The 57,671-nt window shown below is 71.0% G+C and carries 47 protein-coding genes and 3 rRNA genes (1 of these 50 running past the window's edge); 14 read left to right on the top strand and 36 right to left on the bottom strand.

Translation table 11 applies throughout. The features are described from left to right. The 4 genes from OG505_RS00250 to OG505_RS00235 form a co-directional block, all read right to left on the bottom strand. Window positions 1–66, bottom strand: partial view of a GlsB/YeaQ/YmgE family stress response membrane protein gene (locus OG505_RS00250; protein WP_405430130.1) — the 5' end (the start) only. 219 nt of this gene lie to the left of the window's left edge; the window shows 66 of its 285 coding nt (coding positions 1–66); the start codon lies at window positions 64–66; its stop codon lies beyond the left edge, outside the window. A gap of 636 nt (window positions 67–702) precedes the next feature. After that, the gene (locus tag OG505_RS00245) at window positions 703–987 is read right to left on the bottom strand and encodes a GlsB/YeaQ/YmgE family stress response membrane protein (protein WP_405430130.1); all 285 of its coding nucleotides are present in this window, start codon (window positions 985–987) and stop codon (window positions 703–705) included. A gap of 371 nt (window positions 988–1,358) precedes the next feature. Then, window positions 1,359–3,233, bottom strand: coding sequence for a translation elongation factor 4 (lepA, locus tag OG505_RS00240; RefSeq protein ID WP_405430129.1), 1,875 nt, complete (start codon window positions 3,231–3,233; stop codon window positions 1,359–1,361). Between the two features lie 117 nt (window positions 3,234–3,350). Next, window positions 3,351–3,887 (bottom strand): DUF4240 domain-containing protein, encoded by a 537-nt coding sequence (locus OG505_RS00235; protein WP_405430128.1) that lies wholly within the window; start codon window positions 3,885–3,887, stop codon window positions 3,351–3,353. Between OG505_RS00235 and OG505_RS00230 the strand changes: the two genes are divergently transcribed. Both OG505_RS00230 and rpsT read left to right on the top strand, forming a co-directional pair. Then, entirely contained in the window at window positions 3,886–4,935 is a 1,050-nt protein-coding gene (locus OG505_RS00230; protein ID WP_405430127.1) for a phosphotransferase, read from the top strand. The two genes, OG505_RS00235 and OG505_RS00230, sit on opposite strands and share 2 nt — an antisense overlap. Window positions 4,936–5,120: 185 nt before the next feature. Continuing rightward, the gene (gene rpsT, locus OG505_RS00225) at window positions 5,121–5,387 is read left to right on the top strand and encodes a 30S ribosomal protein S20 (protein WP_007464006.1); all 267 of its coding nucleotides are present in this window, start codon (window positions 5,121–5,123) and stop codon (window positions 5,385–5,387) included. Between the two features lie 127 nt (window positions 5,388–5,514). Here the strand turns inward: rpsT and OG505_RS00220 are convergent, their stop codons facing one another. From OG505_RS00220 to OG505_RS00205, 4 genes are all read right to left on the bottom strand, one after another. Continuing rightward, complete coding sequence (locus tag OG505_RS00220) at window positions 5,515–5,928, bottom strand: hypothetical protein (RefSeq protein ID WP_405430126.1); 414 nt, start codon at window positions 5,926–5,928, stop codon at window positions 5,515–5,517. Further along, window positions 5,925–6,905, bottom strand: coding sequence for a DNA polymerase III subunit delta (gene holA, locus OG505_RS00215; RefSeq protein WP_405434309.1), 981 nt, complete (start codon window positions 6,903–6,905; stop codon window positions 5,925–5,927). The genes OG505_RS00220 and holA overlap by 4 nt, the downstream gene beginning before the upstream one ends. Window positions 6,906–7,083: 178 nt before the next feature. Then, window positions 7,084–9,483, bottom strand: a complete 2,400-nt coding sequence (locus OG505_RS00210) for a ComEC/Rec2 family competence protein (protein WP_405430125.1) — start codon at window positions 9,481–9,483, stop codon at window positions 7,084–7,086. Further along, the gene (locus tag OG505_RS00205) at window positions 9,480–10,316 is read right to left on the bottom strand and encodes a helix-hairpin-helix domain-containing protein (protein ID WP_405430124.1); all 837 of its coding nucleotides are present in this window, start codon (window positions 10,314–10,316) and stop codon (window positions 9,480–9,482) included. Before OG505_RS00205 ends, OG505_RS00210 begins: the two co-directional genes overlap by 4 nt. 387 nt (window positions 10,317–10,703) lie before the next feature. Between OG505_RS00205 and OG505_RS00200 the strand changes: the two genes are divergently transcribed. After that, the gene (locus OG505_RS00200) at window positions 10,704–12,182 is read left to right on the top strand and encodes an arabinofuranosidase catalytic domain-containing protein (RefSeq protein ID WP_405430123.1); all 1,479 of its coding nucleotides are present in this window, start codon (window positions 10,704–10,706) and stop codon (window positions 12,180–12,182) included. A gap of 66 nt (window positions 12,183–12,248) precedes the next feature. Here the strand turns inward: OG505_RS00200 and OG505_RS00195 are convergent, their stop codons facing one another. From OG505_RS00195 to nadD, 5 genes are all read right to left on the bottom strand, one after another. After that, a complete protein-coding gene (locus OG505_RS00195) occupies window positions 12,249–13,022 on the bottom strand; it encodes an SDR family NAD(P)-dependent oxidoreductase (RefSeq protein ID WP_405430121.1) in 774 nt (257 codons plus the stop codon). 4 nt (window positions 13,023–13,026) lie between these two features. Continuing rightward, on the bottom strand, window positions 13,027–13,881 hold the full coding sequence (locus OG505_RS00190) for a DegV family protein (RefSeq protein ID WP_405430120.1): 855 nt from the start codon (window positions 13,879–13,881) through the stop codon (window positions 13,027–13,029). 72 nt (window positions 13,882–13,953) lie between these two features. Continuing rightward, window positions 13,954–14,583, bottom strand: coding sequence for a histidine phosphatase family protein (locus OG505_RS00185; protein ID WP_405430118.1), 630 nt, complete (start codon window positions 14,581–14,583; stop codon window positions 13,954–13,956). Then, window positions 14,580–14,987 (bottom strand): ribosome silencing factor, encoded by a 408-nt coding sequence (gene rsfS, locus OG505_RS00180; protein ID WP_405430116.1) that lies wholly within the window; start codon window positions 14,985–14,987, stop codon window positions 14,580–14,582. The genes OG505_RS00185 and rsfS overlap by 4 nt, the downstream gene beginning before the upstream one ends. Before the next feature lie 110 nt (window positions 14,988–15,097). Continuing rightward, window positions 15,098–15,694 carry a nicotinate-nucleotide adenylyltransferase gene (nadD, locus tag OG505_RS00175; protein WP_203178711.1) on the bottom strand — a complete coding sequence of 199 codons (597 nt, stop codon included), beginning with the start codon at window positions 15,692–15,694 and terminating at the stop codon, window positions 15,098–15,100. Window positions 15,695–15,824: 130 nt separating this feature from the next. Between nadD and OG505_RS00170 the strand changes: the two genes are divergently transcribed. Together OG505_RS00170 and OG505_RS00165 are read left to right on the top strand one after the other, a co-directional pair. After that, window positions 15,825–16,484 (top strand): PadR family transcriptional regulator, encoded by a 660-nt coding sequence (locus tag OG505_RS00170; RefSeq protein ID WP_405430114.1) that lies wholly within the window; start codon window positions 15,825–15,827, stop codon window positions 16,482–16,484. A gap of 159 nt (window positions 16,485–16,643) precedes the next feature. Further along, entirely contained in the window at window positions 16,644–17,858 is a 1,215-nt protein-coding gene (locus OG505_RS00165) for an FAD-dependent oxidoreductase (protein WP_405430113.1), read from the top strand. 93 nt (window positions 17,859–17,951) lie between these two features. Here the strand turns inward: OG505_RS00165 and pepN are convergent, their stop codons facing one another. Beyond that, window positions 17,952–20,468: an aminopeptidase N gene (gene pepN / locus OG505_RS00160; RefSeq protein WP_405430112.1), complete on the bottom strand. Its 2,517-nt coding sequence runs from the start codon at window positions 20,466–20,468 to the stop codon at window positions 17,952–17,954. A 68-nt stretch (window positions 20,469–20,536) separates the two neighbouring features. Here pepN and OG505_RS00155 point away from each other — a divergent pair, with 68 nt between their 5' ends. Beyond that, window positions 20,537–20,755 (top strand): DUF397 domain-containing protein, encoded by a 219-nt coding sequence (locus OG505_RS00155; protein ID WP_007464035.1) that lies wholly within the window; start codon window positions 20,537–20,539, stop codon window positions 20,753–20,755. Between the two features lie 51 nt (window positions 20,756–20,806). Here OG505_RS00155 and OG505_RS00150 read toward each other — a convergent pair whose 3' ends face one another. Beyond that, a complete protein-coding gene (locus OG505_RS00150) occupies window positions 20,807–21,196 on the bottom strand; it encodes a hypothetical protein (protein WP_405430111.1) in 390 nt (129 codons plus the stop codon). A gap of 292 nt (window positions 21,197–21,488) precedes the next feature. Between OG505_RS00150 and OG505_RS00145 the strand changes: the two genes are divergently transcribed. After that, entirely contained in the window at window positions 21,489–22,526 is a 1,038-nt protein-coding gene (locus OG505_RS00145; RefSeq protein ID WP_405430109.1) for a glycosyltransferase, read from the top strand. Between the two features lie 100 nt (window positions 22,527–22,626). On the opposite strand, the gene OG505_RS00140 is transcribed toward OG505_RS00145, so the two are convergent. The 3 genes from OG505_RS00140 to OG505_RS00130 are packed head-to-tail and all read right to left on the bottom strand — an operon-like array spanning window position 22,627 to window position 24,597. After that, window positions 22,627–23,277, bottom strand: a complete 651-nt coding sequence (locus tag OG505_RS00140) for a DUF3618 domain-containing protein (RefSeq protein WP_405430108.1) — start codon at window positions 23,275–23,277, stop codon at window positions 22,627–22,629. Beyond that, complete coding sequence (locus OG505_RS00135; RefSeq protein WP_354857914.1) at window positions 23,274–23,741, bottom strand: phage holin family protein; 468 nt, start codon at window positions 23,739–23,741, stop codon at window positions 23,274–23,276. Before OG505_RS00135 ends, OG505_RS00140 begins: the two co-directional genes overlap by 4 nt. A gap of 31 nt (window positions 23,742–23,772) precedes the next feature. Then, window positions 23,773–24,597 (bottom strand): hypothetical protein, encoded by an 825-nt coding sequence (locus OG505_RS00130; RefSeq protein WP_405430107.1) that lies wholly within the window; start codon window positions 24,595–24,597, stop codon window positions 23,773–23,775. 232 nt (window positions 24,598–24,829) lie between these two features. Here OG505_RS00130 and OG505_RS00125 point away from each other — a divergent pair, with 232 nt between their 5' ends. Further along, a complete protein-coding gene (locus OG505_RS00125; RefSeq protein ID WP_405430106.1) occupies window positions 24,830–25,321 on the top strand; it encodes a DUF4383 domain-containing protein in 492 nt (163 codons plus the stop codon). 73 nt (window positions 25,322–25,394) lie between these two features. Then, the gene (locus tag OG505_RS00120) at window positions 25,395–26,057 is read left to right on the top strand and encodes a DUF6766 family protein (RefSeq protein WP_405430104.1); all 663 of its coding nucleotides are present in this window, start codon (window positions 25,395–25,397) and stop codon (window positions 26,055–26,057) included. 49 nt (window positions 26,058–26,106) lie between these two features. Here the strand turns inward: OG505_RS00120 and OG505_RS00115 are convergent, their stop codons facing one another. The 8 genes from OG505_RS00115 to OG505_RS00080 all read right to left on the bottom strand — a co-directional run bounded on the left by OG505_RS00115 (window position 26,107) and on the right by OG505_RS00080 (window position 35,625). Next, complete coding sequence (locus OG505_RS00115; RefSeq protein WP_405430103.1) at window positions 26,107–26,556, bottom strand: GNAT family N-acetyltransferase; 450 nt, start codon at window positions 26,554–26,556, stop codon at window positions 26,107–26,109. Window positions 26,557–26,626: 70 nt separating this feature from the next. Next, a complete protein-coding gene (obgE, locus tag OG505_RS00110) occupies window positions 26,627–28,102 on the bottom strand; it encodes a GTPase ObgE (protein ID WP_405430102.1) in 1,476 nt (491 codons plus the stop codon). A gap of 93 nt (window positions 28,103–28,195) precedes the next feature. Further along, window positions 28,196–28,450: a 50S ribosomal protein L27 gene (gene rpmA / locus OG505_RS00105; RefSeq protein ID WP_074313740.1), complete on the bottom strand. Its 255-nt coding sequence runs from the start codon at window positions 28,448–28,450 to the stop codon at window positions 28,196–28,198. An 11-nt stretch (window positions 28,451–28,461) separates the two neighbouring features. After that, window positions 28,462–28,776 (bottom strand): 50S ribosomal protein L21, encoded by a 315-nt coding sequence (rplU, locus tag OG505_RS00100; RefSeq protein WP_007464063.1) that lies wholly within the window; start codon window positions 28,774–28,776, stop codon window positions 28,462–28,464. Between the two features lie 166 nt (window positions 28,777–28,942). Continuing rightward, complete coding sequence (locus OG505_RS00095; protein ID WP_405430101.1) at window positions 28,943–29,455, bottom strand: hypothetical protein; 513 nt, start codon at window positions 29,453–29,455, stop codon at window positions 28,943–28,945. Window positions 29,456–29,575: 120 nt separating this feature from the next. Then, on the bottom strand, window positions 29,576–32,617 hold the full coding sequence (locus tag OG505_RS00090) for an Rne/Rng family ribonuclease (protein ID WP_405430100.1): 3,042 nt from the start codon (window positions 32,615–32,617) through the stop codon (window positions 29,576–29,578). A gap of 131 nt (window positions 32,618–32,748) precedes the next feature. Next, entirely contained in the window at window positions 32,749–33,468 is a 720-nt protein-coding gene (locus OG505_RS00085) for a TIGR03936 family radical SAM-associated protein (RefSeq protein WP_405434308.1), read from the bottom strand. Window positions 33,469–33,648: 180 nt separating this feature from the next. Continuing rightward, window positions 33,649–35,625 (bottom strand): TIGR03960 family B12-binding radical SAM protein, encoded by a 1,977-nt coding sequence (locus tag OG505_RS00080; protein WP_405430098.1) that lies wholly within the window; start codon window positions 35,623–35,625, stop codon window positions 33,649–33,651. A gap of 155 nt (window positions 35,626–35,780) precedes the next feature. On the opposite strand from OG505_RS00080, the gene OG505_RS00075 reads away from it, so the two are divergent. Continuing rightward, window positions 35,781–37,154: a hypothetical protein gene (locus OG505_RS00075; protein WP_405430097.1), complete on the top strand. Its 1,374-nt coding sequence runs from the start codon at window positions 35,781–35,783 to the stop codon at window positions 37,152–37,154. Window positions 37,155–37,461: 307 nt separating this feature from the next. Here OG505_RS00075 and OG505_RS00070 read toward each other — a convergent pair whose 3' ends face one another. The 3 genes from OG505_RS00070 to OG505_RS00060 form a co-directional block, all read right to left on the bottom strand. Then, window positions 37,462–38,151 (bottom strand): lysophospholipid acyltransferase family protein, encoded by a 690-nt coding sequence (locus OG505_RS00070; RefSeq protein WP_405430096.1) that lies wholly within the window; start codon window positions 38,149–38,151, stop codon window positions 37,462–37,464. A 97-nt stretch (window positions 38,152–38,248) separates the two neighbouring features. Then, complete coding sequence (ileS, locus tag OG505_RS00065) at window positions 38,249–41,395, bottom strand: isoleucine--tRNA ligase (RefSeq protein ID WP_405430094.1); 3,147 nt, start codon at window positions 41,393–41,395, stop codon at window positions 38,249–38,251. Between the two features lie 384 nt (window positions 41,396–41,779). Beyond that, window positions 41,780–43,330, bottom strand: coding sequence for an alkaline phosphatase D family protein (locus OG505_RS00060; protein WP_405430093.1), 1,551 nt, complete (start codon window positions 43,328–43,330; stop codon window positions 41,780–41,782). A 210-nt stretch (window positions 43,331–43,540) separates the two neighbouring features. On the opposite strand from OG505_RS00060, the gene OG505_RS00055 reads away from it, so the two are divergent. Together OG505_RS00055 and sigJ are read left to right on the top strand one after the other, a co-directional pair. Further along, a complete protein-coding gene (locus OG505_RS00055) occupies window positions 43,541–43,984 on the top strand; it encodes a carboxymuconolactone decarboxylase family protein (protein ID WP_405430092.1) in 444 nt (147 codons plus the stop codon). Further along, entirely contained in the window at window positions 43,981–44,856 is an 876-nt protein-coding gene (gene sigJ, locus OG505_RS00050) for an RNA polymerase sigma factor SigJ (protein ID WP_405430090.1), read from the top strand. The genes OG505_RS00055 and sigJ overlap by 4 nt, the downstream gene beginning before the upstream one ends. Window positions 44,857–44,873: 17 nt before the next feature. Here sigJ and ndk read toward each other — a convergent pair whose 3' ends face one another. Continuing rightward, a complete protein-coding gene (gene ndk, locus OG505_RS00045) occupies window positions 44,874–45,299 on the bottom strand; it encodes a nucleoside-diphosphate kinase (protein WP_234586815.1) in 426 nt (141 codons plus the stop codon). Window positions 45,300–45,441: 142 nt separating this feature from the next. On the opposite strand from ndk, the gene OG505_RS00040 reads away from it, so the two are divergent. Then, window positions 45,442–46,971 (top strand): VOC family protein, encoded by a 1,530-nt coding sequence (locus OG505_RS00040; RefSeq protein ID WP_405430088.1) that lies wholly within the window; start codon window positions 45,442–45,444, stop codon window positions 46,969–46,971. Between the two features lie 42 nt (window positions 46,972–47,013). Here OG505_RS00040 and OG505_RS00035 read toward each other — a convergent pair whose 3' ends face one another. The 3 genes from OG505_RS00035 to OG505_RS00025 are packed head-to-tail and all read right to left on the bottom strand — an operon-like array spanning window position 47,014 to window position 51,448. Continuing rightward, window positions 47,014–47,502: a DUF4233 domain-containing protein gene (locus OG505_RS00035; RefSeq protein ID WP_405430086.1), complete on the bottom strand. Its 489-nt coding sequence runs from the start codon at window positions 47,500–47,502 to the stop codon at window positions 47,014–47,016. Further along, complete coding sequence (locus OG505_RS00030) at window positions 47,499–48,833, bottom strand: bifunctional folylpolyglutamate synthase/dihydrofolate synthase (protein WP_405430084.1); 1,335 nt, start codon at window positions 48,831–48,833, stop codon at window positions 47,499–47,501. The genes OG505_RS00035 and OG505_RS00030 overlap by 4 nt, the downstream gene beginning before the upstream one ends. Further along, the gene (locus tag OG505_RS00025; RefSeq protein ID WP_405430083.1) at window positions 48,830–51,448 is read right to left on the bottom strand and encodes a valine--tRNA ligase; all 2,619 of its coding nucleotides are present in this window, start codon (window positions 51,446–51,448) and stop codon (window positions 48,830–48,832) included. The genes OG505_RS00030 and OG505_RS00025 overlap by 4 nt, the downstream gene beginning before the upstream one ends. A 69-nt stretch (window positions 51,449–51,517) precedes the next feature. Here OG505_RS00025 and OG505_RS00020 point away from each other — a divergent pair, with 69 nt between their 5' ends. Further along, window positions 51,518–52,204 (top strand): hypothetical protein, encoded by a 687-nt coding sequence (locus tag OG505_RS00020; protein ID WP_405430081.1) that lies wholly within the window; start codon window positions 51,518–51,520, stop codon window positions 52,202–52,204. 94 nt (window positions 52,205–52,298) lie between these two features. Here OG505_RS00020 and rrf read toward each other — a convergent pair. The 3 genes from rrf to OG505_RS00005 form a co-directional block, all read right to left on the bottom strand. After that, window positions 52,299–52,415, bottom strand: a 5S ribosomal RNA gene (rrf, locus tag OG505_RS00015). Between the two features lie 86 nt (window positions 52,416–52,501). Next, window positions 52,502–55,609 (bottom strand): 23S ribosomal RNA (locus OG505_RS00010). A gap of 385 nt (window positions 55,610–55,994) precedes the next feature. Continuing rightward, a 16S ribosomal RNA gene (locus OG505_RS00005) occupies window positions 55,995–57,509 on the bottom strand. The 16S, 23S and 5S rRNA genes sit together here, the layout of an rRNA operon. Between the last annotated feature and the right edge of the window lie 162 nt (window positions 57,510–57,671).

The raw sequence follows: 57,671 nt of genomic DNA, 5'->3' as shown, positions 1-57,671 counted from the left end.
GCCGAGCGCCCCGACGATGAGACCAACAAAGATAGCAGTGATGATGCCCCACACGGTGAGCTCCACGGTCGCCCTCCTTCTAAGAATGTCTGACACACAATGTGTGCTTCCTGTCGTGACGACTAAGTTCCCGACCCACCGAAAATCCAAACCGACTTCCTCGCCCAGACGATCACGACTTGGCCAACTACGGCACGTTCCACCGGGCGACGCGCCCGCCTCGCGCATCGGCCGGCCGGGCACCACGCCGCAGCGTGATCGACTCCCTTTCGGCGATATCGCGCCGTCCCGGTCGCCCCGACCTCCCTGCCATCGGCGCTGTGGAGATCGAGCACGCCGGCGGCGTGATCGATTGGGTTCGGCCGGGGTGCCTGGCTGGGCACGAGCATGATCGACTCCACTGCGCCGACGTGGCGGTGTCCGGCGAACCAAATGCCGCCACATCGGCGCAGTGGAGTCGATCACTGCGGAGGCCAACCGGTCCGCGCGGCACGCCGCCAGGCAGGGAGACCTGCCAGCCACGACGATCTGCAGGGCCGGCTGCGCCGGTGAGGTCGTGCTGGTCTCCCTCTGGGCGATCGCGGCAGGCCCGACGAAAGCCGAGAGGCGACCCCACCCGCCGACCCGACGAACGCCGAGGGGCACCCGGCCTGTCGGCCGGGCGCCCCTCGGAAGTGGTTCGGTGTTACCGGTGTGCTGGTGTTATCGGGTGACGCGGCGGCGGCCACCCACGCCTGCCACCAGCGCGACCGCGATCGCGGCCACCACGACCTGCACCAACAGCTCCGTCCAGTCGATACCGGCCGTCTCGGTCGCGATACCCATCGCCCGCGCCAGCACCGTACCCAGCAGAGCCGCACCGATACCGATCAGCAGGTGCAGCCACATCGGCATGTTCTGCCGACCCGGAACAACCAGGCGGCCGAGCGCCCCGACGATGAGACCAACAAAGATAGCAGTGATGATGCCCCACACGGTGAGCTCCACGGTCGCCCTCCTTCTAAGAATGTCTGACACACAATGTGTGCTTCCTGTCGTGACGACTAAGTTCCCGACCCACCGAAAATCCAAACCGACTCAACCACAGAGAAGTTGTCGGCGTCGATGCCGAACGGCTGCGTCGATTGGGGTGGGAACGCGTCCAGACAGGTCAGGCAACATGTTGCCCAGGGCGACGGCCCCGGCCACGCCCCCAAAAAAATCCCCCAGCCACCGCCCACCCAGGCGGGCTTGCACCCCGCCTCCGGCGCTGGTGATCAAGAGATTCGCGTCAGAATCCGGGCCGCGGCTGACGCAAACCTCTTGATCACCGGGGCACGGGAGGCGGGCCAGCCGGGACCGGGGGCGCAGGTGGGGGGTTACTTTTTGGGGGCCTTGCTGTCGCCGGAGTCGGAGGACAGGGCGGCGATGAAGGCTTCCTGCGGCACCTCGACGCGGCCGACCATCTTCATCCGCTTCTTGCCTTCCTTCTGCTTCTCCAGCAGCTTGCGCTTACGGCTGATGTCACCGCCGTAGCACTTGGCGAGGACGTCCTTGCGGATCGCGCGGATGGTCTCCCGGGCGATGACCCGGCTGCCGATGGCCGCCTGGATCGGCACCTCGAACTGCTGGCGCGGGATGAGGTTGCGCAGCTTGGCGGCGATCGTGACGCCGTAGTTGTACGCCTTGTCCTTGTGCACGATGGCGCTGAAGGCGTCCACCGGCTCGCCGTGCAGCAGGATGTCCACCTTCACCAGGTCGGACGCCTGCTCGCCGGACGGCTCGTAGTCGAGTGAGGCGTAGCCCTTGGTCCGGCTCTTCAACTGGTCGAAGAAGTCGTAGATGATCTCGGCGAGGGGCAGCGTGTAGCGCAGCTCCACCCGGTCGGCGGAGAGGTAGTCCATCCCGAGCAAGCTGCCGCGCCGGCCCTGGCAGAGCTCCATCACCGCGCCCACGTAGTCGTTGGGCGTCAGCACGGTGGCCCGCACCACCGGCTCGTACACCTCGGCGATCTTGCCGTTGGGGTACTCGCTGGGGTTGGTGACGACGATCTCGGCGCCCTCGTCGGTGATCGCCCGGTACACCACGTTGGGCGCGGTGGAGATCAGGTCGAGGTTGTACTCGCGCTCCAGTCGCTCCCGGATGATCTCCAGGTGGAGCAGGCCGAGGAAGCCGCAACGGAAGCCGAAGCCGAGCGCACCGGAGGTCTCCGGCTCGTAGTCCAGAGCGGCGTCGTTGAGCTTGAGCTTGTCCAGAGCCTCACGCAGGTTGGGGTAGTCGGACCCGTCGATCGGGTAGAGGCCGGAGTAGACCATCGGCTGCGGGTCCTTGTAGCCACCCAACGCCTCGGCCGCCGGCCGGCTGTTGATGGTGACCGTGTCACCGACCCGGGACTGCCGGACGTCCTTCACACCGGTGATCAGGTAGCCGACCTCGCCGACGCCGAGCGCCTCGGCCTTCACCATCTCGGGCGAGATGACGCCGATCTCCAACAGCTCGTGCACGGCCCCGGTGGACATCATCTTGATCCGGTCCCGGGCGCTGATCCGGCCGTCGATGACCCGGACGTACGTGACGACGCCCCGGTAGACGTCGTACACCGAGTCGAAGATCATCGCCCGGGCGGGCGACTCGGCGTCGCCGACCGGCGGGATGAACTGCCGGACGATCTCGTCGAGCAGGTACGGGACGCCCTCGCCGGTCTTGCCGGAGACCCGGATGCAGTCGGCGGGGTCGCCGCCGATCAGGTGGGCCAGCTCCTCGGCGTACTTCTCCGGCTGGGCGGCCGGCAGGTCGATCTTGTTGAGCACCGGGATGATGCGCAGGTCGTTCTCGAGCGCCAGGTAGAGGTTGGCCAGGGTCTGCGCCTCGATGCCCTGCGCGGCGTCGACCAGCAGCACGGCGCCCTCGCAGGCAGCCAGCGACCGGGACACCTCGTAGGTGAAGTCGACGTGCCCCGGGGTGTCGATCATGTTGAGCACCGCGTGCTCACCGGTCCGCTCACCCTCGCGGATGGTCCACGGCATCCGGACAGCCTGGCTCTTGATGGTGATGCCGCGCTCGCGCTCGATGTCCATCCGGTCCAGGTACTGCGCGCGCATCTGCCGCGGGTCGACCACGCCGGTGAGCTGCAACATCCGGTCGGCCAGGGTCGACTTCCCGTGGTCGATGTGGGCGATGATGCCGAAGTTCCGGATGCGACCGGGGTCGGTGGCACCAGGGGCGTTCGCGCCGGGATCGAGCTTCGGTGGCACAGCGGTCCGTTCTGGTCGGCTGACGTGAACAGGCCGGCACGCCGCCGACCCCCTCCATGTTCCCACGCCGCCTGGGTACGCCCACTGCGCGGGCGACGGATCGGTCCCGAGAACTCCTCATTCCACGGGCGGCTCGACGAACAGCGCGGCCAGCCGGGGCAGCCGGCGGCGGGCCTCCTCCTCGTCGTCGAAGTCCCAGAAGTCGTTGAGATCGGGCGTACGCACCGGCTCGCGGTCCTCCGGCAACTCCGACGCGGTGGCCTTGCGGTACGCGTCCCAGGGCACCGAGAGCATCTGCTCGGCGGAGAACTCCTCCCCGCTGAGCGAGGCGGCCCGCACCTGAGGCAGTTCGGCCAGGGAGTCGGGGTCGCTGACCGCGCGGGCGAAGACCGCCCGCCCCTGGGTCATCAGCCAGCCCCGGAAGTGCTCGAAGCCGTCCGCTGACGCGCCGCCGTTGATCAGGTACGCCGCGCCCCACAGGTCCGCCTTGTGCGAGGCCGCCAGCACCCGCCGCTGGTGGTGGGCGTACCCGACGATGTCCTGCGGATCGCGCTCGGCGAGCAGGGCGACGGCCCGCGCGGCGACCGGCCCGGGCTCTCCCCCGCCTCCGGCGCGGGCCTGGTCGATCAGCTGCCAGAAGTCCTCGGTCCTCATGGCTTGGCAGTCTGGCAGTGTCGCCGCGCGCCGCGCACGTACCCCGAGGCAGCATGGTGGGGTGTCCTCCCCGCCGCTGCCCCCGCTGCCGTACCACGAGGGTGCGTTGCGCCCGTCGTGGCAAGCCCTACCGGCCGCGCTGCGGGCCGCGATCGCCGGGCGCCTCGGCACGCCGGTGGTCGCCGCCCGGATCGCCGCCGCCGGCTTCACCCGGGGGTTCGCCGCCGTGCTCGACACCGCCGACGGTGGTCGGGCCTTCGTCAAGGCGGCACCCGCCGTCGCGCAACCGCGCCTCGCGCAGGGGTACGCGCGGGAAGCCGCGATCCTCGACCGGCTGCCGGCCGGCCTGCCGGCGCCCCGCCTGCGGTGGACGCTGGACGAGGCCGGCTGGTTCGCGCTCTGCACCGACGCGGTCGACGGCCACACCCCGCGCCTGCCCTGGACGCGAGCCGAGCTGGACGCCACTCTCGCCGCGTACGCCGAGGTCGCCGCCGCCCTGGCCGCCCCGCCGGCCGGCCTGACCGCGCTCGGCCTGCCACATCTCGCCGAGCTGGCCCGCTCGGACATCCTCTGGTGGGAGGAGGTCGCCGCCGGCCGGGAGCCGCTCCCGCCGCTGCCCTGCGCCGCCCGGGGTCGACTGCCCGAACTGGTGGCGCTGGAGTCCCGTCTCCCCCGGTACGCGGACGGCGCGACCGGCATGATCCACGGCGACCTGCGGGTGGACAACGTGCTCATCGGCGGTGACGGTCGGGCCTGGTTCTGCGACTGGACCTGGGCCTGTTCCGGGCCGGCCTGGTTCGACCTCGTGGGCCTGCTGCTCACCGCGTACGCCAGCGGCCTGGACACCGACCGCCTCTTCGCCGAACACCCGGCGTCGGCGGGCGCTGAACCGGACGCGCTGGACGCCACCCTGGCCGCGCTGGCCGGCTACTACCTCACGGGAGCGGACGCGACACCGGCGACGGCCTCTGGGCACCGTTCGGCGCACCAGCGGTGGAGCGGCGAACAGACCCTCGACTGGCTCGCCCGCCGACAGGGCTGGCGGTGACGCGGGGCCGGCCTGGCCGGGGCGTAGGCTGGTGGTCGTCGGGCCGGGATGGGCCGCGCGACGACCGAGCCGTTTTGGCTCGTCCCGGGCGACCTGGTAACCTGGCTCTTCGCGCAGCGATGACGCATGTTCGTCATCCCGCGCAATAAGCTGACCAACCCGAGCTATCAAGACGAGGCTGTCGCGTGGCGAACATCAAGTCCCAGATCAAGCGCAACCGGCAGAACGAGAAGGCCCGGCTGCGCAACAAGTCGGTCAAGTCGTCGCTGAAGACCGCCGTCCGGAAGTTCAACGAGGCTGCCGAGGCCGGTGACGTCGAGAAGGCGACCGCCCTCATGCTGGACGCCTCTCGCAAGCTGGACAAGGCCGTCAGCAAGGGCGTGATCCACTCCAACCAGGCCGCGAACCGCAAGTCCGCGATCGCGAAGCGCGTGGTGGCGCTCTCCGCCTGACGACTTCACCGTCAGACTGATTCGGAAAGCCCCGGGCCCCCGGTCCGGGGCTTCCGTGTGTCCACGGACAGGTCGATGTGCTGGCGTCGCGGGCGGCCCGACGGCGTGCCCGTGCCGCGGCCGGCGGTCAGTCCAACGACCCGGTGCGGCGGGTGGGCCGCACCGGGTCGGTCGTGACCACCACCGCGGTCACGCCGTTCGAGACCCGGGCCCGGCCGACGACCGGCTCCATCTGCCGACGGAAACGGTCCCGCTCCTGCTCGGGCACGAGCGCGGCGGAACGGACCACCACGGCGGCCACCATGTCGTTGATCTTGACCATCGCCGCCACCACCACGGGCAGCACCACCACCGCCCACCAGGTCACCAGCTCCGCGAGGGCGAGAAGCACCGCCAGGGCGATGGCGCCTTCGAAGAAGAGGAAGCAGAGCACCCCGCCGGGGTTGACGAACCGCAGGCCGAGGAGCCGGGCATAGAGCGGCCGGTATCGCTCCTCGTCGGCGGGCATGGTGGCCCACGCCGTACGGTTCGGCCCCGTCACCGGCCACTGCCCTGCCGGGCGGCCGCAACCGAGAAGACCGCGCGCTCCAGGGCGTACGCCCGGTCGTCCGAGCCGCCCTTGACGGCCGCGTTGCATTCGGCGGCGACCTGCATGGCCCGGACCAGCCCCTCCGGCGTCCAGCCGCGCCCCTGCCGCTGCGCCCGCTCGATCTTCCAGGCCGGCATGCCGAGACTGCTGGCGAGCTGGTACGGGTTACCCCGCCCGGCCGACGCCACCCGGGCCACCGTGCGCACCCCGTCGGCCAGGGCATCCGCGATGGGCACCGGGTCGACACCGACGTGCAGGGCCCAGCGCAGCGCCTCCAGGGCAGCCGGCACATCGCCGACCATGGTGGCGTCCGCCACCGTGAAGCCGGTCACCTCGACCCGACCCCGGTAGTAGCGGGCCACCGTCTCGGCGCTGATCCGCCCGTCGGTGTCGGCGATGAGCTGGGAGCAGGCGGCGGCCAGTTCGCGCAGGTCGTTGCCGACCGCCGCGATCAGCGCCTCGGCGGCGTCGTCGGTGCACCTGCCGCCGGCCCGGCGGATCTCGTCACGGACGAAGGCCACCCGGTCGCGGTGCCCCTTGAGCTTGGCCGCCGAGATCACCGTCGCGCCGGCCGACCGTAGCCCGTCGGCGAACGCCTTGCCCTTGGCGCCGCCCAGGTGCAGCACCAGCAACTGGACGTCCGGGTCGGGATTCTTCGCGTACGCCAGCAGCGCGGCGGCCAGGTCCTTGCGGGCGTCCTGGCCGGAGCGCAGGATGAGCAGCCGCCGCCCACCGAACAGCGAGGGGCTGAGCATCTCGGCGATTTCACCGACGGTGAGCGCACCTGCCTGGTACTCGCGAACGTCCACCTCGGTCTCGACGCTGCGGACCCGCTCGACAGCTTCGGTCACGGCGCGCGTGGCGAGCAGCTCCTCGTCGCCGAGGACGAGCAGAATGGGGGCGAGGCTGGCGGGGGTCACGTCGCCCATATTCGCACGGCCCATGGCGGGTACGGGCCTGCTCATTCGCCGCCCGGTCGGCGCGGCCCGCACTAAGCGCAAATCCAGACATTTACCTCGGTTCGCCATCTAATCCGCAAGAGGGTCGGCATTTCCTCCATAATGCTGCAATTTCCACGGCAGAGCCGGCCTGTCCCGCGGTCGGCTCTCACGGTGGTCGTCCGGGTAGCACCCCTCGACGGGCCACCGCCAGCCCATCGCCGGTCCGGATCGCCGCCAGGTCACCATCGGTGTCGGTCCGCAGGACCCGGGCGCCGCCGCTGCTGAGCCGGGCCAGAAGCGCCGGACTCGGGTGCCCGTAGGTGTTGCCCGCGCCGACCGGCACCAACGCGATGGCCGGCCGTACGGCGGCCAGGAAGCTGTCGTCCTGATACGCCGAGCCGTGGTGGGCGACCTTCAGCACGTCCGCCCTCAGCTGCCCCGGCGCCGTCCGGGCCAGCACGGCGTGCTGCTCCTCGGTCTCGGCGTCGCCGGGCAGCAGGATCCGCACGCCGGCGACCGTGGCCCGCAGCATCAACGAATTGTTGTTCGGATCGGACCTGGTGCCGGCCAGCGGGTACGGCGGACCGAGCACGAGCAGGTCGACACCGCCGACCCGATGCAGCGCCCCGGCGGTGGTGCCGAGCAGCGTGGCCCGCCCGCTCGTCGCCGCCGCGCGGACCGCGTCCCGGCCGCTCGCCGGATCCGTCGATGCTGGGGTCAGCACGGCGGTCACCCGCCGGCCCCGGAACACGCCGGCCACCCCGCCCACGTGGTCGACGTGGAAGTGGCTGACCACGAGCAGCGGCACCTCCCGGATGCCGAGCCGTCGCAGGCACGCGTCCACCGCGCCCGGCTCCGGGCCGGCGTCGACCACCACCGCCCGGCCGGGGGCGACGGGCAGCACCAGTGCGTCGCCCTGCCCCACCGCACAGGCCACCACCACCCAACCGGGCGGCGGCCAGCCGGTGGCGATCAGCCGGACTCCGAGGGCGCCGAGCAGCGCGGCGACAGCGACGACCGCCACCACTCGGCGCACCAGCGGTCGACGTGCGGCGACCAGCAGCGCCACGGTCAGCCCGGCCAGCAGCAGGGCGCCCCACGCGCCGCCCGGCCAGGGCAGGGTGCCGGCCGGGAGGCGGGCGCCCTGGCGGGCGATGACGACCAGCCACCAGGCCGGCCAGCTTGCCAGCCAGGCGACGAACCCGGCCCCGGCCGGCCAGACCGGCGACAGCACGGCGGCCGTCACGCCCAGCACCGTCGCGGGGGCGATGGCCGGCACCGCCAGCAGGTTGGCCGGCACGGCCACCAGACTGACCGTGCCGGAGATGCCGGCGACGACCGGCCCGCAGGCCACCTGGGCGGCCGCCGGCACCGCCAACGCCTCGGCCAGCCCGGCCGGGACACCCCGGCGGCGCAGCCCGTCCCGCCAGCGCGGCGCGAGCAGCAGCAGACCTCCGGTGGCCAGCACGGACAGCGCGAACCCGGCGTCGCCGGCCAGCTCGGGGTCGACCAGCACCAGCACCGTGACGGCGGCGGCCAGTGCGGGCAGCGCGGCCCGAGGTCGACCGGCGGCCAGCGCGACGAGCCCGATCGCCCCCATCGTGGCGGCCCGGACGACGCTCGGCGACGGGCGGACCAGGATGACGAACCCCACCAGCGCCACCCCGCAGAGCAGGCCGGCGAGCCACGGGCCGGCGCGCGCCCAGCGGGCCAACAACAGCACGGCGCCCAACACGATCGCGACGTTGCTGCCCGAAACAGCATTGAGGTGTGTCATTCCGGTCGCTCGGAAATCCTCCTCGACAGCGGGCGACAGGCGGCTCGTGTCCCCCACCACCAGCCCCGGCAGCAGGCCACCCGGATCGTCGGGGAGGGGCACGCAGGCCCGTTGCAGGCCGGCGCGCAGCGTGCCGGCGGCGCGCTGCGCCCAGGACGGCGCACCGTGACGCTCGGGGGGCCCGGTGGCGCCGAGCACCGCCGCGGTGAGGTCGCCGCCGCGCGGAACGCCGAGACGGCCCTCGGCGGTCACGCGCTGCCCGGGCAGCAGACCTCGCCAGCCCGGGTCGGTGGCCAGGACCAGCAGCCGCGCCGATGCCCGGATCCGCTGGCCCTTCGGACCGGTCAGCCGGACCACCTCACTCGACACCAGCAGCATGCCGGGACGGCCGGCGGATCGGATCGGGCGCGGATCGTCCCGCACGACCAGCTCGGCGATGACCGGAGCGCGCTGCTCGGCCAGGACGCGGATCGGCGGCGCGTCCCGGACAGCCAGGCGACCGGCGGTTGCCGCCGCGCCACAGAGCACGCCGAGGCCGACCGCGACGGCGATCCAGCCGTGCCGACGGGCCGAACCTCGGGGGCGGCCGAGTCGGCCGAGCAGGTGCAGGACGCTCAACGCCGACAGCACGGTCGCTGCCCCGCCCACCAGCAGGAGCGGGCGGACGCCGACGTGCAGGCCGGCGAGCGCGGTGAGCCAGGCGGCCACGGCCAGCCCGGCGAGCCGGAGATCCGGCGGTGGGGTTGGGGGTTGGCGGTGGCTCGACGGGATGGGCTGAGCGCCGCTCACACCGTCACCAGATCCTTGAGCTGTTCGTAGCGCGCGTCACCGATCCCGTCGACCTGGCGCAGGTCACCGACGCCCTTGAACCCGCCGTGCTGATCCCGGTAGGCGAGGATCCGCTGGGCGAGCACCGGTCCCACCCCGGGCAGGGCGTCGAGCTGGGCCAGCGTCGCGGTGTTGAGGTTCAGCGGACCGCCGGCGGCCGGTGCCCCGCCGGCAGCCGGATCGGCCCCACCCCCCGGCACCGGTGGCGGCGTCACCCCGACCACGATCAACTCGCCGTCGGTGACCTTGCGGGCGGGGTTGAGCAGCGCCACGTCGACCCCGGGCAGCGGGCCGCCGGCCGCCTGCACGGCGTCGGCGAGCCGGGCCCCGGCCGGCAGGCGCACCAACCCGGGCCTGCGCACCTTGCCCGCGACCGCCACCACCAGCTCGCCGGCCGGCGACGCGCTCCCCTGCTCCGCCGAGACGGCCGGGGCCGCCTCGCCGGTCGACGGGGCGACCGGTTCCGCGTGCGGCCGGGACCGCCACGCCCAACCAGCGGCGGCCAGCACCACCACGAGGGCGACGACCGCCAACGCCCGCACGCCGCGCCGCCCCGGATCGAACGCGCCCGGACCGGGCAGCCGTGCGGCGCCGCCGCCGTCGGGCTCGGGGGGCAGGTGCGCGGCCAGGTCGGTCGACGACGCACCGACCCGGGGTGGCGGCACGCCGAACGGAAGCGCCCTCGCGAGCGGCACGTCGAACGGGGGCACCCCCGCGAGCGGCACGCCGCCACCCGTCGGCGCCGTCAACCGGCGCAGACGCTGGCGTACCTCGGTCTCCTCGTCCTGCGACACACCGCGACGCTAGGGCCGACGGGCGGCACGCCGGGGAGTTCCGGGCTCGACCTGTGGACAACTGACCCCACTGTGGACAACGCCCTGATCATGTCCCGGTCTGCTACCGGCCACCCGGGGCGACGAGCCGTCGCGGCGCACCGCGGTCGGGCACGAGAGGTAGCGCTTGCGCATGGACAGCCATTAATGTTAGAGGTATGACGTGTGACGTCACCGTGGACCAGTGCCCAGCGGACCGATCCCGCACCGCGCCAGTCCACAGGAACGGGCCACGCGGCACGTCCCGTCCCGCTGAGGTGCGCCCACCCGACGGACACCCGCCCTCCGTCGACGTCCGTGGGATCCCTGACCGCCACCCATCCCCACCACCTGACCGAAGAGGAATCCATGGACGTGAAGAGAAGGCTGAGCCGTTCGCTGGCCGCCGCCGGGACCCTGCTGGTCCTCGTCGCCGGGGCCGGCGTCTACGTGGTCTCCGAGACGCCCGGCGTCGCCCGGGCCGCCGGCACCGGCCCGTGCGACATCTACGCCTCCGGCGGCACACCGTGCGTGGCCGCGCACAGCACCACCCGAGCCCTGTACGGGGCGTACAACGGCCCGCTCTACCAGGTCCGCCGCTCGTCGGACAACACCACCCGCGACGTCGGCGTGCTCACTGCCGGCGGCGTCGCCAACGCCGCCACGCAGGACACGTTCTGCGCCAACACGAACTGCGTCATCACGGTCATCTACGACCAGTCCGGCCGCAACAACCGCCTCACCCAGGCGCCTCCGGGCGGCTTCAGCGGCCCCGCCGCCGGCGGGTACGACAACCTCGCCGACGCGAAGGCGGCACCGGTCACCATCGGCGGGCAGAAGGCGTACGGCGTCTACATCGCCCCCGGCACCGGCTACCGCAACAACAACACCAACGGCGTCGCGACCGGCGACCAGCCCGAGGGCATCTACGCCGTCGTCGACGGCACGCACTACAACCAGTGGTGCTGCTTCGACTACGGCAACGCGCAGACCAACGTCCAGGCCGACGAGCGCGCCATCATGGAGACCGTCTACTTCGGCGCCAACAAGCAGTGGGGCTATGGAGCAGGGGCGGGCCCCTGGATCATGGCCGACCTGGAGTGGGGCCTGTTCTCCGGGGTGAACGCGGGTTACAACAACATCGCGTCCATCAACCACCACTTCGTGACCGCCATGGTCAAGGGCGAGCCGAACCACTGGGCGATCCGGGGTGGCAACGCGCAGTCGGGCGGCCTGACCACCTACTTCGACGGTCGACGCCCCAACGGCTACAACCCCATGAAGAAGGAGGGGGCGATCCTGCTCGGTATCGGTGGCGACAACAGCATCACCGGCCGGGGCACCTTCTTCGAGGGTGTGTTGACGTCTGGCTACCCGTCGGCCGCCACCGACGACGCCGTGCAGGCCAACATCGCCGCTGCCGCCTACACCCCCGCCAGCGGCGGCAACCCGCAGCAGAACGTCCAGGTCGTGGGCGCCCAGTCCGGCCGCTGCGTCGACGTGCCGAACGGCACGACCACCAACGGCACCCAGGTGCAACTGTGGGACTGCATCAGCAACAGCACCGCCCAACGCTGGACCTACACCGCCGGAAAGCAGATCCAGGTGTACGGCAACAAGTGCCTCGACGCCAACGGCCAGGGCACCACCAACGGCACCCAGGTCATCATCTGGGACTGCCACGGCGGCACCAACCAGCAGTGGAACGTCAACGCGAACGGCTCCATCACCGGCGTCCAGTCCGGGCTCTGCCTCGACGCCAACGGCGCCGCCACCGCCAACGGCACGAAGGTCATCCTCTGGGCCTGCAACGGGCAGCAGAACCAGCAGTGGGCCCTGCGTAGCTGATCAGGCCGCCGGTCGCGCCGTCTCCGGGTCGTCACCACGACCCGGGGGCGGCACGCCCGCGCCGGGTCAGCGGGCCTCCGGGTCGAGGCCCAGCACGGCTCGTCCGCCATCGACCGGCAGCGTCACCCCGTTGACGAAGCTCGCCGCCGGCGACAGCAGGTACGCGACCACCTCCGCCACCTCGTCCGCGCGCCCGATCCGGCCCACCGGATGCAGCCGGGTCAGCTCGGCGTCGATCCACTCGGCCTGGGACGGCTCCTGCGCGGCGAGGAACTCGGCGTGCCGCTCGGTGGCGATCGAGCCGAGCGCGACGGCGTTGGCGCGGATACCGTGCCGCCCGTACTCGACGGCCAGCGCCCGGGTCAGCCCCTCCACGGCGGCCTTCGCCGTGGCGTACGGCAGGGCGCCCGACACCGGCCGGCGGGCCTGGTGCGACGAGACGTTCACGATGGCCCCGCCCGTGCCGGCGGCCAGGAACCGGCGGACCGCCACCGCCGCGCCCACCACGGCCGGGCGCAGGTTCAGCCCGATCAGGTCCAGGACGGTGTCGGCCGACGCCGAGTGCAGCGCCGCGTCCCGGAAGACCGCCGCGTTGTTCACCCAGCCGGTGAGACGGCCGGCGCGCTCGGCCACCTCGGCGGCGTGCTCGGCCACCCGCTCGTCGCCGGCATCGCCGACCACCGGCCGCAGGCGGTCGGCGGCCGGGTGCCCGGCCAGCCAGTCCACCGCCTCGGCGTCGCGCTCCACGACGACGACGGTGACGCCGGTCGTCACCAGCCGTTGCACCACGGCCCGGCCGATGCCACGGCCGCCACCGGTCACCACGCACGCGGTGGCCACCGGCTCAGCCGTCCGATCGGCGGTGCACGACCACGCACGCCAGCCCCGGTCCGGCGTGCGCGGCGACCACCGCGCCGGCCTCGGAGACGTACGTGTCGTGCAGCCGTGCACCGAGCCGCTCGGTGAGCGCGGCGAGCAGCGCCTCGGCGCGGTGCGGCGCGGCCAGGTGGTGGATGCCGAGGTCCACGTCGTCGTCGCCGGCCGCCTCGACGGCCAGGTCGACGAGACGGGCCACTCCCCGGCTGGCGGTGCGCACCTTCTCGCGCAGCACGATCGCCCCGTCCGGCATGTGCATGATCGGCTTGACCGACAGGGCGGTGCCGAACAGCGCCTCGGCCGCGTTGATCCGGCCGCCGCGGCGGAGGAACTCCAACGTGTCGACGTAGAACCAGACGGTGGTCCGGGCGACGGAGGCGAGCGCCGCGTCGCGTACACCGGCGAGGTCTGCCCCGGCCTCGGCGGCCGTGGCGGCCGCGACGGCCGGGAAGCCGAGCCCCATGCCGGCGGAGCGGCTGTCGACGACCTCGACCCGACCGTCGAAGTCGACGGCGGCAAGCCGGGCCGCCTCGACGGTGCCGGACAGGCCGGCGGACAGGTGAACCGAGACGACGCCGTCGGCGCCCTCGTCGAGGAGGCGGCGGTACGTCCGGGCGAACTGCTCGGGCGCCGGGCGGGAGGTGCTGGCCGAGACCCGCCGTTCGCGCAGCGCCCTGGTGGCGTCGGCGGGTTGGGTCTCCACCCCCTCCAGACCCTCCGCGCCGTTGAGCACGACGGTCAGCGGAACGACGGTCAGCCGGTGCCGCCGCACCAGCTCGGGCGGAAGGTAGGCGGTGGAGTCGGTGACGACCGCGACGGGCATGCCCGGCACGCTAGCCGATCACGACGGGATACGCCGAGGCGCGAGCGCGCCGGCCCCGGGCGGGATCGGCGCTCAGACCGCGTCGACGACGGCCGGGGCGGTGACCAGGCCGACGTTGTGCCCGCGTAGCTGCCAGCCTCGAACGTCGTCGTGCCGCAGCTCGGACCAGTGGCAGTTGGCCAGCGAGCCGATGGTGCGCAGCACGTCGGGGGGCCAGCCGAGCAGGTGGCCGACGCCCTGGCGGGAGGCACCGCCGTGGGTGGCGATGACCACGGTCCCGCCGAGGACCACGTCGGCCGCCGCCAGGAACGCCGCGGCGACCCGCTCGCCGAGGTCGTGCAGCGGCTCCAGGTCGGCTCCCGGCGCCGGGTCGCCAGCCCGCCAGCGGGCGTGCTCGGCGGGGAAACGCTCGGCGACCTCGGTGAGGTGCAGGCCCTGCCACTGGCCGAAGTGCCGCTCGCGCAACCGGGCGTCGGTGCGGACCGGCAGCCCGGTCAGCGCGGCCAACGCCGCCGCGGTCTCCGCGGCGCGGCTCAGGTCGCTGGACACGATGGCGTCGGGACGCAGCGACGCGAGCAGCGGCGCGGCGGCGCGGGCCTGGTCGCGGCCCAGCTCGTTGAGGGGTACGTCGGTCTGCCCCTGGACGCGGTTGGCGGCGTTCCAGTCGGTGTTGCCGTGCCGCCAGACGATCAGCCGGGTCATTCGGCCGCGGTGGTCCCGCCGGCGTCGGCCTCGACCAGGTCGCGGTCGACGAACGGGATGGTGGGGCAGTCCTTCCAGAGGCGGTCGAGCCCGTAGAACTCGCGCTCCTCGGTGTGCTGGACGTGCACCACGATGTCGACATAGTCGAGCAGCACCCAGCGGCCGCCCCGCTCACCCTCGCGCCGGATCGGCTTGGCCTTCTCCGGAAGCTCCAACAGACGCTCCTCGATGGCGTCGACGATGGCGAGCACCTGACGCTCGTTGGGGGCGGCGGCGAGCAGGAACGCGTCGGTGATGGCGAGCTGGTCGCCGACGTCGATGATCGCGATGTCCTGCGCCTTCTTGTCGGCGGCGGCCTGGGCGGCGGCGATCGCCAGCTCGTGAGCGCGTTCGGAAACTGTCACCGTTCTCCTTCGATCAACCGTGCGATTCTCCAAGCGTCTCACACCCGGCGAGGTCACGACCCGTCAGTTCTGGTCGGTTAGACGTACGGAACGGTGCATACCGGACGTGATCAGGGCTGATAGAGGCGTCGCTTGGCGATGTACTGCACCACACCGTCGGGCACCAGATACCAGACCGGTTCGCCTCGGGCGACGCGGGCGCGGCAGTCGGTCGACGAGATGGACATCGCGGGCACCTGGATCAGGCTGACCGTGTCCGCCGGAAGGTGCTCGTCGGTCAGCGGGAAGCCGGGGCGGGTCACCCCGATGAAGTGCGCCAGCTCGAAGATCTCGTCCAGGTCCTTCCAGGACAGGATGCGTTGCAGCGCGTCCGCGCCGGTGATGAAGAACAACTGCACCTTGGGGCCGTACTCGGCCTGGAGGTCGCGCAGCGTGTCGACCGTGTAGGTCGGCCCGCTGCGGTCGATGTCGACCCGGCTGACCTGGAACCGGGGGTTGGAGGCGGTGGCGATGACCGTCATGAGGTACCGGTCCTCGGCGGGGCTGACCGGTTCGTCAGCCTTCTGCCAGGGCTGCCCGGTCGGGACGAACACCACCTCGTCCAGGCCGAACCGGTCCGCCACCTCACTGGCCGCGACGAGGTGCCCGTGGTGGATCGGGTCGAAGGTGCCGCCCATGATCCCGATCCGCCGGATGTCTTCCTCCACCCCGTGATCGTAGGCCGGGCGTCGGGGCAGGCCGCCAGGGCCTGGTGCCGGTGCGCGAGGGGGTCGCCAGGTGGTCGATTCCGTGCATATACTCGTCTACGAGTAATCGTCAGCGAGTAAGGGGGGCGCCATGCCGAAACGGCGCAAGGTCGGCAACCTGCTGGCACTGGCCGTGCTCTCCGCCCTCGCCCAGCGGCCCATGCACCCCTACGAGATGGCGAGCGCCCTGCGCGCCTGGGGCAAGGACCAGGACATGGAGATCAAGTGGGGCTCCTTCTACACGGTCATCCGCAACCTGGACAAACACCAGTTGATCGCCGCGGTGCAGAGCGTCCGCGAGGGCCGACGCCCGGAACGCACCGTCTACCGGATCACCGACGCGGGGCGGGCCGAGCTGGTCGACTGGGCGCGTGAGCTGGTCGCCACGCCGATGCCGGAGCACCCCCGCTTCCGGGCCGGCCTGTCCGTCCTCGCCGTCCTGCATCCCGACGAGGCCACCGACCTGCTCCGGCAGCGACTCGACCGGCTGGACGACGCGCTGCGCCGGGACCGCGAGACGCTCGACGGCCACCTGCGGGAGATCCCCCGGCTGTTCCTGGTGGAGGCGGAGTACGACCTGGCCATGCGCGCCGCCGAGACGACCTGGCTGCGGGCCCTGCTCGCCGAGTTGACCTCGGGCAGCTACCCGGGGCTGGACACGTGGCGGGCCTTCCACGAGACCGGCGAGATGCCGGCCGAGCTGATTGAGCTGGCCGAGAGGACCAGCAGCGACCCCGACAACGCCGACTGAGAAGACAGCTCCGGCGGGGTGCGCCAACACCCCGCCGGAGCCCTACCTCGAACCGACACCTGTTCAGGCACCCGGCCCGAAGCGGCAACCACGAGGATAACCGGGTTCCCTCCCAGGTCGGTTCGCACGCACGCACCCGACGACACCCAGGGAGAGAGCATGACCACGGCACGAACCGCGATCGTCATCGGCGGCGGCATCGCCGGCCCGGTGACGGCGCTCGCGCTACACCGCGCCGGCATCACCGCCACCGTTCACGAGGCGTACCCGGCCACCGCCGCCGGAGTGGGCGGCATCGGCGGCACCCTCGCGCTCGCGCCCAACGGCGTGGCGGCCCTGCGGGCGGTCGGCGCGGACGAGGCGGTGACAGCGATCGCCACCCCGATCCACCGCACCGTCCTGGCCGTCGGCCGTCGGCGCATCGACCTGCCCACGTTGGCCGGAGTGCCGCCGCTGCGCGTGGTGCACCGGGCCGAGCTGCACCGGGTTCTGCACGACCGGGCGGTCGCCGAGGGCGTCGCTTTCGCGTACGGCCGACGGCTGGTCGCCGCCGAGCAGACCGACAGCGGCGTGACCGCGCGCTTCGAGGACGGCAGCACGGCCACCGCCGACATCCTGGTCGGTGCGGACGGCATCCGGTCCACCGTCCGTGGCCTCATCGACCCGGCCGCGCCCGGCCCCCGGTTCACCGGGCTGCTCGGCTTCGAGGCGGTCGCCCGGCACGAGGTGGACGCCGAGGCGGGCACGATGACGTTCGCGTTCGGCCGACGCGGCTACTACCTGTACTGGCCGGAGCCTGGCGGCGGCACCCGCTGGGGGGCCAACCTGCCGCAGCAGCGGCCGATGAGCCTCGTCGAGGCCCGCGCGGTGCCGGCCGAACAGTGGCTGGACACGCTGCGCACCACCTACGGCGACGACGACCCGGGCGGGGAGCTGACGGCCACCAGCAGCGCCGCCGAACTCCGGGCCGTCGGGTCGTTGCACATCATGCCGCCGGTGCCGCACTGGCACCGTGGGCGGATGGTGCTGGTCGGCGACGCGGCGCACGCGCCGTCGAACAGCTCCGGGCAGGGCGCCTCGCTCGCCATCGAGAGCGGGGTGCAGCTCGCCCGCTGCCTGCGGGACCTGCCCGACGTGGCGTCCGCGTTCGACGCGTACGTGCGGCTGCGCCGCACCCGGGTCGAGAAGGTCGCCGCCCGCGCGGCCCGGATCAACCACACCAAGGCCCCGGGGCCGGTCGCGCGGACGCTGATGCCGCTGCTGATGCCGCTGCTCGTGCGCACGGCGATGGACCCGGAACGGACCATCGCCCACGAGCAGCGCCACGTCATCGACTTCGACGCCCCGGTGACAGCGGAGCCCGCGCTGCGCTGACCGCAGGGGCGCGGGGTGGCCCGGCCGCCCCGCGCCCTGCCGGCACCGGAGCGCCCCGGCGGCCCGGCCTCAGGCTGCCGCCGTGACCCAGCCTCAGGCTGAGGCGGCGGCCACCGCCGTCCGGGCGATGAGCGCGCGCCGCAGGTCGTCGTCCGCGTCGGTGACCACCCGGCGCAGGCCCGGGGTCAGGTCGTCGCGGGCCAGCAGCGCCGCGGCCGCCTCCCGCGTCGGCTGCGCCACGGCGTAGTGGGGAAACGCCAGCTTGGCCACCCAATCGGCCGTCCACCCGGTACGCCGGCGCGCGGCGGCCGGCATCTCGGTGAAGTACCGCTCGACGTACGCGGCGGTCAGGTCGGCCTGCTCGGGCTGCCAGAACCCCTCGGCCGTCGCCTCCAGCAGCCGGTTGGACAGCCCGGTGTCGCCCACGATGATCTCCCATGCCGCCTGTTTCGACGCCGGGTCGCCCACGGCGGCCCGGCAGCGGGCTGCCCGTTCCGCGCCGGTGGAGCTGACGTCGGCGGCCGCCTCGGCGGCGATCTCCGGCTCCCCGGCCGCGCCCAGCACCACGAGCCGGCGCAGCACGGCCCACCGCAGCTCGGCGTCGACCTTCAGCCCCGCCGGCACGTCCCGGCCGGCGAGCCAACCGACGAGCAGGTCCGCGTCGGTGGTCGCGGCGATCCAGCCCCGCGCGGCGGCGAGCTGCAACGACTCCCCCGGCGCCGCGCCGGCCAGCAACCGGCGGCACGCGTCAGCGACGCGGGCCAGCGCCGCCGAACGGGCCAGCGGGTCGAGGTAGCGGTCCACCAGGGACCGGCTGAGGGTCAACACGTCCTCCGCGATGATCACCTCGGTCTCGGTGGGCAGTGCCGCGACCATCAGGTCGACCAGGCCGCCGACCGGCCGCTCCCCGTCGGTCACCGCGTCCAGTGCCTCGCCCCAGAGCACCGCCCGGGTGAGCGGGTCGGTCAGGCGCGGCAGGACCAGCGCGACGGCGTCCACCGACGCCGCGTCGAGGCGCACCTTGGCGAAGGTGAGGTCACCGTCGTTGAGCAACAGCACCTGGGCCGCCGGCTCGCCGGCCAGCTCGCCGAGCACGGTCCGGCCACCGTCGACGGCCGGGTCGAGATCCACCTCGGTACGCCGCACCGTGCCGTCCGCCGCGTACCGGCCCACGCCGATGCGGTGCGGACGCAGCACCGGATGCGACTCGGGGGCGGTCTGCACCACGGCGACCTCGGTGTAGCGGCCGTCGGCGTCGACGGCGACCTCGGCGCGCAACGTGTTGACCTGCGGCTGGCGCAGCCACAGCTCGGCCCAACCGGACAGGTCCCGGCCGCTGGCCGCGCTCAGGCTGGCCAGCAGGTCGGCGAGGGTGGCGTTGCCGAAGCGGTGCGCGGCGAAGTGCGCGTTCAGGCCGGCGAGGAACGCCTCGTCGCCGAGCCACGCCACGAGCTGCCGCAGCACGGCAGCGCCCTTGGCGTACGAGATGCCGTCGAAGTTGAGCAGGCCCTCGTCGGCGTCGGCCACCTCCTGCGGGGCGACGGGGTGGGTGGAGGGTCGCTGGTCGGCCGCGTACCCCCAGGCCTTGCGGCGCATGGCGAACGTGGTCCACGACTGGCCGAAGCGGGTCGCCTCGGCGGTGACCCGGGTGCCCAGATACTCGGCGAACGACTCGTTGAGCCACAGGTCGTCCCACCAGCGCATGGTGACCAGGTCACCGAACCACATGTGGGCCATCTCGTGGGCGATCGTGGTGGCCCGGAGCTCGCGCTGGGTGTCGGTGACCGCCGAGCGGAACACGTAGTCGTCGCGGAAGGTGACGATGCCCGGATTTTCCATCGCGCCCGCGTTGAACTCGGGGACGAACGCCTGGTCGTACTTGCCGAACGGGTAGCGCTCGGCGAAGAGCTGGTGGAACCGGTCCAGGCACTGCCGGGTGACGGTGAAGATCTCCTCGGCGTCGGCGTCGAGGTGCTCGGCGAGCGACCGTCGACAGTAGAGGCCCAGTGGCACACCGTCGTGCTCGGCCCGCCGCACGTGGTACGGGCCCGCGATCAGCGAGAAGAAGTACGTGGACAGCGGCGCGCTCGGGGCGAACTCCCAGCGCCCCGGGGCCGGGTTGGCGGCCACCTCGGCGTTGCTGGAGACGGTCCACTGCGGCGGCGCGGTGACCGTGAGGGTGAACGACGCCTTGAGGTCGGGCTGGTCGAACGCGGCGAAGATGCGCTGCACGTTGTCCAGGAACGTCACCGCGTAGAGGTAGGTCTCGCCGTCGGTCGGGTCGACGAAGCGGTGCATCCCCTCCCCGGTGTTGGAGTAGGCCATCTCCGCCTCGACGACCAGGATGTTCGTGGCGGCGAGGTCACCCAACGGCAGCCGGTTGTCGGTCAACGTGCCGGGGTCGACCTCGCGGTCGTTGAGGCGTACGGCCAGGAGGTTGGCGGGCTTGACCTCGGCGAAGGTGGCGCTGCCGGGGGTCGCCCGGAACTGGATCTCGACGCGGGAGCGGAACAGCTCTCCGTCGCCGGTCAGGTCGAGGTCCACCTGATAGGACTCGACGGTAATCGCCGCGCCACGCGCGGTCGCCTCTACACGGGTCAGGCTCGGCATCCGCTTATCCTGCCCGATGGGGATCGGCACGCGATCCCCAGACGGCCCCCGCACTGGAGGAAAGAACCATGGCGCAGCACCCCAAGGGCGACTTCGACCTCTCCCGGGCCGTCTGGCAACGGGCCGAGGGGGACACCTCGGAGAGCGCCGTCGAGGTCGCGTTCGTCGACGATCTGATCGGGATGCGCAACTCCGCCGAGCCGGAGGGCCCCGTGCTCGTCTTCACCCAGGCCGAGTGGGACGCGTTCGTCGCTGGCGCGCAGGACGGCGAGTTCGACCTGGACTGATCGCCCGGCGGTCGCGGGTGGCGAGGATCGACCGCCACCCGTGACGCCAGGTCAGGCGTCACCGTCGCCCCAGCCGAGACCGCCGGGACCCGGCGCGTGGTGGAAGCCGGGATGCTCGGCGACATCGACGCAGCGCTCCCCGTCCGGGCCGACCGCGCCACAGAACAGCCGCTCGGCCCGGTGCCACGCGTCGGCCGGTGACAGGGCCGCCGCACCGAGGGCCACCTCCGGGCGAAGCAGGCTCAGCGCCTCCGCGTACGTCACCGCCTGCTCGCGGGCGTCGGCCGCGCCCGGCGCGGTGAAGCCCAGGTGCACGGTGAAGAACCGGCGCGGCCTCATCGGCCGACCGGGCGGGCCGATCAGTGGGCGCAGGGCACGACCCACGCCCGTCGCCGCGACCGCCCGTCGTTGCCGCCAGTGCGGCGACCTGTTGTCGTGCATTCGCCCTCCCCGTGGTCGTGGCCATCGGCCCACCCAGGGCCGGGCCGGCTGACCGGTGCTGCCGGCTCACGGCGGCCCCACCAGCCAGCTAACCAGGTTCCGCCGCCCGTGGGAGGGGCCAGCCAACGCGCTGTCGCTACGGGGATTCAGCGGCGGCGACACGGGTAGACGCAGCGCGACGGCGACGCCGGCCGCAGTCGAACGACATCCCGGTTTGGATCGAGGCAGGGCGGGCACGTGCAGCGGGCGGCCCGCCCACCGCCGGCCGCGGACCGCCTGCCCAGGAGGCACGATGTCCTTCCAGGCCACCGGTGGCGCCGCCCGGAGAGCCGGGCACGACAACACCGGCACGCCGCCGCCGGCCACCCTGCCGCCGGCCGTGCTGCCGATGGCGTACGTGCTGCCGCTGCGCTGGCGCACCGACAGCGGCCTGGACGAGCTGACCGGCTACCTGCGCCGGCTGAGCGGCCTCGTCCAGGTGCTCGTCGTCGACGGGTCGCCTCCGGAGCTCTTCGCGCGGCACGCGGCGGCCTGGCAGGGGCTGGTCCGGCACCTCCCGCCCGATCCCGCCGGGCGAGGGCTCAACGGGAAGGTGGTCGGGGTGCACACCGGCGTCGACGCGGCACACCACGAACACGTGGTGATCGCCGACGACGACGTCCGGTACGACGAGGCCGGGCTGCGCGCCGTGCACCGGCTGCTGGGCCGGGTCGACCTGGTCCGGCCGCAGAACTACTTCGACCCACTGCCCTGGCACGCCTGGTGGGACACCGGGCGGACGCTGCTCAACCGGGCGCTCGGAAACGACTACCCCGGCACCCTCGCGGTGCGCCGCAGCACGTTCCTCACCATGGGCGGGTACGACCCGGACGTGCTCTTCGAGAACCTGGAGCTGATCCGCACCGTGCGCGCGTACGGCGGCGTCGAGGTCGCGCCGCCCTGGCTGTACGTACGCCGGCTGCCGCCGGACGCGACCCACTTTTGTGGCCAGCGGGTCCGCCAGGCGTACGACGATCTGGCCCAGCCGGCCCGTCTGCTGACCGCGCTCGCGGTCCTGCCGGCGCTGGCCGCGGCGGTCGCGTCCCGCCGGCCCCGGCTGCTGCTCGGCACGGCGGTAGCTGTCGTCGCCGTGGCCGAGGTGGGCCGCCGTCGCGCCGACGGCGGGATCGTCTTCCCACCGAGCACCTCGCTGGCCGCCCCACTCTGGCTGCTCGAACGTGGGATCTGCAGCTGGCTGGCGGTCGCCCAGCGCGTCCTGCTCGGCGGAGTCCGCTACGGCAACGCCCGGATCCGCCAGGCCGCTCGCCGACCCGGCCGACGCCTGCGCTGAGCAGGCCGCCGCTGCACCGCGACCGCGTCGGGGCGCGGGCGGACAGGCGACAGCTCGTGGGCACCGGGGTGACCGCGAGCTGTCGCCGATTGCGGTGGGCTCAGGAACTGACCTGCTGGCGGGCCTGCTGGGCCTGGTCCTTGACATCCTGGGCGGCCGACCGGCCGTCGTCCTTGACCGCGTGCACGGCGTCCTCGGCGGTGGACCGCACCGACTCAGCGGCGTGCTGGGCCGGCTCGCGCAGCTCGTCCTTGAGCTCGCTGGCCACCTCGCCCAGCTTCTCCTTGACGGCGCCGCTGTGCTCGCTGGCCTTGTCCTTGACCTGAGCGGCGGCCTGCTGCTCCCGGTGGGAGGCCGGGATCAGCGAGGAGGCCAGCCAGCCGACCCCGAAGGCGATCAGGCCGGCGGCCAGCGGGTTGCCCTGCGACTTCTGCCGGATCACCCGGGGCGCGCTGTGGGCGGCGTCGCTGACCGAGGAGGCCGCCGAGTGCGCGGCGTCGCTGACGCTGGAGGCCGCCGAGGAGGCGCGGTCACCCACCGAGTGGGCGGCGTGGCCGGTGCCGTGGCCGAGGTCAGACGCGGTTCCCATGACCTTGTCCCTCACATTCTGCAGCGCGGAACGGGCCCGCTGCTTGCGGTCGTCGACGATGCGGCTCGGGCTGACCTTGTACGCCAGCGCGTCCACATCGGAGCTGAGGCTGTTGCGGGTGGCTTCGATCTCCCGGCGGATCTGGTCGGGATCGGTGCTCATCGGGTGACTCCCTCCGGGTGGGGCTTGAGCGCGTCGGGGATCCGCTGCACGCTGTCGTTGGTCTGCTTGAGCCCGCGTACGTGCTGGGCGTTCTTCTTGGCCATCGAGTAGAGGACCGCGGCGACCACGGCCCAGATGACGGCCACGATCAGCGCGGCCAGGCCGGAGTCCATGACGTTGTCCAGGAACTGCCACACGGCGATGGAGACGAACAACGCCACCATGTAGCCGCCGAAGCCGGCGCCGCCGAAGAGGCCCGCGGCCTTGCCGGCCTTCTTGCCTTCCTGGCGGATCTCGGCCTTGGCCAGCTCGACCTCCTGACGCATCAGCGTCGACAGGTCGGTGGTGACCTGGCGCATCAGGTCACCGAGCGAGCTGCCCTTCACCTCCGCCGCGGTGTGCGGGGCACCCGCGTCGGGGTGGTAACCGGAGTCCAGGCCGGACCCCTGCGTCGGCATGGTCATGCCGTCGCCTCCCTTCGGACGACTCGGCGCCTCACGGGCGGGGGCTGCCGCTGGACGGCACGCCCGGCAGCGGATCGGTCTGGGTCACCGGCGGCAGCGGCTGACCGGTGCTGGCCGGCTCGGTGTGGCCGTCCTGACGGGTCGGGGCGCTGTAGCCGCCAGGCGTCGGGGCGCTGTAGCCGCCAGGCGTCGGGTCGGTGTACGTCCCGGGGGTCGGGTCGAGGTAGCCGCCCGCCGGGGTGGTGTCCGCGGCCGTCTGGGGTGCCGGCGGCGGCGTGGGGATCACCGCGGTCTGCTCCGGGTCGTACGCCCCGTTGCCGCGGTAGCCCGCCGAGCCGTTGCCGAAGTGGTCGCCGGAGTCGGAGATGCCGCGGGTCAGGCGCCCGGCCAGCACACCGAGCACCGCCGCGCCGACCAGGAAGGTGCCCGGGCTGCGCCGCGCGTAGTCGCGTACCTCGTTGATCAGGTCGCCGGGCTCGCGCTCCTCCAGCCAGCCGGCCACACCGTGCACCCGGTCGGCGGCCTGGCGGGCCAGCTCGCTCACCGGACCGGCCTGGCCACCCTGCTCGGCCATCGTGCGCATCTCGTCGGCGATCGACCGCAGTCCGCCGGCGGCCCGGCGCTGCTGCTCACCGGTCTGGCTGGCGAGCTGGGTGCGGGCCTCGCCGTAGAGGTTGCGGGCCTGCCGGGCGGCCTCGCGGCCGACCTCGGCGCCCTGCTCCTTCGCGGTCTGGCCGACCGCGCCGCCAGCGTGCGCCGCCTCGGACCCGACGTGGCGGGCCTGCTCGCGGACGCCGCCGCCGTTGGTGGACTCGTGCCCGTACGTGGAAGACGTGGGTGACACTTCGTAAGTCATGATTTCCCTTCCGCTCGGAAAGTCATCGCGGTTGTGCTGGGGGGATGCGGCCGTGACGCCGTGGCCGCTGACAACTCACCTACCCTGCGTTTCGGCTTCCATACCTGTTCGTGCATTTCTCTGCGCGGCCGACCGGATCGACTTCAAAATGGAGGATCGTCGGGCTGCGTCACGTCGCCGCTGCGGACAGCGAGGTTCGCGGGACCGGCAGATCCACGAAAAGGGGGCAGGGATGGCACGAGACGCGCGAGGTGGCCGAGCTGCCGCCCCCCGACCCCGGGTGCAGGTGGTCGCGCTGGTCGTGGCCGGGGTCTTCCTGCTGATCGGAATCCTCGGCTTCATCCCCGGCATCACCACCGACTACGGCGAGCTGACCTTCGCCGGGCACCACTCGGCCGCCAAGCTGCTCGGGCTGTTCCAGGTGTCGATCCTGCACAACGCGCTGCACCTGCTGTTCGGGCTGGTGGGCCTGGTGCTGGCCCGCAGCATCGCCGGCGCCCGGCTCTTCCTGGCCGGCGGCGGCGCGATCTACCTGGCTCTCTGGCTGTACGGCCTGGCGATCGAGACGATCGACCCCGACGCCGGCGCGAACATCCTGCCGGTCAACGACGCCGACAACTGGCTGCACCTCGCCCTCGGCTTCGGCATGGTCGCGCTCGGGCTGCTGCTGTCCAACCAGGTGGGCACCGGTGGGCGCCTGGACGGCCCGATCGACCGGCCTTGACCTGTCGATTCACGTGTTTGACGGCGATTGCGGCGTGGGTAGGTGACCGGCTGAGAATCCGTGGAAGGGGTCGATGATGCCTCGCTGGATACGCGACAACGCGCTGACCGCCGCCATGCTGGGCGCGTTCGGAGTCTTCCTGGTCCTGCAGAGCGTCTTCGGCTGGCAGACCCACAACGAGGAGCTGACCGAGTTCGGCGCCGCCCCGCTGAGCTGGCCGGCGTACCTGACCAGTGGCCACTTCGCCGAGGCGGTCTTCGAGAACTGGGAGTCGGAGTTCCTCCAGATGGGCGGGTACGTGCTGCTCACCGCGTACCTGGTGCAGCGCGGCTCGGCCGAGTCGAAGCCGGTGGACCAGACCGACCGGCCGGAGGACGACGAGCGCCGCGCCACCGCCCGGTCACCGTGGCCGGTACGCGCCGGCGGCCTTCCGCTGGTGGTCTACCGCAACAGCCTCTCCCTCGCGCTGCTGCTGATCTTCGCCGGCTCGTTCGTCGGGCACCTGCTCGGCGGCACCGCCGCCTACAACGAAGAGCAGGCGTTGCAGAGCGGAGCGCCGCCGATCAGCGCGTGGGACTTCTTCGGCACCAGCGACTTCTGGTTCCAGTCGATGCAGAACTGGCAGAGTGAGTTCCTGGCGGTCGGCGCCCTGATCCTGCTGAGCATCGTCCTGCGTCAGCACGCGTCGCCGGAGTCGAAGCCGGTCACCGTCGCGCACGCCGAGACCGGCGCCTGAGCACCGCCGCGGCCGACCGGCCCGTCGCGGTCAGCCGGACCCGCCGCCGTCAGGCCGCGACCGGGAGCCGCTTGGCGAAACAGACGCTGTACGGGTTGCCGACGTACTCCCCGTACACCGGGACCGGTTCGTAGCCGCACGAGGTGTAGAGCCCGATCGCCGCCGGCAGGTACGTGCCGGTCTCCAGGCAGACCACCGTGTGCCCCTGCCGGAACGCGCACTCCTCCAACGCGGCGAGCAGTTGACGGGCGATGCCCCGACCCCGGTACGCAGGCCGGACGTACATCCGCTTCACCTCGCCGGTGACGGCGTCGAGCGACTGGAGCCCGCCGCAGGCGACCGCCCGACCGTGCACCACCACCGCCAGGTAGCGGATGTCGTCGTGGGTGACGGTGACCTGGCCGTCCAGCCCGCCGTCGGCCTCGCGCAGCTCACGCTGCTGGGCGACGACCAGGGCGGCGACCTCGGGATCGGTGGCGGGCCGCGACTCGATCAGCATCACCCCACGCTAGGCGGGGTGGATTTCGCGGAGGTTTCCGGCAGTCGTCCCGATCACGGAGAGCAACGGGCTACTCGGCGTCGTCGGAGTCCTCGATGTCCTCGACGTCGTCGTCGGACGAGTCCGCGCCCACCTCGTCCGCCGAGCGCACCCGGCGGGCCTTGCGCGCGGCGAGCCGCTCCGCCGCCGAGGCCCGGTTCGACTTCTCCTCCAGGCGGACGTCGGTGCCCCGGTTGCCGGGCACGAACTCCACACCCGCGTACAGCGTCGGCTGCCAGTCGAACTCGCGCTCGCCGATCCGGACCAGGTCACCGGGCTGGGCGCCGGCCTTGGCGAGCTTGTCCTCCACACCGAGCCGGGCCAGCCGGTCGGCGAGGTAACCGACGGCCTCGTCGTTGTCGAAGTTGGTCTGCTTGACCCACCGCTCCGGGCGTACGCCCCGGACGGTGAACGAGCCGTCGGCCTCGGCCGTGATGGTGAAGCCGGCGTCGTCCACGGCCATCGGCCGGATCACGATCCGGGTCGGTTCGGCCGGCGGAGCCGCCTTGCGCTCCGCCTCGACCAGCTCGGCCATCGCGTACGTCAGCTCCTTGAGCCCTTCGCGGGTGGCCGCGGAGACCTCGAACACGCGGTAGCCGCGCTCCTCCAGATCCGGGCGGACGATCTCGGCGAGGTCCCGACCGTCCGGCACGTCGACCTTGTTCACAGCCACCAGCCGTGGGCGGTCGGTCAGCCCGCCGTACTGGCTCAGCTCGGCCTCGATGGCGTCGATGTCGGCGACCGGGTCGCGGCCGGGTTCCAGGGTCGCCGAGTCGATGACGTGCACCAGCACCGCACAGCGCTCGATGTGCCGCAGGAACTCCAGGCCCAGGCCCTTACCGGTGGCCGCGCCCGGGATCAGGCCCGGCACGTCGGCGACGGTGAAGGTGTGGTTGTCCATCCGGACCACACCGAGGTTGGGCACGAGGGTGGTGAACGGGTAGTCGGCGATCTTCGGCTTCGCGGCGGAGATCACCGAGATCAGCGACGACTTACCGGCCGACGGGAAGCCCACCAGGCCCACGTCGGCGACGCTCTTCAGCTCCAGCACGATGTCCAGCTGGTCACCGGGCTCGCCCAGCTCGGCGAAGCCCGGAGCCTTGCGCTTGGCGTTGGCCAGCGAGGCGTTGCCGCGCCCGCCGCGCCCGCCGCGGGCCACCTCGAAGGTGGTGCCGGCGCCGACCATGTCGGCCAGCACGGTGCCGTCGGTGGTCTGGACCACCGTGCCGTTGGGCACCTTCAGCACCAGGTTGTGGCCGTTGGCCCCGTCCCGGTTCGATCCGGCGCCGCCCTTGCCGTTGTCGGCCTTGACGTGCGGGTGGAAGTGGAAGTCGAGCAGCGTGGTCACCTGCGGGTCGACCACCAGCGAGACGCTGCCGCCGTGCCCGCCGTTGCCGCCATCCGGCCCGCCGAAGGGCTTGAACTTCTCGCGGTGGATCGAGACACAACCGTGCCCACCATCGCCGGCCTGCAGATGCAGGACGACCCGGTCAACGAACGTCGCCACGGCGTCAATCCTTCCAGCGAGGGTCGACCCCGCACTTCGAAAAAGCGAAGCGGGCCGGGACCCGGAGGTCCGCGGCCCGCCCAGCGAAGAGAACTACTGCTGCGGAACGATGCTGACGGTCTTGCGACCGCGCTTGGTGCCGAACAGGACCGCACCGGCCGACAGCGCGAACAGCGTGTCGTCGCCGCCACGGCCGACCAGGTCACCGGGGTGGAACTTGGTGCCACGCTGCCGGATGAGGATCTCACCGGCGCTGACGACCTGACCACCGAAGCGCTTCACGCCGAGTCGCTGGGCCGCGGAGTCACGACCGTTACGCGAGCTGGACGCACCCTTTTTGTGAGCCATTGGAGGACGACCTACTTCCCGCTGGAGATGCCGGTCACCTTGACCTGGGTCAACGGCTGGCGGTGACCCTGGCGCTTGTGGTAGCCGGTCTTGTTCTTGAACTTGTGGATCCGGATCTTCGGGCCCTTGGTGTGCGCGGCGATTTCGCCGGACACCGCGACCTCGGCAAGCTTCGCCGCGTCGGTCACCAGGTCGTCACCGTCGACGAGGAGCACCGCGGTGAGCTTCACCGCGTCACCGGGGGCACCGGTGAGCTTCTCGACCTCGATCACGTCGCCCTCGGCGACCTTGTACTGCTTGCCGCCGGTCTTGACGATCGCGTACATCGGAGGCGGACTCCCTGTCGTTGAGGCTGCTGGCGGTCGTCCCCGCGGCGGCTCGCCGGGTAGCAGTGCACGGCGGCGCGGGCACACGGGAACTCGGCACACCAAAGGTGGGCCGCAGGCAAGAGTACGCCATTGCCGGCCCGGACCCCAAACCGGCCCGCCCTGGTCAGCGGGCGCAGAGCTGGTCGAGGCGCTGCTGGAGCCGGTCCAGCTCGGTCTCGTCGATCGACTCGACGTCCACGCCGAGTGCGGCGACCTCCGTGCCGAGGTCACTGAGCAGCGTCTTGAGCTGCGGATCGGTGGACCGCGCCGACTGCTCCCGCAGTGCGGCCCGCCAGCCGGCCAGCGCCGTCTGCGCCCTCGTGCGGGCCGCATCGGCGGTGGCGGTGTCCCCCGCACCCACCGCCGCGACCATCCGGCCCAACTCCGCCACGTACTCCCGGACGGCGGTGGCGCCGGCCTGCTGCGCCTCGGCGCAGACCTGCCGGCTGCCGCCCGCGACACCGCCACCCACCGGCGTACCGGTCGACCCGCCGGGAGCGCCCCCGGACCCGGCGGCCGGGCCGGAAGCCCTGGCGGTCGCGCCGGTCGGGCCCGCATCGACCGACCGGTCGGCGGAGCAGCCGGCTTCGACGGCGAGCACGGCTACCAGCACGGTGACGGCGAGCAGGCGACGCATCTTCTTCTCCCGACCGGGGGCCGACCACTCCCGGCCCGGGGTGACCGGAACGGCGAGGTCCCTCCCGGAGTCACATTGCCGGGAAAGGGACCTCGTCAAACACCGGGCCGGTCAGGGCCGTCAGGGGCGGGTCCGCCGGCGGGCGCCACCGCGGCGGGAGCGGCGACGCCCCGCGCCACCGGCCTCCTCGTCGATGTCACCGTCAGCGAGCGCGTCCGGGTCGTCCGCCGCGGCCAGCCGGGCCGACTCGCCCTGCAGGCTGTCGGACACCGCCGGCGCCGCCTCGGTCTCCGCCTCGTAGCGGGACAGGTCGTACCCCATGGTGTCCTGGTAGTCGGCGTCCGGTTCGACGCTGGTGTCGGTGTCGACGACCTCGACCACCGCGCGCTCGGCCGGGGCGCTCTTGCGCGCCCGGCGGCGCGGCGACGCGGTGCCGGCCTCGACGGCCGGAGCGGCCGGCGCCGACGAGGCGACCGCCTTGACCTTCTCCGCGGCCCCACCGGTACGCGGCTTCTCCGGCACCGGCTCGGTGTGGATGATGACGCCCCGACCCTTGCAGCACTCGCAGGTCTCGCTGAACGCCTCCAGCAGGCCCGCGCCGATCCGCTTACGGGTCATCTGCACCAGGCCGAGCGAGGTGATCTCGGTGACCTGGTGCTTGGTGCGGTCCCGGCCCAGGCACTCGGTGAGCCGGCGCAGCACCAGCTCCCGGTTCGACTCCAGCACCATGTCGATGAAGTCGATCACCACGATGCCACCGATGTCGCGCAGCCGGAGCTGGCGGACGATCTCCTCCGCCGCCTCCAGGTTGTTGCGGGTGACCGTCTCCTCCAGGTTGCCGCCGGAGCCGGTGTACTTGCCGGTGTTGACGTCGACGACCGTCATGGCCTCGGTCTTGTCGATCACCAGCGAGCCGCCCGAGGGCAGGAACACCTTGCGGTCCAGGCCCTTGATGATCTGCTCGTCGATCCGGTACTCGGCGAACACGTCGCTCGTGCCGACGTGCCGGCGCACCCGGTCGACCAGGTCCGGAGAGACGTGCGACAGGTACGACTCGACGATGCCGTACGACTGCTCGCCCTCGATGACCAGCTCGCGGAAGTCCTCGTTGAACAGGTCCCGGACCACCCGGATGACCAGGTCCGGCTCCTCGTAGAGCAGCACCGGGGCACCGCCCTCGGCGGCCTTGGCCTGGATGTCCTCCCACTGCGACTGGAGCCGCTTGACGTCGCGGGCCAGCTCGTCCTCGCTGGCGCCCTCGGCGGCGGTACGGACGATCACGCCGGCGCCGTCCGGGACCAGCTTCTTGAGCACGTCACGCAGCCGCTTGCGCTCGGTGTCCGGCAGCTTCCGGCTGATCCCGGACGCGTTGCCGTTGGGCACGTAGACCAGGTGCCGGCCGGAGAGAGCGATGTGGCTGGTCAGCCGGGCGCCCTTGTGCCCGATCGGGTCCTTGGTGACCTGCACCAGCACCGAGTCGCCGGAGCGCAGCGCCTGCTCGATCGAGCGGGCACGCCCCTCCAGCCCGGAGGTGTCCCAGTTGACCTCGCCGGCGTACAGCACCGCGTTGCGACCCCGGCCGACGTCGACGAACGCCGCCTCCATGCTGGGCAGCACGTTCTGCACCTTGCCCAGGTAGACGTTGCCGGCCATGGTGCCCGAGGAGTTGCGGGTGACGTAGTGCTCGACCAGCACGCCGTCCTCCAGGACGGCGATCTGGGTACGGTCACCGCGCTGCCGGACCGCCATCACCCGGTCGACCGCCTCCCGGCGGGCCAGGAACTCCGACTCGCTGAGGATCGGCGGCCGCGTACGCCGCTGCTCCCGACCGTCCCGGCGACGCTGGCGCTTGGCCTCCAGCCGGGTCGAGCCGGACACGCCCTGGACCTCGTCGACCGTGCGACGCGGCTCACGGATCTTGACCACGGTGGGCACGCCGTCGTCGGCGGCGCCCTCGGTGTCACCGGCGCCGCGACGGCGGCGACGACGGCGACGACGGGTCAACCCGTCCCCGCCCTCAGACTCCTCGTCCTCGTCCCCCTCGGCCTCGGCCTCGGCGGTCTCCTCCTCGTCGGCCTGCGCCGCCTCGTCGGACTCCTCGTCCTCGGCGTCGTCGGCGCCGCCCTTGCCCCGGCCCCGACCTCGGCGGCCACGCCGACGGCGGCGGCGCGCGGCCGCGCTGTCCTCGTCGTCCTCGTCCGCCTCAATGGCCTCGTCGGCCTCCTCGGTCGGCTCCTCCTCGGCCTCGATGACCTCGACCGGCTCCACCGGCTCGACGTCGCGGCGAGCGCGCCGCCGTCGGCGGGACGGCTCGGCCTCGACGGCCGGTTCCTCGGCCACCGGAGCGGGCTCCGCCGGCCGGGTCACCGGCACGGCGTCCGGCTGGGGTGCCATGAACAGCACGGTGGGTGCGGAGAGCGCGGCCCGCCGACGGCGGGTCCGCGGCTGCTCGGGCTCGATCACCTCGGCGGGCTCGATCGGTTCATCGGGCACGTTCGCCACGGCGACACCGGGCGCCACCTCGCCGGAGCGCTCCCGCGCGGCACCGAACGCCTGCTCGGCGACGGTTCCGCCCGGCGGGGTCTGCGCCTCGTTCAGCTCGGCTTCCGCCTGACGCAGGTCGGACTCCGCCGGCGGCTCAGCGGCGTCCTCCTCGACGGGCTCGTCGGCGGGGGGCTCGTCGGCGAGGGGCTCCTCGACGGCCGGCGGCTCCTCGACGGCGGGCGTTGCCTTCTTGCGCCGGGTGCGGGTCACCTTGACCGGAGGAACGACCTCGGGGGAGGCCAGCTCCGCGCTGGCGGCGACCAGCGGCTCCTCGGCGGTCGTCTCGACGGGGGCCGCCTTGCGCCGGCGTCGGGGGGTCTTCGGGGCGACGTCCAGGTCACCGGAGATCGGGGCGAAGACCTCCGCCTGCGGCGACTCGACGGCGCCGGCCCCGCCGGCGGACGCCTCGACGGGTGCCTCGGCCTGCTCCGGCTGGTTGAGCGGGGCGGCCCGACGCCGGGTGGCCCGCGCCCGCCGGGGCGGCGCGGCAGGCTCGGCGTTCTGGGCGCCCGCCTGCTCCACGCCGGCGGCGCCCTCGGTGGTGGTGCTCTGGTCAGCGGTGTCGCCGGCCGGCTGTGAACCGGTCCGTTCGCCGCCCTCGGGCTCGTTCTCGAGCATGGACGTTCTCCAGTTCTGGCTGCCCCGGGCGCGGGTGAGCGCTGCCACGCAGGGTCGCCGCAAAAGTGTTTCCGCCGGGCGCGCGTGGTGCGCGACCGCCGAAGTCTGCCTGCAAGAGCGCTGACCGTCGGTCAGTGCCCAACGATGGCTGCCCCGCCGCGGTCCGCATCCAACGGATCCACGATCGCACCCTGCGCGGTCAGCGTGCCCTGAGCCAGCCGGGTCACCCTCGGCGAGACCGGCGGCTCCAGGTCGGCCACCACGCGGAGGCCGGAAAGGACGTCATCGGGCCGAACGGACGGGGTGACCTGCCGCACGACCAGTTCGAGTATCGCACACGGTACGGCCGGCGCCCCGGAAGGCGTCTGCGTCGGGGGGAGGACATCGATCGACATAACCGCCGCACGGGCGTCGAAGGTGCGTCGCCCCTGCTTGGTCATCCGCTCGACCAGCACCTCGTCCGCGGCGGTGAAGGCGTCCACGGCGGCGCGCAGTGTCTCCGTGTCGACCTCGGGCAACTCGATGTGCCAGTGCGACGCCTCGATGCGGTCCGCCAGGCTGCCACCGTCGGCGATCACCACCTCCAGCACGTCCAGCCCGGGTGAGAGCGCGGCGTCGAGCGCGGCGCGCAGCGCCTCCGGTTCGACCGGCGCCTGGAGGCCGATCTCCAGGTACTCCGCCTCGCTCGCCACCCCGGTGGGCGCGGCGCTGGCGTAGGAGATCTTGGGGTGTGGGGTGAAGCCCTGGGAAAACGCGATCGGTACGGCGGCACGGCGCAGCGCACGCTCGAACGCCCGGGCGAAGTCCCGGTGCGAGGTGAACCGCAGCGGCCCGCGCTTGGCGTACCGGATGCGGGCGCGCTGAACGACCGGCGCCTGCCCACCCTCCGGCTGGTTTCTCTTACTGATCGTCTCGCTCCTCGGAACTCAGCACCGGTTGATCATGAAGTTATCGTCGGCGACACACTGTGTTCTCCGGGCAATAACTTCATGATCAACGCGGGCGACGGGCGGGGCCGGGAGGGCCGGGGGTCAGGGCGTGGGGGTTTTCAGGCCCTTGATCGGCGTCAGGGGCAGGAGCTTCTTGCCGGTGGGGCCGATCTGGATCTCGGTGTCCATCGAGGGACAGACGCCGCAGTCGAAGCACGGGGTCCACCGGCAGTCGTCCTGCTCGAACTCGCTCAGCGAATCCTGCCAGTCCTGCCAGAGCCAGTCCTTGTCCAGGCCCGAGTCCAGGTGGTCCCAGGGAAGGACCTCCAGCTCGTCGCGCTGGCGGGTGGTGTACCAGTCGAGATCCACCCCGAACGCGGGCAGCGTCTCGGCCGCCGCGTCCACCCAGCGCTGGTACGAGAAGTGCTCGCTCCACCCGTCGAACCGGCCGCCGTTCTCCCAGACCTTGCGGATCACCGAGCCGACCCGACGGTCGCCCCGGGACAGCAGGCCCTCGATCAGCGACGGCTCGCCGTCGTGGTAGCGGTAGCCGATGGCCCGGCCCAGCGAGCGGTCCGAGTTGATCGCCTGCTTGAGGATCTTGAGCCGGTGGTCGATGACCTCCGGCCGCTCCATGGCGGCCCACTGGAACGGGGTGTGCGGCTTCGGCACGAACCCGCCGATCGACACCGTGCAGCGGATGTCCTTCGAGCCCGTCGCGGCCCGACCGGCCTTGATCACCTCGTGGGCCATGTCGGCGATCTCGAGGACGTCCTCGTCGGTCTCGGTGGGCAGGCCGCACATGAAGTAGAGCTTCACCTGGCGCCAACCGTTGCTGTACGCGGTGACGACCGTCCGGATCAGGTCTTCCTTCGACACCATCTTGTTGATGACCTTGCGGATCCGCTCCGACCCGCCCTCCGGGGCGAAGGTGAGACCGGTACGCCGCCCGTTGCGGGACAACTCCTGTGCGAGGTCGATGTTGAAGGCGTCGACCCGGGTCGACGGCAGCGACAGCGACACGTTGGTGCCCTCGTACTGCTGGGCCAGGCCCGAGCACATGTCGCCGATCTCCGAGTGGTCCGCCGAGGAGAGCGACAGCAGACCGACCTCGGAGAAGCCGGAGAACTCCAGGCCCTCGCGCACCATCTGCCCGACGGTGGTGATCGACCGCTCGCGCACCGGACGGGTGATCATGCCCGCCTGGCAGAACCGGCAGCCCCGGGTGCAGCCCCGGAAGATCTCCACCGCGTACCGCTCGTGCACCGTCTCGGCGAGCGGGACGAGAGGCTTCTTCGGGTACGGCCACGCGTCCAGGTCCATCGTCGTGCGCTTGTGCACCCGGAACGGCACGTCCGCCCGGTTCGGCACGACCCGCTGGATCCGCCCGTCGGGGAGGTAGTCGACGTCGTAGAAGCGCGGCACGTACACGCTCTCGGTGCGGGCCAGCCGCAGCAGCAACTCGTCGCGGCCACCCGGGGAGCCCTCGGCCTTCCACTCCCGGACGATCGCGGTGATCTCCAGGACCGCCTCCTCGCCGTCGCCGAGCACGGCGGCGTCGATGAAGTCGGCGATCGGCTCCGGGTTGAAGGCGGCGTGCCCACCGGCCACGATCACCGGGTCGGCGTCGGTGCGGTCGGCGGCCAGCAGCGGGATGCCGGCCAGGTCGATCGCGGTGAGCATGTTGGTGTAGCCCAGCTCGGTGGAGAAGGAGATGCCGAAGACGTCGAAATCGCGCACCGGCCGGTGGGCGTCGACGGTGAACTGCGGCACGCCGTGCGTGCGCATCAGGTTCTCCAGGTCGGGCCAGACCGCGTACGTCCGCTCGGCGAGGGTGTCGGGCAGCTCGTTGAGCACCTCGTAGAGGATCTGCACACCCTGGTTGGGCAGGCCCACCTCGTACGCGTCGGGGTACATGAGCGCCCAGCGCACCGTCGCCGCGTCCCAGTCCTTGACCACCGCGCCCAGCTCACCGCCGACGTACTGGATGGGCTTGGAGACCTGAGGGAGCAGCGGCTCGAGCCGGGGCCAGACGGAATTGGTCGCGGCCGCGCGCGGCGTCGTGGACGGGGCACTCATGATGCCCAAGGGTACGCGCCCTCCCGTCGGTGACCACGCGCACGCCACGATGCCGCCCGACCAACCACCTGTGCACGCGCTCCGCCTCGATGCCCGCGCGGCGGTGGTGGCGACGCGGTACTAACCTCGGACCGGCGCGAGAGGAGATTGCCGCGATGCCGGAGCCCCAGCCGGAAGCACGGCCGGCCGACGGGCGCACCCCGGGCCCGGAGCCGGACGACGCTTCGGCGGTCGCCGACGAGTCGACCTCCCCACCCGTACCGCCGGATCACCCCGCCGCCCCCGACCAGTCGGAACCCACGGCCCAGGAGCCCACGGCCCAGCCGGAACCGACGGCCCAGGAGCCCGCAGCCCAGCCCGAGCCGACGGCCCAGGAGCCCGCAGCCCAGCCCGAGCCGACGGCCCAGGAGCCCGGGGCCCAGCAGGCTGCGTCCGCGGACTCCCCCGCCGCGCCCACGGTGGCTCCCGCGCCCCGGTGGAGTGGGTCCGCGCCGGTCCCTCCCCCGCTGCCGCGCAGGCGTGCCTGGGGTGAGTCGGCCGAGCCGACCCCGCCGCCGCCCCTGCCCGAGCAGCCACCCGAGCACCGCACCCCGGTCGACCCGTGGGCCGGGGTGGACACCGGCGGCTGGGACCTGCCCTCCGCCGAACTGCCTCCGCTGCCCCCGACGTTGGACTACCCGGTGCCCCCGTCGACCCGGCAGTGGTCCGGGCCGCCTGCACCGCCGGTCGGGATGCACCCGGTGTCGCCGCCACCCGCCCACCCAACGTCGCCCGCCTACCCGGCGGCACCCGCCCACTCGGCGCCACCCGCCCGGCCGGCCCTGCCGGCGCAGCGCGGCACGGCCCGACCCGCCGCGCCGGTGCGGCCCGCTCGGGTGCCGAAGCAGCGGCGGGGACGGCGGTCGGCCACGCCACCGCCGGTGACGCCACCACCCGGCTGGGAGGCCCCGAAGGGGTACGTGCCGGTCCCGGTCCGCCGCCGGCGTCGCTGGCCGTGGCTGCTGCTGCTCACCCTGGCCTGCTGCTGCGGATGTCCCGCCTACTACGGCCTGCCGATTTCGTCTCAGTACCCGGCCCGCGCCGCGCTGCCCGAGCAGGTCGCCGACCTGAGCCTGCGTCAGGACGACGGCAGCGCCGCGACCTCCCGACAGCTGGAGAACGAGGTGCGCCAGGAGCACTGGCTGGCCGAGGACACCTTTGCCGGCGTCTACGTCACGGGGGACGGCAAGCGGGTGACGGTCTTCGGCGGCACCGGCTTCCGGCTGAACCCGGAGGCGGACGCGGACGCGGAGATCACCCGGCTCAGTGAGCGCTACGCGCTGGAGGCGCCCGAGACGGTGCGGACCGGCGTACGAGGTCGGCACGAGCGTTGCGCGATCGGCCGGCCGTCCGACGGCGACGTCGTGGTGTGCACCTCGGTCGACCACGGCAGCATCGCCACCGGGGTGTTCACCCGGCTCTCCATCTCCGACAGCGCGACTCTGCTGGACACCCTGCGCGGCCAGATCGTTCAGCCCGAGCGGGGCTGAGCCGCGCAGCGGCCAATGGAGCGACGCCGCACCGTCGACGGCGGGGCCGGGCCGGCCGGCGGTTCGCGGGCCCTGGGTGGGTCGGCGGAAGCCCGTGCACCCGGCTGCCCGTCACGCCCCGTGACGTCGCGCGGACGAAGCGGGCCGGAGAGCGGTATTCCTGTGAGTCATCTTTATGACTCACAGGAATACCGCTTCGAGGAGTAAGTGCCTCGACGACGGGTCCGCCGTCGGCGGCCAGACGCCCGCGAAGGAACCGAGGCCACGGCCCGACGCGGATCAGGCGTCGCGGATCAGGCGCCCCAAGTTAGGCGTCGCGGGTCGGGTCCGGGTGGGCGCGCGGTGGGGCGTAGCGCGGGACGTACTCCTGGCCGGTGAGCTTCTGGATCTCGCTCATCAGCTCGTCGGTCATCTGGCGCAGCGAGGTGCGGTCGTCCGGGCGACCGGTGAAGTCCAGCGGCTTGCCGAACCGGACGGTGATCTTGGCGCTGCCGGGGCGGGGCACCCGGGCGCCGATCGGCTGGGCCTTGTCCGTGCCGATCGTGCCGACCGGGATGATCGGCACACCAGCGGAGATCGCCAGCCGGGCCGCCCCGGTCCGCCCCCGGTAGAGCTTGCCGTCCGGGGAGCGGGTGCCCTCCGGGTAGACCACCACCAGATCACCACCCTGCAACGCCGGGATGGCGGCGTCGAACGCGGACAGCGCGGCCCGCCCACCGGCCCGCTCGACCGGGATCGCACCCAGACCGGTGAGGACGAACTTCGAGAACGCGCCCTTCACGCCGGCGCCCTTGAAGTACTCCGACTTGGCCCAGAACGCCAGGTGCCGGGGCACCACCGTGCCGAGGAACAGCTCGTCGGCCACCGAGAGATGGTTGCCGGCGAAGATCGCGCCGCCGGTCTCCGGCACGTGTTCCAGACCCTCCACGGTCGGGCGGAACGCCAACCGCAGCGTGGGCGCCACGGTGAGCTTGCCGATGGTGTAGAGCAGGGGCACTGGTCCTCCGGCAGATAAGGTGCGAGCAGGCGGTGTCACGGTAGCGGACGCCTCCACACCTCCCGGACGGAGGTGGGGAGGCGTCCGCACCCGCGCGCTACGCCCGGCGGACGGTGACCGTCACCCGCTCACCCTCGCCCACCTCGCCGGCGAAACCGTCGAGGCCCTCGGCGAAGTCGATCGAGTCGGCCAGCACCTCACCAGCGACGAAATCGACGTACGCGCTCACCGCCGCGCGCACCTCCTCGGACGCCGACACCGACACCACGATCCGGTCGGAGACATCCAGGTCGGCGTCGCGGCGGGCCTGCTGCACCACCCGCACCACGTCGCGGGCCAGGCCCTCGGCGGCCAACTCCGGGGTGACCTCGGTGACCAGCACGACCACGCCCTCGCCGCCGGGCAGCGGCGCGGAGTGCTCGGCGTCGGCCGCGACGAGACGCAGCTCGTACTCGCCCTCGGCCAGGGTGACGCCGGCGGCCACCGGAGCGCCGTCGACCAGCTCCCAGTCGCCGGTCTTGACCGCCTTGATCACCTGCTGGACCTGCTTGCCGACGCGCGGGCCGAGCGCCCGGGGCACCACGGTCAGCACCTGCTGGCAGTACTCGGACAGGTCCGCGCTGAACTCCACGGCCTTGACGTTCACCTCGTCAGTGATCAGGTCGGTGAACGGTCGCAGCTGCTCCGCCGCCGGCGAGGCCACGGTCAGCTTCGACAGCGGCAGCCGCACCCGCAGCCCCTTGGCCTTGCGCAGCGACAGCGCCGCCGAGGCGACCGCCCGCACGTTGTCCATCGCCGCCACCAGGTCGTGGTCGGCCGGGAACTCCTCCGCCGAGGGCCAGTCGGTCAGGTGCACCGAGCGCTCCCCGGTCAGCCCGCGCCAGATCTCCTCCGCGGTCAGCGGCGCCAGCGGCGCCACCACCCGGCAGAGCGTCTCCAGCACGGTCGACAGGGTGTCGAACGCGTTGGCGTCGCCGGACCAGAAGCGGTCCCGCGAGCGGCGCACGTACCAGTTGGTCAGCGCGTCCAGGTAGGACCGCACGGTGGCACAGGCGCCGGAGATGTCGTACGCGTCCATCTGCGCGCTGACCGTCGACACCAGTTCGTTGGTCTTCGCCAGGATGTACCTGTCGAGCAGGTGCGTCGAGTCGGTGCGCCGCCGCGCCTGGTACCCGTCCGCGTTGGCGTAGAGCGAGAAGAAGTACCAGACGTTCCACAGCGGCAGCAGCACCTGCCGCACGGCGTCACGGATCAGCGTCTCGGTGACCGCCATGTCCCCACCGCGCAACACCGGCGAGGACATCAGCATCCAGCGCATCGCGTCCGACCCGTACGAGTCGAACACGTGGTAGACGTCCGGGTAGTTGCGCAGGCTCTTGGACATCTTGCGCCCGTCCGAGCCGAGCAGGATGCCGTGGCTCAGGCAGTTGCGGAACGCCGGCCGGTCGAACAGCGCGGTGGCCAGCACGTGCATGGTGTAGAACCAGCCGCGGGTCTGCCCGATGTACTCGACGATGAAGTCACCCGGGTAGTGGTGCTCGAACCAGTCCGCGTTCTCGAACGGGTAGTGCACCTGGGCGAACGGCATCGACCCGGACTCGAACCAGCAGTCCAGCACCTCCGGCACCCGGCGCATCATCGACTGACCGGTCGGGTCGTCCGGGTTGGGGCGGACCAGGTCGTCCACCGCCGGCCGGTGCAGGTCGCTCAGGCGTACGCCGAAGTCGCGCTCGATGTCGGCCAGGGAGCCGTAGACGTCGAGGCGCGGGTAGTTCGGGTCGTCGGACTTCCACACCGGGATCGGCGAGCCCCAGAACCGGTTCCGGCTGATCGACCAGTCGCGGGCGTTCGCCAGCCACTTGCCGAACGAGCCGTCCTTGATGTGGCCGGGCGTCCAGTTGATCTCCTGGTTCAGCTCGACCATCCGGTCCTTGAACTTCGTCACGGCGACGAACCACGACGACACCGCCTTGTAGACCAGCGGGGTGTCGCAGCGCCAGCAGTGCGGGTACGAGTGGGTGTAGGTGTCCTGCTTGAGCACCACCCCCCGGTCCTTCAGCTCCCGGATCACCGGCTTGTTGACGTCGAAGACCTGCTCACCGGTGTACGGCGGGACCAGCGCGGTGAACCGGGTGTGGTCGTCGACCGTGACGATGGTGGGGATGCCGGCGGCGTTGCAGACGTTCTGGTCGTCCTCACCGAACGCCGGGGCGAGGTGCACGATCCCGGTGCCGTCCTCGGTGGTGACGAACTCCGCGCCGAGCACCTGGTAGGCGTTCTCGCCGGCCTGCTCGACGAGGAAGTCGAACAGGGGTGTGTAGCGGCGCCCGACCAGGTCCCGGCCGTACACCGTGCCTACCTGCTCGTAGCCGTCCAGTTCCTTGGCGTACGCGGCCAGCCGCGCGGCACCCACGACGTAGCGGTCCCCGTCGCGCTCCAGGACCGCGTACTCGATGTCGGGCCCGACGGCGAGCGCCAGGTTCGACGGCAGGGTCCACGGCGTGGTCGTCCAGACGCCCAGCTTGACCGGCCCGCGCAGCAGCTCCGGGGCGGACTCGTCGGCGGTCAGCCCGAACCACACCGACAGGGTGGGGTCGTGCCGGTCCCGGTAGACGTCGTCCATCCGGGTCTCGGTGTTCGACAGCGGCGTCTCGCAACGCCAGCAGTACGCCAGCACCCGGAAACCCTCGTAGATCAGACCCTTCTCGTGCAGGGTCTTGAAGGCCCACATGACGCTTTCCATGTAGTCCAGGTCGAGGGTCTTGTAGTCGTTGGCGAAGTCGACCCAGCGGGCCTGCCGGTTGATGTACCGCTCCCAGTCCTGGGTGAACTCCAGCACCGACGTGCGGCAGGCCTCGTTGAACCGGGCCACGCCCAGGTCGATGATCTCCGCCTTGCTGGTGATGCCGAGCTGCTTCTCGGCCACCACCTCGGCGGGCAGGCCGTGGCAGTCCCAGCCGAAGCGCCGCTCGACGTGCCGCCCGCGCATGGTCTGGTAGCGGGGCACCACGTCCTTGACGTACCCGGTGAACAGGTGGCCGTAGTGCGGCAGGCCGTTGGCGAACGGCGGGCCGTCGTAGAAGACGTACTCGTTCTTGCCGTCGTCGCCGGCCGGGCGGGCCTCGACGGACGCCTCGAAGGTCTTGTCGGCCGTCCAGTGCTCCAGCACCCGGCGCTCGACCGCGGGCAGGTCCGGGCTCGCCGGGACACCGGCGGCGGTCGGGTCGTGCAACGGATAGGCCATCGGGGGTCGCTCTCCTCGCGCAGCTCACTCAACGTGGGTCTGCGAGGACGAACCTTCCGGGGTACGCCTGAGACGGCGCTCCCGGGTGGCCCGCGGTACCACCCCGCTTGGCGGTCAGGATCGACCGCCCGCTCATTTGCCGGCTGTGACGGGCCGCACCCGTCCGGTTCTACTGGGCCGGTTGCCCGGCTGTTCTTCCGGAGGCTCACCGGTGATGGCCGGGTCATCGCCTTACGGTGCTCAACGATACAAGACCCACCCCAACCCCCGCCCCCGAGTAACGCCCCCACCCCAGGCCCCCACCCCGGTGATCATGAAGTTATTGCCGCCCGGCACGGCGTGTCGTGGCAATAACTTCATGATCAACCCGGGGAGGGGCGGGGGTCAGGGGGCGGGGAGGGTGGTGTTCCAGAGGGAGGCGCCGTCGCGGTCGCGCAGGTGAACCGTCAGGGCCGCCGACCCGCCGTCGATCGACACCTCGCCGAAGTGCTGAAAGCCCTCGGCCGGCGAGGTGTTGGCGCGCGGCGGGGCGTGCACGAAGACCGCCTGCGGGCCGAACGTGCCGTCCAGGGCGTTCGGGCCGAACGCGCCGGCGTGCGCCGGGCCGGAGACGAACTCCCAGAACGGGGTGAAGTCGCCGACCGCCGCCCGGGACGGGTCGTAGTGGTGCGCGGCGGAGTAGTGCACGTCGGCGGTGAGGAAGACCATGCCGGTCACCTGAGCCCGGTGGGTGGCCCGCAGCACCTCGGCGAACTCCAGCTCACGACCGAGCGGCGCACCGGGGTCGCCCTGCGCGACACCCTCCTGCGCACCCGGCCCGTCCGGCACCACGACCCCGATCGGCAGGTCGTTGGCGATCACCTTCCAGGTCGCCGTGGAGCGCTTCAGCTCCCGGATCAGCCACTCCCGCTGCTCGCGACCGAGCAGACCGCGCTTCGGGTCGGCGTACGTGTTGCCGTCGTTGGGGTCCTTGTGGGTGCGCATGTCGAGCACGAATACATCCAGCAGCGGCCCGTACGGGATCCGCCGGTACAGCGGCCCGTCGTCCGGCACGGGCAGCCACTCGTGGAACGCCTGACTCGCCCGCGCGGCGAGCACGTCGACCCGCTGCTCGGTGTAGCGCGGGTCGTCCAGAATCTCCCCCGGGTACCAGTTGTTGAGGACCTCGTGGTCGTCCCACTGGTTGATCTGCGGTACCGCCGCGGCGAACTCCCGCAGGTGCGCGTCGAGCAGGTTGTAGGCGAACTGTCCCCGGTACTCGGTCAGCGTCTCGGCGACCTTGCTCTTCTCGGGGGTCACCAGGTTGCGCCAGATCCGCCCGTCGGGCAACGTCACCGACTCGACCAGCGGCCCGTCGGCGTACACGGTGTCGCCGCTGCACAGGTAGAAGTCCGGACGGGTCTCCCGCATCGCGCGGAAGATCGACAGTCCGCCGTAGTTGGGGTCGATCCCCCAGCCCTGCCCGACGATGTCCCCGGTCCACACGAACGACACGTCGCGCCGCCGGTGCCGGCCCGGCGCGGTGGTCAGCGTTCCGGTCAGCGGCTCGCTGACCACCCCGTGCCGCTCCAGGCCCTCCACCCGGACCCGGTAGTGCAGCCGCTCGGCGTCCGGCAGGCCCCGCAGCCGCACCTTGCCGGTGAAGTCCCCGTTCGGGCCGAGCACCGGGCCCCGCAGCTGCCGGGCGCCCCGGAAGTCGGGCCGCCGGCTCACCTCGACCAGCATCCGGCCCGGGCGGTCGGCCCGCGTCCAGACCAGCGCCGAGTCGGCGGTCACGTCGCCGCTCTGCACGCCGTGGGTGAGCACGGGACGTCCCGCCGGGCGCCAGGCCGGGGCGGCGTTCGCGCCGGCGCCGCCCAGCAGCGCGCCGCCGGCGACTCCGGCCCCGGCCACCACACCGGCCCGCAGCAGGGTACGTCGATCAAGCTCGGTCATGCTTCCTCCCGGTCATCGGTTGACCCCGTCGGTCTACCGGGCGGAGATGACCGCGATCGGCGGCCCGGATGACCGGCGCCCGAACGCCTGTTGTCTGGCCGGAACGCCTCCGGCCGGGCCACCAAGCGTGACCGGGGTCACCACGACGGTTGTCACGGCACGCCCCGGTCGGACCGTCGTAGCGGTGTCGGATCGAACAGGGAGTTGGTCATGCAACGAATGAGGCTCTTCGAGGTCGCGCCGCAGGGATATCAGGCCGTGTCGGGTCTGGAGAAGTACGTCCAGGCGAACGTCGACCACACCGTGTTGGAGTTGGTCAAGCTGCGGGCGTCGATGCTGAACGGCTGCGCGTACTGCGTGGACATGCACAGCCGCGACGCCCTCGCCGCCGGCGAGTCGAGCCGGCGGCTGTTCGCGGTGGCCGCCTGGCGGGAGGCGCTGTCGTTCTTCGACGAGCGGGAGCAGACCGCGCTGGCGCTCACCGACGCGGTGACCCGGCTCGGCGAGCACGGGGTGTCGGACGAGGTGTGGGACGCCGCCGCGAAGGTCTGGTCGGAGAAGGAACTGGCCGATCTGGTCCTCGCGATCGCCACAATCAACGTGTGGAATCGTATCGCCGTGGCGACGCACACGGAGCCCCCGGCGCAGGTGTGACGACCGAGGCGGCAGAGGCGGCCGGTGCGCTCCAGGCGCACCGGCCGATGCTGCTCGGGCTCGCCTACCGCCTGCTCGGCAGCCGGCACGACGCGGAGGACGTGCTCCAGGAGGCGTACCTGCGTTGGCTGGGCGTGGACCGCGCCACCGTGGCCGAGCCGCGCCGTTACCTGTCCCGGGTGGTCACCCGGCTGGCGATGGACCGGCTACGGGCCCGGCAGGCGACCCGCGAGACGTACGTCGGGCCGTGGCTGCCCGAGCCGGTGCCGACCGAGCCCTCGCCCTTCGGGCCGCTGGACCGGGTGGAGCTACGCGACTCGCTCTCCACCGCGCTGCTGCACGTGCTGGAGCGGCTCACCCCGCCGGAGCGCGCGGTGTACGTCCTGCACACCGCGTTCGACCTGCCGTACGCCGAGATCGCGGAGATCCTGGACCGGACCCCCGAGGACTGTCGGCAGCTGCACCACCGGGCGGCCACCCGGGTACGCCAGGAGCGCCGCCGCTTCACCGCCAGCCGGTCGGAGCGTGAGCGGCTGCTGGACGCGTTCCTCGCCGCCGCCCGAAACGGGGACCTGGCGACGCTCACCAGTCTGGTGGCCGCGGACGTCACGGCGTGGAACGACGGCGGCGGCCGGGTGCGTTCCGCCCGCAACCCGCTGCGGGGCGCGGACCGGGTGACCCGGTTCTACGCCGGGATCTACGGCCCACGCCGCCAGTGGACGGCGCGTCGGGTCGAGTTGAACGGCGAACCCGCCATCCTGCTGACCCGCTCCGACGGCGGCCGGTACACGATGACCGTCACCGCCGCCGCCGGTCGGATCACCGGGATCTACGTGGTGGGCAACCCGGAGAAGCTGCCGCCGGTGGACTGAACCCCGGCGTCGTCAGCTCAGCTCAGCTCGGGGAACCAGAGCCCGATCTCGCGCTTGGCGCTGTCCGTCGAGTCGGAGGCGTGTACCAGGTTCTCCCGGTTGGACAGCGACAGGTCACCCCGGATCGTGCCGGCGGCGGCCTTGCGGCCGTCGGTCGCGCCGACCAGCCCACGGACCACGTCGATGACCTGGTCGCCGGAGAGCACCAGGGCGACCAGCGGACCGCCGGTCATGAAGTCCTTCAGCGGCGGGTAGAACGCCTTGTCGACGTGCTCGGCGTAGTGCGCGTCGGCGAGCGCGGCGTCCATCGTCCGGTGCACCATCGCGTCGATCCGCAGCCCCTTGCGCTCGAAGCGGGAGAGAACCTCGCCGACCAGACCGCGGCGGACCGCGTCGGGCTTGATCAGCACGAGGCTGCGCTCATCCGGGCTGTTGCTGGACACGCTGGGTTCCTCCTGTACGCGCGGAACGCTTGGGCTCGGTACGGTCAGCCTAGCGACCCGGTCCCGGCGCCGGCGCGGCGGCCGGTCTTTCCCCCGGTGGCCGATCCGGCCTAGCCTGGCCCTGACCCCCGGGAGGTCCACTGTGGCGAATGGCGGGAACCGGCCCATCGCGCCGGTACGCAAGCTCATCGGCACGGTGCTCGGCACCGTGGCCACCTTCGTCGTCCTCTTCGGGCTGGGCATGACCAGTTGGGCCATCGTGGCCCTCGGGGTCGCCCTGCTGGTGCTGGCGATCGCGCTGGCGACCGTACGCGGCGGCGGGCGCACCTGGGTGGTCGGCGTGGCGCACGTGCACAGCGCCTCCGAACCACCCACCCAGTACGCGTTCGGCCGGTGCGAGCTGCAACTGGTCATCGACGCGCCCGGTCTGCCGCCCCGATCCAAGAAGATCATCGAGCCGCGGGTGCCGGTCTCGAAGTGGCCGTCGCTGGGTCAGACCCTGCCGATCCGGGTCGCGTTGGACGACCAGCGGCATGTCAAGGTTCTCTGGGACGAGGTGCCCACCCACGCCGAGACCGCTGCGGCCGTCGCCGACCTCCCCCCGGAGTTCGGCGACATCGACGCCGTGGACGACGTGCTCCTCCAACAGGACGCCCCGCCGTGGGCCGACCGCGCCACGGACGACGAATTCCGGGACGCACGCGACGGCGAGGGGTTCCTCGACCCGCGTGCCCGCGACGGCGACCCGTTCCGTGACCCCCGCGACGGCGACCCGTTCCGTGACCCCCGCGGCCCCGAGGTGTTCCGCGACCCGCGCGGCCCCGACCCGCTGCGCGACGACCCGGCGCTCGCGCCGGACGTGCGCGAACCGCTGGTGATGAGCCAGAGTCCGGGCGGCCCGGTGGTGCTCGAAGGCGTCGTCGTCGAGCCGCAACCCGGCGCGGGGCTGCCCCGACGGGCCACCCCCGCACCGCGCCCACCGGCGGAGGAGCATTTCGACCAGCCCGACGCGGACCCGCTCGCCCCGATCGACGACCGCGTCGATGAACCCGACGACCGCGTCGACCCGACGACCGCCGACCGGCGCGCGACCGCCGACAGCCGCCTCGACCCGCCCGCCGCCCCGCGCGTCGGTCCACCTCCGGCGCAGCGCACCGGCCCGGTCGCCAGGGATCCGCTGGACCTGCCGCTGGACGATCCCACCCCGACCGGGACGACCCGCGAGACAGTCACCGCCGAGGACCTGGACGAGGCGATCTTCGGGTACGACGGCGCGTCCGCGGCTGATCCGGTCGGCCCGATCAGCGGTGTCGGCCTGACCCTGCTGGTCACCGACCTGTCCCGGTCGCTCGGCTTCTACCGCGACATGCTCGGTTTCAGCGAGGTCGACCAGGGCGCCGGCAATGCTGTGCTCGCCTTCGGCACGACCCGGCTGGTGCTGCGCGAGGTGACCGGGGCCGCGCCGATCAGCCGTCGGCTGGTGCACGTCAACCTCGAGGTGGCCGACATCGAGGCGGCGTACGGCCGGCTGCGCGACTCCGGGGTCCGCTTCACGTACGCGCCCCGGGTGGTCAACCGGGGCAGCAGGCTGGAGGTGTGGGCGGCGGCCTTCCGGGACCCGGACGGCCACGGCATCGCCCTCACCCAGTGGCGCGAACGCGCCGACGCCTGACCCGGTCGGTCCCCCCGGGGCATCGCCAGCCGGGGCGGCGCGTCAGCCGAGGATGACCCGGCGGACGTGCAACGCGTACGCCCAGACCAGGGCGAAGATGATGCCCAGCACGAGCAGCGACCAGTGCAGCAGACCGGCCAGCAGCAGCAGGCCCTGCAGCACGGTGCCGGCGTGCCAGGCCCAGGGGCGGCGCATCATGCCGGCGAGCAGGACGGCGGCAACCGCCAGGGCCACCACCGCCGCGATCGCGGCCCCGCCGAGGTCGCCACCGACCACCCGGATCGGCTGAATGGCCAGCAGCAGCACCAGCGCCTCCAGGCTGAGCGTCCCAGCGCCCAGGCCGCGTACCGCCCGCTCCGGGTTGCGCAGCCCGGACCGGCGCGGCTGCCCGGCCTCCGGCTCCCCCACCGACGATCCGGCCGCGCCCTGATCGGTGGACGAGCCCACCTCGCCGCCCGACGAGCCCGCCTCGCCGCCCGACTGGCCGGTCGGGTCGTCGGCGGCCCGTGGGCCGCGCTCGGGGCCGGTCATCGCTTCAACAGCCGACGGGCGTCGGCCACCGTGACCACCGAACCGGTCACCAGCACCCCGACGCCGCTGAGCTCTCCGGGGACGTCCTCCTCGGCCAGCGCGACCGCCAGCTCGATGGCGTCCGGCAACTCCTCGGCCACCTCGACGCGGTCCTCGCCGAAGATCTCGACGGCCAGCGCGGCGAGTTCCTTCGTCGACATCGCCCGTGGCGAACTGTTGCGGGTCACCACCACGACGTCGGCCACCGGCTCCAGCAGCTCCAACAGGCTGCTCGCGTCCTTGTCGGCGAGCACGCCGACCAGCGCCACCAGCTTGCTGAACGCGAACTCCTCCTGCAGGGCGGTGACGGTCGCGGCCATGCCGTGCGGGTTGTGCGCGCCGTCGAGCAGGACGGTCGGGGCACTGCGGACCCGCTCCAGCCGTCCCGGGGAGCTGGCCGTGGCAAAGCCCTCCCGGACCGCCTCGATGTCCAGCTGCCGTCGGGCCCCGGCACCGAGGAACGCCTCCACCGCGGCGAGCGCCACCGCGGCGTTCTGCGCCTGGTGCGCGCCGTGCAGCGGGAGGAACACGTCGTCGTAGACACCGCCGAGGCCCTGCAGTTTGAGCACCTGCCCGCCGACGGCGACCGCACGGCTCAGGACCCCGAACTCGCCACCCTCGCGAGCGATGGTGGCGCCCACCTCGGCGCAGCGTTCGAGGAGGGGACGCGCGGCCTCCTCCTCCTGCGCCGCGGCGATCACCGTGCCGCCCGGGTGGATGATGCCGGCCTTGGCCAACGCGATGTCCTGGAGGGTGTCGCCGAGCCACTCGGTGTGGTCCAGGCCGATCGGGGTGATCACGCACACCCCGGCCTGGATGACGTTCGTGGCGTCCTCGGCGCCGCCGAGCCCCACCTCGACCACGGCGATGTCGACCGGCGCGTCGGCGAACGTGGCGAACGCCAGCGCGGTGGTCATGTCGAAGTACGTCAGCGGCTCGTCCGACCGGGCGTCGACCAGCTCCGCCAGCGGCTTGATCTCCCGGTACACGGCGGCGAACCGCTCCTCGCTGACCGGCTCGCCGTCCAGGCTGATCCGCTCCCGCACGGTCTCCAGGTGCGGGCTCGTGTACCGGCCGGTGTGCAGCCCGAACGCCCGCAGCAGCGAGTCGATCATCCGCGCGGTGGAGGTCTTGCCGTTGGTGCCGGTCAGGTGGATCGCCGGGTACGCCCGCTGCGGGCTGCCGAGCAGGTCGAGCAGCGACTCGATGCGGTCCAGCTCGAAGACCATGCGGGTGAAGCCGCGGGCGTCCAGCTCGGCCTCGACGGCGGCGAAATCGGTACGGTCGGTCACGAGGGCAGTGTCTCCAGAGCAGCGTCGATCCGGACCAGGTCGGCCTCGGCGGTGGCGAGCCGGTCGCGGATCTTCGCGACGACCGGCTCGGGGGCCTTGCCGATGAAGGCAGGGTTGTCGAGCTTCGCCCGAGCCTGCGCGACCTCCTTCTCGGCGGCCGCGCGGTCCTTGGTCAGCCGGGCCCGCTCGGCGGCCAGGTCGATCGACCCCCGGGTGTCCAACGCGACACCCACCGCGCCGGGCATGGCCAGCGTCGCGCTGGCCTGGAAGTCGTCGCCGGCCGCGTCCAGCCGGACCAGCGACCTGATCAGCGGCTCGTGGGCCGCGATCCCGGCCCCGGCCAGCCCGTCCAGGCGGGCGGCCACCCGCTGCGTCGGGCGCAGCCCCTGGTCCGAGCGGAACCGGCGGATCTCGGTGACCACCCGCTGCACGCCGGCCAGCTCGGCCTCGGCGGCGTCGTCGACCAGCGACCGGTCGGCCACCGGCCAGGCGGCGTACTGCACCGTCTCGCCGCCGGTCAACGCGAGCCACAGCTCCTCGGTGACGAACGGGATGACCGGGTGCAGCAGCCGCAGCAGCTGGTCGAGCACGTGCCCGAGCACCCGGCGGGTGGCGTCGGCCCGCTCGCCGCCCTCGGCGAGCACCGGCTTGCTCAGCTCGACGTACCAGTCACAGACGTCGTCCCACGCGAAGTGGTAGAGCAGATCGCACACCTTGGCGAACTCGTACGCCTCGAACTGCTCGTCCACCTCGGCGGTGACGTGTGCCAGCCGGGACAGGATCCACCTGTCGACGGTGGAGAGCTGCTCGACGGGCGGCAGGTCGCCCGTCGTGTGCGCGCCGTTCATCAGCGCGAACCGGGTGGCGTTCCAGAGCTTGTTGCAGAAGTTGCGCGAACCCTGGCACCACTCCTCGCTGACCGGCACGTCCTGACCGGGGTTACCACCCCGGGCCAGGGTGAACCGGGTGGCGTCGGCGCCGTACCGCTCGATCCAGTCCAGCGGGTCGACCACGTTGCCGAACGACTTCGACATCTTCTTACCAAACTGGTCACGCACCATGCCGTGCAGGGCGACCACGTCGAACGGCGGCCGGCCGTCCATCGCGTAGAGGCCGAACATCATCATCCGGGCGACCCAGAAGAACAGGATGTCGTACCCGGTGACCAGCACGCTTGTCGGGTAGAACTTCGCCAGCTCCGGCGTCTGCTCGGGCCAACCGAGGGTGGAGAACGGCCACAGGCCGCTGGAGAACCAGGTGTCCAGGACGTCCTCGTCCTGGTGCCACCCCTCGCCGGTCGGCGCCTCCTCGTCGGGGCCGACGCAGACGATCTCACCCGCCGGGCCGTACCAGACCGGGATGCGGTGCCCCCACCACAGCTGGCGGGAGATGCACCAGTCGTGCATGTTGTCGACCCAGGCGAAGTAGCGCTTGGCCAGCTCGGCCGGCTCGATGCGCACCCGGCCGTCGCGCACCGCGTCGCCGGCGGCCTGCGCGAGCGGGGCGGTGTTGACGAACCACTGCAACGACAGCCGCGGCTCGACGGTCGTCTTGCAGCGGGAGCAGTGCCCGACGGCGTGCACGTACGGCCGCTTCTCGGCCACGATGAGGCCCTGCTCCCGCAGCGCGGCCACGATCGCGGGACGCGCCTCGAACCGGTCCAACCCCTCGAACGGCCCGGGCACGGTGATGACACCACGCTCGTCCATGACGGTCAGCGCGGGCAGGTTGTGGCGCTGGCCGATCTCGAAGTCGTTCGGGTCGTGCGCGGGCGTCACCTTGACCATGCCGGTGCCGAACGACGGGTCGACGTGCGCGTCGGCCACGATCGGGATCCGGCGGCCGGTGAGCGGCAGCTCGACCTCGGTGCCGATCAGGTGCTGGTACCGCTCGTCGTCCGGGTGCACCGCCACCGCGGTGTCGCCCAGCATCGTCTCGGCCCGGGTGGTGGCCACCACGACCTCGTCGCTGTACCGGATGGAGATCAGCTCACCGTCGTCGTCGCTGTGCTCGACCTCGATGTCGGAGAGCGCCGTCAGACAACGCGGGCACCAGTTGATGATCCGGTTGGCCCGGTAGATGAGGCCGTCGTCGTACAACTTCTTGAAGATCGTCTGGACGGCCCGGGACAGGCCCTCGTCCATGGTGAAGCGCTCACGGTCCCAGTCGACGGAGTCGCCGAGGCGGCGCATCTGGCCGAGGATGGACCCGCCGGACTCGGCCTTCCACTGCCAGACCCGCTCGACGAACTTCTCCCGCCCCAGGTCGTGCCGGGACAGCCCCTGGGCGGCGAGCTGCCGCTCGACGACGTTCTGGGTGGCGATGCCGGCGTGGTCCATGCCCGGCAGCCAGAGCGCCTCGAAACCCTGCATCCGCTTGCGCCGCACCAGCGCGTCCTGGACGGTGTGGTCCAACGCATGGCCCATGTGCAGCGAGCCGGTGACGTTCGGCGGCGGGATGACGATGGTGAACGGGGGCTTGTCGCTGTCGGCGGAGGCCCGGAAGTGCCCAGCGGCTACCCACTGCTCGTACCGTCGCTGCTCTACCTCGCCGGGCTGGTACTGGCCGGCAAGGGTCGGGGCGTCGGGGCGTCGGGCATCCAGTCTCTCGGTCACCTGACAAGTCTACGGAGGGCTTCCGCGGACCTGACGTGCGCCACCTCTCGTTCGCGTACGGTGTCGGCTATGTCCGACGCACATCTCACCGAACGTTCGCTCGACGACGGTCACGAGCCGGTCCTACTGACCGAGGAGCCGATCCAGCTGAGCACCCGGGACACCGGGGGCGACCCCGACGAGCGATCCAGCGGCTGGTCCCGGCGCCGCAAGATCGGTTGGGCGGTCGCGCTGGCCGTGGGTCTCGCGGGCGCGAGCGTGCTGGCGGTCGGCGGGTGGCGCGTGGCACAGCAGAAGGACACCCGGCTGAATTCACCCGACCAGGTGGCGGGGCTGACCCGGGACGACAGCGAGCGGGCCAAGAGCACGGCGGACTATCTGCGCAGCGGTCTGGCCGCCGACATCGAACTGGACCGCAGTTTCGGCACCGTCTACCGCGACCCCGCCGACGACAAGCGCTCGGTGCTGATCTTCGGCGGCACCACGCTGCTCTGGCAGCCCGAGCGCGATCTGGACAGCCTCTTCGGCCTGATGTCCGACGAAACCGGCGCGGTGACCGGCCTGCGCGAGGTCCCCGCAGGCGACCTGGGCGGCGTCATGAAATGCGGCAGCACCAGTGGCGACGGCGGCGACTTCGCGGTGTGTGGCTGGGCGGACCACGGCAGCGTCGTGATGGCGATGTTCCCCGGTAGGTCGGTGACCGACGCCGGTGCGCTGTTGCGCGACCTTCGCGGGGACATGCAGACCCGCGACTGATCCACGCCCGTCCCCGGCGCCCCGATGTCAGCGGCACCGAATCAGGAAACGCAGAAAAGGCCACCCCGTTAGGGGTGGCCTTTTCTGGAAGATTGTCCGGCGGTGTCCTACTCTCCCACACCCTCGCGAGTGCAGTACCATCGGCGCTGGAGGGCTTAGCTTCCGGGTTCGGAATGTAACCGGGCGTTTCCCCTCCGCCATGACCGCCGTAACTCTATGAACATATCAAACAACCCCGGCACACACGTCACGGGTGTTCGCTTGTTCAGAGTTGCACAGTGGACGCGTAGCAGCTTAGTAGTCAAGTCCTCGGCCTATTAGTACCGGTCAACTGAACCCGTTACCGGGCTTACATTTCCGGCCTATCAACCCAGTCGTCTAGCTGGGGGCCTTACCCCACAAAGTGGGTGGGATACCTCATCTTGAAGCAGGCTTCCCGCTTAGATGCTTTCAGCGGTTATCCCTTCCGAACGTAGCTAACCAGCCGTGCCCCTGGCGGGACAACTGGCACACCAGAGGTTCGTCCGTCCCGGTCCTCTCGTACTAGGGACAGCCCTTCTCAAGTATCCTACGCGCACGGCGGATAGGGACCGAACTGTCTCACGACGTTCTAAACCCAGCTCGCGTACCGCTTTAATGGGCGAACAGCCCAACCCTTGGGACCTGCTACAGCCCCAGGATGCGACGAGCCGACATCGAGGTGCCAAACCATCCCGTCGATATGGACTCTTGGGGAAGATCAGCCTGTTATCCCCGGGGTACCTTTTATCCGTTGAGCGACACCGCTTCCACTCGCAAGTGCCGGATCACTAGTCCCGACTTTCGTCCCTGCTCGACCTGTCAGTCTCACAGTCAAGCTCCCTTGTGTACTTGCACTCAACACCTGATTGCCAACCAGGCTGAGGGAACCTTTGGGCGCCTCCGTTACCCTTTAGGAGGCAACCGCCCCAGTTAAACTACCCACCAGACACTGTCCCTGAACCGGATAACGGTCCGAAGTTAGATACCCAAATCAACCAGAGTGGTATTTCAAGATTGCCTCCACCCATACTGGCGTATGGACTTCACCGGCTCCCACCTATCCTACACAAGCTAATTCGAGTACCAATGTCAAGCTATAGTAAAGGTCCCGGGGTCTTTCCGTCCTGCCGCGCGTAACGAGCATCTTTACTCGTACTGCAATTTCGCCGGGCCTGTGGTTGAGACAGTGGGGAAGTCGTTACGCCATTCGTGCAGGTCGGAACTTACCCGACAAGGAATTTCGCTACCTTAGGATGGTTATAGTTACCACCGCCGTTTACTGGCGCTTAAGTTCTCCGCTTCGCCCCGAAGAGCTAACAGGTCCCCTTAACGTTCCAGCACCGGGCAGGCGTCAGTCCATATACATCGAATTACTTCTTCGCATGGACCTGTGTTTTTAGTAAACAGTCGCTTCCCCCTGCTCTCTGCGGCCATACAACGCTCCACCCGCGCGGGGCTTCACGTCTCCGGCCCCCCTTCTCCCTAAGTTACGGGGGCAATTTGCCGAGTTCCTTAACCACAGTTCGCCCGATCGCCTCGGTATTCTCTACCTGACCACCTGTGTCGGTTTGGGGTACGGGCCGCTAAGAACTCGCTAGAGGCTTTTCTCGGCAGCATAGGATCACTGACTTCACCTGAATCGGCTCGGCATCACGTCTCAGCCTCAATGTGTCGCGGATTTGCCTACGACACGGCCTACACGCTTACCCCGGCACAACCACCGGCCGGGCTCAGCTACCTTCCTGCGTCACCCCATCGCTTGACTACTACCCATCAGGTTCCCACGCTCCCCACCATCCGTCCGAAGACATCAGGCAGTTCGGGTGGTTAGCACAACGAGGTTCATCAGGGACGCTCTTTCGCGGGTACGGGAATATCAACCCGTTGTCCATCGACTACGCCTCTCGGCCTCGCCTTAGGTCCCGACTCACCCAGGGCGGATTAGCCTGGCCCTGGAACCCTTGGTCATCCGGCGGAAGGGTTTCTCACCCTTCTTTCGCTACTCATGCCTGCATTCTCACTCGTGCCGCGTCCACAACTGGGTCACCCCGCTGCTTCACTCGCGGCACGACGCTCCCCTACCCATCCACACACCTGCACGCACCATCAAGGGCACGCGAGGTTAAAATGTGAATGCCACAGCTTCGGCGGTGTGCTTGAGCCCCGCTACATTGTCGGCGCGGAACCACTTGACCAGTGAGCTATTACGCACTCTTTAAAGGGTGGCTGCTTCTAAGCCAACCTCCTGGTTGTCTATGCGACCCCACATCCTTTTCCACTTAGCACACGCTTAGGGGCCTTAGCTGGTGATCTGGGCTGTTTCCCTCTCGACTACGAAGCTTATCCCCCGCAGTCTCACTGCCGCGCTCTCACTTACCGGCATTCGGAGTTTGGCTGATTTCGGTAAGCTTGTGGGCCCCCTAGACCATCCAGTGCTCTACCTCCGGCAAGAAACACGCGACGCTGCACCTAAATGCATTTCGGGGAGAACCAGCTATCACGGAGTTTGATTGGCCTTTCACCCCTAACCACAGGTCATCCCCCAACTTTTCAACGTTGGTGGGTTCGGCCCTCCACGCGGTCTTACCCGCGCTTCAGCCTGCCCATGGCTAGATCACTCCGCTTCGGGTCTAGGACACGCGACTGAATCGCCCTATTCAGACTCGCTTTCGCTACGGCTCCCCCACACGGGTTAACCTCGCCACATGCCACTAACTCGCAGGCTCATTCTTCAAAAGGCACGCCGTCACCCCGCAAGGCTCCGACGGATTGTAGGCGAACGGTTTCAGGTACTATTTCACTCCCCTCCCGGGGTACTTTTCACCATTCCCTCACGGTACTCGTCCGCTATCGGTCACCAGGAAGTATTTAGGCTTACCAGGTGGTCCTGGCAGATTCACGGCAGATTTCAGGGGTCCGCCGCTACTCGGGAACACCCACAGAAGGTCAGCAACTTTCACCTACCGGACTCTCACCGTCTACGGTCAGCCATTCCAGACTGTTCGACTAGCCACTGACTTTGTAACTCCTCGAACAAGTGTCAGCTTGTTCAGCAGGGTCCCACAACCCCGACCACGCAACCCCTGACAGGTATCACACGCAACCGGTTTAGCCTCAATCCGCTTTCGCTCGCCACTACTCACGGAATCACTATTTGTTTTCTCTTCCTACGGGTACTGAGATGTTTCACTTCCCCGCGTTCCCTCCACACACCCTATGTGTTCAGGTGTGGGTGACACCACATGACTGGTGCCAGGTTTCCCCATTCGGACACCCTGGGATCACAGCTTGGTTGACAGCTCCCCCAGGCCTATCGCGGCCTCCCACGTCCTTCATCGGCTCCTGGTGCCAAGGCATTCACCGTTCGCCCTTGACAACTTGACCACAAAGATGCTCGCGTCCACTGTGCAATTCTCAACAAACGACCAACCCACAACCCGATCCGCCCCACACCAAACCCAGACCCTCGGTCCAGCGGTATGTGAGGCCAGGCCATGCCTGGCAGACTCCCAGCCCCCACAAGGGAGGCTGGCCAAGTCTCTGAAACAACAACCACTCGGGTTGTTCCTTCAGGACCCAACAGGGTGCTCACATTCTTCCTCAGCCGCACCAGGGACTTCGTTCCCACCACCACGAGGGCAGCTGTACTAGAAGGAACCCGGCCGTTGCCGAGGGAAAACTTGCCAGTGTCTCCGCCATTCGAGCACCCCACCACCACATTCGGGCAGCGCGGGCTCCTTACCGACTTTCGTCGGAAGGTGCTCCTTAGAAAGGAGGTGATCCAGCCGCACCTTCCGGTACGGCTACCTTGTTACGACTTCGTCCCAATCGCCAGCCCCACCTTCGACGGCTCCCTCCACAAGGGTTGGGCCACCGGCTTCGGGTGTTGCCGACTTTCGTGACGTGACGGGCGGTGTGTACAAGGCCCGGGAACGTATTCACCGCAGCGTTGCTGATCTGCGATTACTAGCGACTCCGACTTCACGGGGTCGAGTTGCAGACCCCGATCCGAACTGAGACCGGCTTTTTGGGATTCGCTCCACCTCACGGTATCGCAGCCCATTGTACCGGCCATTGTAGCATGCGTGAAGCCCTGGACATAAGGGGCATGATGACTTGACGTCATCCCCACCTTCCTCCGAGTTGACCCCGGCAGTCTTCGATGAGTCCCCGCCATAACGCGCTGGCAACATCGAACGAGGGTTGCGCTCGTTGCGGGACTTAACCCAACATCTCACGACACGAGCTGACGACAGCCATGCACCACCTGTGACCGCCCCCGAAGGACCCCCCATCTCTGGAGGTTTTGCGGCCATGTCAAACCCAGGTAAGGTTCTTCGCGTTGCATCGAATTAATCCGCATGCTCCGCCGCTTGTGCGGGCCCCCGTCAATTCCTTTGAGTTTTAGCCTTGCGGCCGTACTCCCCAGGCGGGGCGCTTAATGCGTTAGCTGCGGCACAGGGAACCGGAGAGGCCCCCCACACCTAGCGCCCAACGTTTACAGCGTGGACTACCAGGGTATCTAATCCTGTTCGCTCCCCACGCTTTCGCTCCTCAGCGTCAGTTTCGGCCCAGAGACCCGCCTTCGCCACCGGTGTTCCTCCTGATATCTGCGCATTTCACCGCTACACCAGGAATTCCAGTCTCCCCTACCGAACTCTAGCCTGCCCGTATCGACCGCAGGCTTGGGGTTGAGCCCCAAGTTTTCACGGTCGACGCGACAAGCCGCCTACGAGCTCTTTACGCCCAATAAATCCGGACAACGCTCGCGCCCTACGTCTTACCGCGGCTGCTGGCACGTAGTTGGCCGGCGCTTCTTCTGCAGGTACCGTCACTCTCGCTTCGTCCCTGCTGAAAGAGGTTTACAACCCGAAGGCCGTCATCCCTCACGCGGCGTCGCTGCATCAGGCTTCCGCCCATTGTGCAATATTCCCCACTGCTGCCTCCCGTAGGAGTCTGGGCCGTGTCTCAGTCCCAGTGTGGCCGGTCGCCCTCTCAGGCCGGCTACCCGTCGTCGCCTTGGTAGGCCATCACCCCACCAACAAGCTGATAGGCCGCGAGCCCATCCCAAGCCGAAAAACTTTCCACCCACAGTCATGCGACCACAGGTAATATTCGGTATTAGCCCCGGTTTCCCGGGGTTATCCCAAAGCTTGGGGCAGGTTGCTCACGTGTTACTCACCCGTTCGCCGCTCGAGTACCCCGAAGGGCCTTTCCGCTCGACTTGCATGTGTTAAGCACGCCGCCAGCGTTCGTCCTGAGCCAGGATCAAACTCTCCAACAAAAAATGAGTTGAACAGCTATCCCGACAACAAACAAATGTTGCCAAAGGAATCCCAACCAGCCAAACCCGAAGGCCCGACCAGTCCGGGGTATAAATCATAATTGGCACTGGCTTTACAAGCACCCTGTTGAGTTCTCAAAGAACAACCACACACCGACCAGA

This window comes from Micromonospora sp. NBC_00617 (assembly GCF_045161355.1).
In the GTDB taxonomy this organism is placed as follows: Bacteria; Actinomycetota; Actinomycetes; order Mycobacteriales; family Micromonosporaceae; genus Micromonospora.
Note: the sequence above shows the minus strand (reverse complement) of the source record. Positions and strands in the feature narration are given on the sequence as shown.

Bases quoted from the DNA above. Each gene is read 5' to 3' on its own strand.
- OG505_RS00230 (WP_405430127.1), top strand. From the start codon at position 3,886: ATGGCTTGGCAGTCTGGCAGTGTCGCCGCGCGCCGCGCACGTACCCCG.
- OG505_RS00235 (WP_405430128.1), bottom strand. From the start codon at position 3,887: ATGAGGACCGAGGACTTCTGGCAGCTGATCGACCAGGCCCGCGCCGGA.
- holA (WP_405434309.1), bottom strand. From the start codon at position 6,905: ATGGGCGACGTGACCCCCGCCAGCCTCGCCCCCATTCTGCTCGTCCTC.
- OG505_RS00200 (WP_405430123.1), top strand. From the start codon at position 10,704: ATGGACGTGAAGAGAAGGCTGAGCCGTTCGCTGGCCGCCGCCGGGACC.
- OG505_RS00190 (WP_405430120.1), bottom strand. From the start codon at position 13,881: ATGCCCGTCGCGGTCGTCACCGACTCCACCGCCTACCTTCCGCCCGAG.
- OG505_RS00185 (WP_405430118.1), bottom strand. From the start codon at position 14,583: ATGACCCGGCTGATCGTCTGGCGGCACGGCAACACCGACTGGAACGCC.
- OG505_RS00170 (WP_405430114.1), top strand. From the start codon at position 15,825: ATGCCGAAACGGCGCAAGGTCGGCAACCTGCTGGCACTGGCCGTGCTC.
- OG505_RS00165 (WP_405430113.1), top strand. From the start codon at position 16,644: ATGACCACGGCACGAACCGCGATCGTCATCGGCGGCGGCATCGCCGGC.
- pepN (WP_405430112.1), bottom strand. From the start codon at position 20,468: ATGCCGAGCCTGACCCGTGTAGAGGCGACCGCGCGTGGCGCGGCGATT.
- OG505_RS00155 (WP_007464035.1), top strand. From the start codon at position 20,537: ATGGCGCAGCACCCCAAGGGCGACTTCGACCTCTCCCGGGCCGTCTGG.
- OG505_RS00150 (WP_405430111.1), bottom strand. From the start codon at position 21,196: ATGCACGACAACAGGTCGCCGCACTGGCGGCAACGACGGGCGGTCGCG.
- OG505_RS00145 (WP_405430109.1), top strand. From the start codon at position 21,489: ATGTCCTTCCAGGCCACCGGTGGCGCCGCCCGGAGAGCCGGGCACGAC.
- OG505_RS00140 (WP_405430108.1), bottom strand. From the start codon at position 23,277: ATGAGCACCGATCCCGACCAGATCCGCCGGGAGATCGAAGCCACCCGC.
- OG505_RS00135 (WP_354857914.1), bottom strand. From the start codon at position 23,741: ATGACCATGCCGACGCAGGGGTCCGGCCTGGACTCCGGTTACCACCCC.
- OG505_RS00130 (WP_405430107.1), bottom strand. From the start codon at position 24,597: ATGACTTACGAAGTGTCACCCACGTCTTCCACGTACGGGCACGAGTCC.
- OG505_RS00125 (WP_405430106.1), top strand. From the start codon at position 24,830: ATGGCACGAGACGCGCGAGGTGGCCGAGCTGCCGCCCCCCGACCCCGG.
- OG505_RS00120 (WP_405430104.1), top strand. From the start codon at position 25,395: ATGATGCCTCGCTGGATACGCGACAACGCGCTGACCGCCGCCATGCTG.
- OG505_RS00115 (WP_405430103.1), bottom strand. From the start codon at position 26,556: ATGCTGATCGAGTCGCGGCCCGCCACCGATCCCGAGGTCGCCGCCCTG.
- rpmA (WP_074313740.1), bottom strand. From the start codon at position 28,450: ATGGCTCACAAAAAGGGTGCGTCCAGCTCGCGTAACGGTCGTGACTCC.
- rplU (WP_007464063.1), bottom strand. From the start codon at position 28,776: ATGTACGCGATCGTCAAGACCGGCGGCAAGCAGTACAAGGTCGCCGAG.
- OG505_RS00095 (WP_405430101.1), bottom strand. From the start codon at position 29,455: ATGCGTCGCCTGCTCGCCGTCACCGTGCTGGTAGCCGTGCTCGCCGTC.
- OG505_RS00090 (WP_405430100.1), bottom strand. From the start codon at position 32,617: ATGCTCGAGAACGAGCCCGAGGGCGGCGAACGGACCGGTTCACAGCCG.
- OG505_RS00080 (WP_405430098.1), bottom strand. From the start codon at position 35,625: ATGAGTGCCCCGTCCACGACGCCGCGCGCGGCCGCGACCAATTCCGTC.
- OG505_RS00075 (WP_405430097.1), top strand. From the start codon at position 35,781: ATGCCGGAGCCCCAGCCGGAAGCACGGCCGGCCGACGGGCGCACCCCG.
- ileS (WP_405430094.1), bottom strand. From the start codon at position 41,395: ATGGCCTATCCGTTGCACGACCCGACCGCCGCCGGTGTCCCGGCGAGC.
- OG505_RS00060 (WP_405430093.1), bottom strand. From the start codon at position 43,330: ATGACCGAGCTTGATCGACGTACCCTGCTGCGGGCCGGTGTGGTGGCC.
- OG505_RS00055 (WP_405430092.1), top strand. From the start codon at position 43,541: ATGCAACGAATGAGGCTCTTCGAGGTCGCGCCGCAGGGATATCAGGCC.
- OG505_RS00035 (WP_405430086.1), bottom strand. From the start codon at position 47,502: ATGACCGGCCCCGAGCGCGGCCCACGGGCCGCCGACGACCCGACCGGC.
- OG505_RS00020 (WP_405430081.1), top strand. From the start codon at position 51,518: ATGTCCGACGCACATCTCACCGAACGTTCGCTCGACGACGGTCACGAG.